Source organism: Marinobacter manganoxydans MnI7-9, assembly GCF_000235625.1.
Taxonomy (GTDB): domain Bacteria; phylum Pseudomonadota; class Gammaproteobacteria; order Pseudomonadales; family Oleiphilaceae; genus Marinobacter; species Marinobacter manganoxydans.
In genome coordinates, this window is the sequence record NZ_AGTR01000055.1 from 56742 (window position 1) to 114412 (window position 57671).

Annotated in this window: 47 protein-coding genes and 2 tRNA genes (2 of these 49 cut by a window edge); 31 read left to right on the forward strand and 18 right to left on the reverse strand. The window is 57.1% G+C overall.

The genetic code is table 11. The features are described from left to right. The 3 genes in view from pta to KYE_RS13590 are tightly spaced (at most 27 nt apart) and all read right to left on the reverse strand, a layout consistent with a single transcriptional unit that may run on beyond the window. On the reverse strand, positions 1–1984 hold the 5' portion of the coding sequence (pta, locus tag KYE_RS13580; protein WP_008174342.1) for a phosphate acetyltransferase. 179 nt of this gene lie to the left of the window's left edge; 1984 of the gene's 2163 nt are visible here — the first part of the coding sequence; it begins with the start codon at positions 1982–1984; its stop codon lies beyond the left edge, outside the window. Positions 1985–2011: 27 nt separating this feature from the next. After that, positions 2012–3208, reverse strand: coding sequence for an acetate/propionate family kinase (locus KYE_RS13585; protein WP_008174344.1), 1197 nt, complete (start codon positions 3206–3208; stop codon positions 2012–2014). A 27-nt stretch (positions 3209–3235) separates the two neighbouring features. Next, the gene (locus tag KYE_RS13590) at positions 3236–5647 is read right to left on the reverse strand and encodes an EAL domain-containing protein (protein ID WP_008174346.1); all 2412 of its coding nucleotides are present in this window, start codon (positions 5645–5647) and stop codon (positions 3236–3238) included. A 239-nt stretch (positions 5648–5886) separates the two neighbouring features. On the opposite strand from KYE_RS13590, the gene ccoM reads away from it, so the two are divergent. Then, positions 5887–6039 (forward strand): cytochrome c oxidase subunit CcoM, encoded by a 153-nt coding sequence (gene ccoM / locus KYE_RS22375; RefSeq protein WP_008174347.1) that lies wholly within the window; start codon positions 5887–5889, stop codon positions 6037–6039. A gap of 50 nt (positions 6040–6089) precedes the next feature. Here ccoM and KYE_RS13595 read toward each other — a convergent pair. The 3 genes from KYE_RS13595 to KYE_RS13605 form a co-directional block, all read right to left on the reverse strand. Further along, positions 6090–6165 (reverse strand) — tRNA-Glu (locus tag KYE_RS13595). Positions 6166–6280: 115 nt separating this feature from the next. Next, positions 6281–7207, reverse strand: coding sequence for a TIGR01777 family oxidoreductase (locus KYE_RS13600; protein ID WP_008174349.1), 927 nt, complete (start codon positions 7205–7207; stop codon positions 6281–6283). Between the two features lie 53 nt (positions 7208–7260). Continuing rightward, positions 7261–7635: a sirohydrochlorin chelatase gene (locus tag KYE_RS13605; RefSeq protein ID WP_008174352.1), complete on the reverse strand. Its 375-nt coding sequence runs from the start codon at positions 7633–7635 to the stop codon at positions 7261–7263. 103 nt (positions 7636–7738) lie between these two features. On the opposite strand from KYE_RS13605, the gene KYE_RS13610 reads away from it, so the two are divergent. From KYE_RS13610 to KYE_RS13635, 6 genes are all read left to right on the forward strand, one after another. Continuing rightward, complete coding sequence (locus tag KYE_RS13610) at positions 7739–8341, forward strand: DUF924 family protein (RefSeq protein ID WP_008174353.1); 603 nt, start codon at positions 7739–7741, stop codon at positions 8339–8341. A 145-nt stretch (positions 8342–8486) separates the two neighbouring features. Beyond that, positions 8487–9203 (forward strand): murein L,D-transpeptidase catalytic domain family protein, encoded by a 717-nt coding sequence (locus KYE_RS13615; RefSeq protein WP_008174355.1) that lies wholly within the window; start codon positions 8487–8489, stop codon positions 9201–9203. Between the two features lie 58 nt (positions 9204–9261). After that, positions 9262–9337 (forward strand) — tRNA-Gly (locus tag KYE_RS13620). Positions 9338–9472: 135 nt separating this feature from the next. Next, positions 9473–10267, forward strand: a complete 795-nt coding sequence (locus KYE_RS13625; protein ID WP_008174356.1) for an MOSC domain-containing protein — start codon at positions 9473–9475, stop codon at positions 10265–10267. An 8-nt stretch (positions 10268–10275) separates the two neighbouring features. Beyond that, complete coding sequence (locus tag KYE_RS13630; protein ID WP_039882040.1) at positions 10276–12228, forward strand: ATP-binding cassette domain-containing protein; 1953 nt, start codon at positions 10276–10278, stop codon at positions 12226–12228. Continuing rightward, complete coding sequence (locus KYE_RS13635; RefSeq protein WP_039882048.1) at positions 12225–12893, forward strand: DUF6901 family protein; 669 nt, start codon at positions 12225–12227, stop codon at positions 12891–12893. Before KYE_RS13630 ends, KYE_RS13635 begins: the two co-directional genes overlap by 4 nt. 61 nt (positions 12894–12954) lie before the next feature. On the opposite strand, the gene KYE_RS13640 is transcribed toward KYE_RS13635, so the two are convergent. From KYE_RS13640 to KYE_RS13650, 3 genes are all read right to left on the reverse strand, one after another. Then, positions 12955–13386: a universal stress protein gene (locus KYE_RS13640; protein WP_008174363.1), complete on the reverse strand. Its 432-nt coding sequence runs from the start codon at positions 13384–13386 to the stop codon at positions 12955–12957. A 152-nt stretch (positions 13387–13538) separates the two neighbouring features. Further along, positions 13539–14357 carry a hypothetical protein gene (locus KYE_RS13645; protein WP_008174364.1) on the reverse strand — a complete coding sequence of 273 codons (819 nt, stop codon included), beginning with the start codon at positions 14355–14357 and terminating at the stop codon, positions 13539–13541. Positions 14358–14427: 70 nt separating this feature from the next. Then, complete coding sequence (locus KYE_RS13650; RefSeq protein WP_008174365.1) at positions 14428–14643, reverse strand: hypothetical protein; 216 nt, start codon at positions 14641–14643, stop codon at positions 14428–14430. Positions 14644–14793: 150 nt separating this feature from the next. Between KYE_RS13650 and fadB the strand changes: the two genes are divergently transcribed. From fadB to topA, 3 genes are all read left to right on the forward strand, one after another. Beyond that, positions 14794–16941 carry a fatty acid oxidation complex subunit alpha FadB gene (gene fadB / locus KYE_RS13655; protein WP_008174367.1) on the forward strand — a complete coding sequence of 716 codons (2148 nt, stop codon included), beginning with the start codon at positions 14794–14796 and terminating at the stop codon, positions 16939–16941. A gap of 33 nt (positions 16942–16974) precedes the next feature. Continuing rightward, a complete protein-coding gene (gene fadA / locus KYE_RS13660) occupies positions 16975–18150 on the forward strand; it encodes an acetyl-CoA C-acyltransferase FadA (protein WP_008174369.1) in 1176 nt (391 codons plus the stop codon). 272 nt (positions 18151–18422) lie between these two features. Further along, positions 18423–21065: a type I DNA topoisomerase gene (topA, locus tag KYE_RS13665; RefSeq protein ID WP_008174370.1), complete on the forward strand. Its 2643-nt coding sequence runs from the start codon at positions 18423–18425 to the stop codon at positions 21063–21065. 60 nt (positions 21066–21125) lie between these two features. Here topA and KYE_RS13670 read toward each other — a convergent pair whose 3' ends face one another. After that, positions 21126–21998, reverse strand: a complete 873-nt coding sequence (locus tag KYE_RS13670; RefSeq protein WP_008174372.1) for an NAD(P)-dependent oxidoreductase — start codon at positions 21996–21998, stop codon at positions 21126–21128. A gap of 116 nt (positions 21999–22114) precedes the next feature. Continuing rightward, positions 22115–23389: a citrate synthase gene (gltA, locus tag KYE_RS13675; protein WP_008174375.1), complete on the reverse strand. Its 1275-nt coding sequence runs from the start codon at positions 23387–23389 to the stop codon at positions 22115–22117. A gap of 477 nt (positions 23390–23866) precedes the next feature. Here gltA and sdhC point away from each other — a divergent pair, with 477 nt between their 5' ends. The 13 genes from sdhC (at position 23867) to rluB (ending at position 38964) form a co-directional block, all read left to right on the forward strand. After that, positions 23867–24241 (forward strand): succinate dehydrogenase, cytochrome b556 subunit, encoded by a 375-nt coding sequence (gene sdhC / locus KYE_RS13680; RefSeq protein ID WP_008174377.1) that lies wholly within the window; start codon positions 23867–23869, stop codon positions 24239–24241. Next, positions 24235–24579, forward strand: a complete 345-nt coding sequence (gene sdhD / locus KYE_RS13685) for a succinate dehydrogenase, hydrophobic membrane anchor protein (protein ID WP_008174380.1) — start codon at positions 24235–24237, stop codon at positions 24577–24579. Before sdhC ends, sdhD begins: the two co-directional genes overlap by 7 nt. 3 nt (positions 24580–24582) lie before the next feature. Beyond that, entirely contained in the window at positions 24583–26355 is a 1773-nt protein-coding gene (sdhA, locus tag KYE_RS13690; protein WP_008174382.1) for a succinate dehydrogenase flavoprotein subunit, read from the forward strand. A gap of 14 nt (positions 26356–26369) precedes the next feature. Further along, complete coding sequence (locus KYE_RS13695) at positions 26370–27074, forward strand: succinate dehydrogenase iron-sulfur subunit (RefSeq protein WP_008174383.1); 705 nt, start codon at positions 26370–26372, stop codon at positions 27072–27074. Positions 27075–27386: 312 nt separating this feature from the next. Further along, positions 27387–30224, forward strand: a complete 2838-nt coding sequence (locus tag KYE_RS13700; RefSeq protein ID WP_008174385.1) for a 2-oxoglutarate dehydrogenase E1 component — start codon at positions 27387–27389, stop codon at positions 30222–30224. 25 nt (positions 30225–30249) lie between these two features. Continuing rightward, complete coding sequence (odhB, locus tag KYE_RS13705) at positions 30250–31479, forward strand: 2-oxoglutarate dehydrogenase complex dihydrolipoyllysine-residue succinyltransferase (protein WP_008174387.1); 1230 nt, start codon at positions 30250–30252, stop codon at positions 31477–31479. Between the two features lie 35 nt (positions 31480–31514). Continuing rightward, the gene (gene lpdA / locus KYE_RS13710; RefSeq protein ID WP_008174390.1) at positions 31515–32957 is read left to right on the forward strand and encodes a dihydrolipoyl dehydrogenase; all 1443 of its coding nucleotides are present in this window, start codon (positions 31515–31517) and stop codon (positions 32955–32957) included. A 36-nt stretch (positions 32958–32993) separates the two neighbouring features. Beyond that, the gene (gene sucC, locus KYE_RS13715) at positions 32994–34160 is read left to right on the forward strand and encodes an ADP-forming succinate--CoA ligase subunit beta (protein ID WP_008174392.1); all 1167 of its coding nucleotides are present in this window, start codon (positions 32994–32996) and stop codon (positions 34158–34160) included. Then, entirely contained in the window at positions 34160–35032 is an 873-nt protein-coding gene (gene sucD, locus KYE_RS13720) for a succinate--CoA ligase subunit alpha (protein ID WP_008174394.1), read from the forward strand. Before sucC ends, sucD begins: the two co-directional genes overlap by 1 nt. A 120-nt stretch (positions 35033–35152) precedes the next feature. Beyond that, positions 35153–36367: a tryptophan--tRNA ligase gene (locus tag KYE_RS13725; RefSeq protein WP_075267709.1), complete on the forward strand. Its 1215-nt coding sequence runs from the start codon at positions 35153–35155 to the stop codon at positions 36365–36367. A 59-nt stretch (positions 36368–36426) separates the two neighbouring features. After that, positions 36427–37260, forward strand: coding sequence for a segregation and condensation protein A (locus KYE_RS13730; RefSeq protein WP_008174399.1), 834 nt, complete (start codon positions 36427–36429; stop codon positions 37258–37260). A 42-nt stretch (positions 37261–37302) separates the two neighbouring features. After that, positions 37303–37941: an SMC-Scp complex subunit ScpB gene (scpB, locus tag KYE_RS13735; protein WP_008174401.1), complete on the forward strand. Its 639-nt coding sequence runs from the start codon at positions 37303–37305 to the stop codon at positions 37939–37941. Between the two features lie 39 nt (positions 37942–37980). Further along, positions 37981–38964: a 23S rRNA pseudouridine(2605) synthase RluB gene (gene rluB, locus KYE_RS13740; protein WP_008174404.1), complete on the forward strand. Its 984-nt coding sequence runs from the start codon at positions 37981–37983 to the stop codon at positions 38962–38964. 3 nt (positions 38965–38967) lie between these two features. Here rluB and KYE_RS13745 read toward each other — a convergent pair whose 3' ends face one another. Beyond that, on the reverse strand, positions 38968–39894 hold the full coding sequence (locus tag KYE_RS13745) for a GGDEF domain-containing protein (protein ID WP_008174406.1): 927 nt from the start codon (positions 39892–39894) through the stop codon (positions 38968–38970). Between the two features lie 284 nt (positions 39895–40178). On the opposite strand from KYE_RS13745, the gene KYE_RS13750 reads away from it, so the two are divergent. The 5 genes from KYE_RS13750 (at position 40179) to KYE_RS13770 (ending at position 50499) form a co-directional block, all read left to right on the forward strand. After that, entirely contained in the window at positions 40179–40862 is a 684-nt protein-coding gene (locus KYE_RS13750) for a GntR family transcriptional regulator (protein WP_008174408.1), read from the forward strand. A gap of 1 nt (position 40863) precedes the next feature. Next, positions 40864–44358 carry a chromosome segregation protein SMC gene (gene smc / locus KYE_RS13755; protein WP_008174411.1) on the forward strand — a complete coding sequence of 1165 codons (3495 nt, stop codon included), beginning with the start codon at positions 40864–40866 and terminating at the stop codon, positions 44356–44358. Between the two features lie 122 nt (positions 44359–44480). After that, on the forward strand, positions 44481–45494 hold the full coding sequence (gene zipA / locus KYE_RS13760) for a cell division protein ZipA (protein WP_008174413.1): 1014 nt from the start codon (positions 44481–44483) through the stop codon (positions 45492–45494). Between the two features lie 73 nt (positions 45495–45567). Then, a complete protein-coding gene (gene ligA / locus KYE_RS13765; protein WP_008174415.1) occupies positions 45568–47604 on the forward strand; it encodes an NAD-dependent DNA ligase LigA in 2037 nt (678 codons plus the stop codon). 144 nt (positions 47605–47748) lie between these two features. Beyond that, positions 47749–50499 (forward strand): hypothetical protein, encoded by a 2751-nt coding sequence (locus KYE_RS13770; protein ID WP_008174417.1) that lies wholly within the window; start codon positions 47749–47751, stop codon positions 50497–50499. A 12-nt stretch (positions 50500–50511) separates the two neighbouring features. Here KYE_RS13770 and KYE_RS13775 read toward each other — a convergent pair whose 3' ends face one another. From KYE_RS13775 to KYE_RS13785, 3 genes are all read right to left on the reverse strand, one after another. After that, a complete protein-coding gene (locus KYE_RS13775) occupies positions 50512–51144 on the reverse strand; it encodes a CBS domain-containing protein (protein WP_008174418.1) in 633 nt (210 codons plus the stop codon). A gap of 73 nt (positions 51145–51217) precedes the next feature. Further along, positions 51218–53116, reverse strand: coding sequence for a bifunctional tRNA (5-methylaminomethyl-2-thiouridine)(34)-methyltransferase MnmD/FAD-dependent 5-carboxymethylaminomethyl-2-thiouridine(34) oxidoreductase MnmC (gene mnmC, locus KYE_RS13780; protein WP_008174420.1), 1899 nt, complete (start codon positions 53114–53116; stop codon positions 51218–51220). A gap of 4 nt (positions 53117–53120) precedes the next feature. Beyond that, positions 53121–53732, reverse strand: a complete 612-nt coding sequence (locus KYE_RS13785; RefSeq protein WP_413540230.1) for a peptidylprolyl isomerase — start codon at positions 53730–53732, stop codon at positions 53121–53123. Positions 53733–53959: 227 nt separating this feature from the next. Between KYE_RS13785 and KYE_RS13790 the strand changes: the two genes are divergently transcribed. Further along, a complete protein-coding gene (locus tag KYE_RS13790; protein ID WP_008174424.1) occupies positions 53960–54709 on the forward strand; it encodes a hypothetical protein in 750 nt (249 codons plus the stop codon). A gap of 38 nt (positions 54710–54747) precedes the next feature. Here the strand turns inward: KYE_RS13790 and KYE_RS13795 are convergent, their stop codons facing one another. The 3 genes from KYE_RS13795 to flgA all read right to left on the reverse strand — a co-directional run bounded on the left by KYE_RS13795 (position 54748) and on the right by flgA (position 56427). Continuing rightward, a complete protein-coding gene (locus KYE_RS13795; protein ID WP_008174427.1) occupies positions 54748–55218 on the reverse strand; it encodes a flagella synthesis protein FlgN in 471 nt (156 codons plus the stop codon). Positions 55219–55225: 7 nt separating this feature from the next. Next, on the reverse strand, positions 55226–55552 hold the full coding sequence (gene flgM, locus KYE_RS13800) for a flagellar biosynthesis anti-sigma factor FlgM (RefSeq protein WP_008174429.1): 327 nt from the start codon (positions 55550–55552) through the stop codon (positions 55226–55228). Between the two features lie 173 nt (positions 55553–55725). Further along, positions 55726–56427, reverse strand: coding sequence for a flagellar basal body P-ring formation chaperone FlgA (flgA, locus tag KYE_RS13805; RefSeq protein WP_008174432.1), 702 nt, complete (start codon positions 56425–56427; stop codon positions 55726–55728). A 188-nt stretch (positions 56428–56615) separates the two neighbouring features. Between flgA and KYE_RS13810 the strand changes: the two genes are divergently transcribed. Beyond that, on the forward strand, positions 56616–57545 hold the full coding sequence (locus KYE_RS13810; RefSeq protein ID WP_008174434.1) for a chemotaxis protein CheV: 930 nt from the start codon (positions 56616–56618) through the stop codon (positions 57543–57545). A gap of 37 nt (positions 57546–57582) precedes the next feature. Continuing rightward, positions 57583–57671, forward strand: partial view of a CheR family methyltransferase gene (locus KYE_RS13815; RefSeq protein WP_008174436.1) — the start only. 739 nt of this gene lie beyond the right edge of the window; only the first 89 of its 828 coding nucleotides appear in the window; it begins with the start codon at positions 57583–57585; its stop codon lies beyond the right edge, outside the window.

The following is a 57671-nucleotide window of genomic DNA, read 5'->3' on the forward strand; positions in this document are numbered from 1 at the left end:
TGGTATTTCCGGTGTTCAGATCCGGGAATACGAAGACCGTTGCCTTGCCTGCAACTTTGCTGTCCGGCGCCTTGCTTCTTGCGACGCTTTCGATGGCCGCTGCATCGTATTGGAGTGGTCCGTCTATCAGCAGATCCGGCCTGCGCTCGCGAGCGATCCTAGTCGCCTCCCTGACTTTCTCGACATCCTGACCGCTGCCCGACTCTCCGGTGCTGTAACTGATCATGGCGACCAGCGGCTCAATACCAAAGGCTTCCGCAGACTCCGCACTCTGGATGGCGATGTCGGCCAGTTCCTCGGCATTGGGGTCTGGATTGATGGCGCAGTCCCCGTAGACCACCACCTGTTGCGGCAACAACATGAAGAACACGGAAGAGACTACCTTTGCATGCTCATGGGTCTTGATCAGTTGCAGGGCAGGGCGCACCGTATTCGCCGTCGTGTGAATGGCACCGGATACCAGTCCATCAGCTTCATCCAGAGCCACCATCATGGTACCGAGAACCGCGTTGTCTTCGAGCATGGCTTCCGCCATGTCTGATGTCAGTCCTTTATGCTTGCGAAGTTCTACCATCGGAGCGACGTAGCGTTGTCGCACCTCCCCTGGATCAATGATCTCGATATCCCCGGGCAGTTCCAGATCCTGGGAATCCGCTACCCGTTTTATCTCTGCCGCATTCCCGATCAAGGCACACCTTGCCAACCTGCGTTGATGGCAGATGATGGCGGCCTGTACGGTTCTTGGCTCGCTGCCCTCCGGCAATATGATGCGCTTATTCGCGGCCCGGGCCCGCTCGGACAGCTGGTATCGGAAGGCAGGAGGGGAAAGCCTGTCCTGCCGGGCAACCTTGAGATGCTGTTGCAACCAGTTGGTGTCGATACGGGTTGCAACCGCTTCCATCGCCTTTTCAATCCGGTTGGGGTCATCAATCGGGATGGCCGCCGACAGGTTGGCCAGCATATGAGCAGTTTCATAGGTATTGGCGTCTGACCCCAGAACTGGAAGGCCTGTTTCCAGGGCCCTGTGGCACAGGGTGATCACTCGCTGGTCGGGTATCAGGCCACCGGTCAGCATCAGGCCGGCGAGGGGAACCCCGTTGAGAGCGGCAACAGCTGTGGCCACCACGATGTCTTCGCGATCTCCGGGCGTGACCAGAAGAGTGCCAGGCCTGAGGGTTTCCGTCATGTTCCGAATGCTACGGGCGCAAACCGATACCTTCTGGACCCGCCTGGCGTGCATCTGCCCCTCATTGAGGACCGGTAACCCGAGTTCCCTGGCAATGTCGGATACCCTGGGGGCCAGCAAATCCGCCTGCCATGGAATCTCGGCTAAGAGGTGAAAGCGGCCCTCGCTGAATACCGTGCACTCGGTCTGGTAGTCGACAGTGACGGGGGCAGGGTGGTTGTTGTTGGAACGAGGCTCAAGGCCCGACTGCTCGGGCTCCCCAACCTTGTTCAGGATGACGCCAATAACGTCCGGATCACTGGGACTGGCAAACAGGCGCGACGAGAAGTCCAGTTCTTCATCCAGTTGCCTGGCGTCCAGGTCTTTGGGCGTGCTCACCAGGATTACCTCGGAACCGAGGTTGCGGGCAACTTCCACGTTCAGCCTGGCGATATAGGCTTCGCTGCGGTCTGGGACGAGGCCTTCGATGATCACCACATCCACATCCCGGGCAACCTTCTGGTATTCACCCACGACTGTTTCGAGGAGGTAGTCGGCTTTGCCTCTGTTGAGCAGTTGTTGCGCTTCCTTGAGGGCAATCGGGTCTGGCGGGTTCAGGTGGCTGCTGGCCCTCACAAACGCCACCGACGAGTCCTGGCCAGCGTTGTGCATGGATTCTGCGCGGTGAACCGCCTGGCAGAAGGGTTTGTAGAAGCCAACGCTGACGCCTACCCGTTCAAGGGCGCGCAGCAGACCCAGGCAAACTGACGTGAGCCCTGAATCTATGGATGTCGGTGCAAAAAAGAGACTCTTTGCCATGGTGGTATTCCTGATGATGCGCGTGGGTCAGGCCGGGGCGACCGAGCCGGCAAGCCGGGATGCTTCCCGTGCAATAACCAGTTCCTCGTTGGTGGGGATCACCAACACGGGAAACCTGGAGTCGGGGCTTTCGATCCGCCCGTCGCTGAACTCGCCATGATGGTTGTTGAGGTCCGGACTGAGCTCAAACCCCATGAGCTTGAGATGGTTGATGGTTTCGGCTCTGATCCGGGCACTGTTTTCCCCAATGCCGCCAGTGAAAACCAGCGCGTCGAGGTGGCTAAGGGACGCCATCATGGCCCCAATGTAACGGGCGAGCCGGAAGCAGAAAACATCAATGGCGGTTTGTGATGGCTCATGGCCATGATCCGCGAGTTCACAGAGCGAGCGCATGTCATTGGTCTGGCCGGACAGGCCGAGAAGGCCACTTTCCTGGTTCAGGATCCGGTGAACCTCATCGGCGGCGAAGCCTTTGCCGCTTAGAAAGTCGAACAGGCCAGGGTCGACATCCCCACTGCGGGTTCCCATTACCAGTCCCTCCAGTGGCGTAAGGCCCATGCTGGTATCGACACTGATGCCGTCCCGGATGGCCGTAATGCTGCATCCATTGCCCAGGTGCGCCGAGATGACCGAGGTGGTTGCCGGTGTTTTTCCCAACAAACGGGCAGTTTCGGCGGCCATGAAGGCATGACTGGTGCCGTGGAACCCATAACGGCGGACGCCCCAATCGCGATACCAGGCCTCTGGAAGCGCATAGAGGAAGGCCCGTCTGGGCAGGGTCTGATGAAACGCGGTGTCGAAAACGGCAGTCTGGGGCACCCCGGGAAACTGTGCCAGGGTTGCTCGAATACCGGACAGATTGACCGGGTTGTGAAGAGGGGCAAGGCCTGCGCAGCTTTCAATGGCCTTGAGCACATCGCCATCAATGAGTACGGCCTCATGGAAGGTCTCACCACCATGAACGACCCTGTGACCTATGGCCGAGGGAGCCGTTGTCATCAGTCCCAGGTCCCGGAAAGCCGTGACCAGTGTATCTAGCGCCTGATCATGGCCGGCGCCAGCGTCCAGAGGGATCGTTCCTTCCTGGCCGTCAATGTGGGCAAATGCATCGTTCTGGCCCAGGCGCTCGGCCAGAGCGGACAGCAGTTTCCTGTGTTGGTTGTTGAACAGTGCGAGTTTCAGGGATGAGCTGCCGCAGTTCACGACAAGTACGGTGTCTTCCATGGGAATGGGCGTCCAACGGTTTTCGATCTATACCCGATGATTGCTGGCCAGCCAGGCATCAAAGTCCGCCGCCGGCAGCGGACGACTGTAGAAATACCCCTGAGAGAAGTCGCAACCTTCCTTTTTCAGGAAGTGGGTCTGAGCCTCTTCTTCCACGCCTTCAGCGATCACCCGCAGGCCCAGGCTGTGGGCCATGTTGATAATGGCCCGCACCAGTGAAGCATCTTCAGGTTCCTTCATGACATCCTGAACAAACGATTTATCGATCTTCAGGGTATCAAACGGGTAGCTCTTCAGATAGCTGAGGGCCGAGTAGCCGGTACCAAAATCGTCTACTGACAGCCGGATCCCGGCTTTGTCGAGCTGGCGCAGGATTTCGGCGGTTTCAATGGAGTTGTCCAGAATCAGTCGTTCGGTAATTTCAAGTTCCAGCTGTTCCGGTGCCAGACCGCTGGTAGAGAGGGCGTGCATCACGGCCTCGGTAAACCCGGGATCCCGGAACTGGCGTGGGGACACGTTCACGGAAATACCAATGTCTTTTCCGATGGCCTGCCTCCATCCCACGGCTGCCCGACAAGCCTCTTCAAGAACCCACTCGCCGATGGGTGTTATCAGGCCGGTTTCCTCGGCGAGGGGAATAAATCGATCAGGCATCACCATGCCCATGGCCGGGTTGTTCCAGCGCAGCAGCGCCTCCACCGAGCAAAGGGTGCCGGAATCGGTATTCACGATTGGCTGGAAATACAGTTCGAATTCCTTCAGCTCCAGAGCCCTGCGCATGCTGGATTCCATCTTCAGGCGCTCGTGGGAGACCTCGGTCATTTCCGGGGCAAAATGCGCGAAGGAACTCTTGCCTTTGTGTTTGGCCTGGTACATGGCGGCATCGGCGTGCTGCAGCAGCGTGCCGCTGTTGTCAGAGTCCGTCGGGAAAATAGCGATGCCGATGCTCGTGGTTACAAAAACCTCCTGACCATTGAGTATGTAGGGCGGTGAGAAGGTTTTCAGGATACGCTCTGCCACCTGCGACGAAGCCTCCGGGCCGGTCAGCCCCGGCAGGATGACCAGGAACTCATCGCCCCCCAGCCGTGCAACGGTACTGGTGCCACGGAGGCAGCTGGAAATTCGACGGGCTGCTTCAATCAACAGGTTGTCGCCGGCATCGTGGCCGAGGGTGTCGTTTATGTGCTTGAAGTTGTCGAGATCGAGGAACATCACGCCCACGAGGGTACTTTCCCGACGTGCCTGGGCCAGTGCCAGTTTCAGACGGTCCAAGGCCAGCATCCGGTTGGGCAGCCCGGTCAGGATGTCGTAGTTGGCCTGGCGCAGGAGCTGCTGTTCATAGCGTTTGCGGATGCTGATGTCTTCACCCAGGATGAGGTAACCGGTGGTGCCGCCGGATTCGTCCTTGATAGGGGTGGCAATCAGTTGCTCCCAGAAGCGTTCACCATTACGGCGCACGCTGTTCACTTCACCCTGCCAGACCCCGACGCGCTGCACCTGAAGGCGGATGGATTGCCACAGGTGTCGGCTTTCACGGTTTTCAATATCATTGTCCCCAAGTGCGCCAGGGTGTTTGCCAATGATCGAAGCAGCCTCGTAGCCGGTTAACTGGGTAAATTTCTGGTTGGCAAATTCGATGCGCCACTGCCGGTCGCAGATCAGGACCGAGGAGGGGCTTTGTTCAATGGCTTTGGAAAACTTCCGGATTTCCGCCGCATCTTTTTGCTGGCGCTCCATATCCGCGTTCAGTCGCTCGCGCATCTGGTTAATGGCGTCCGTGACGCGACCCAATTCGTCGTTCCGGTTGGATGGTGTGTTGGGCCTATCCAGTGTTAGTGGCTTCGAGGTGGTTATCAGAGAAAAGTCCCGGGCGTAATTCGCCATGGTAGTCAGATGGCGTGCCACGAAGTGCTGGAAGATCAAGATGATCAGTATAGAAACAAAGAAGGTCTTCAGGAACTGGGTGACCAGGATGACCCCGACTTTGCGCTGCAGTTCATCGTAGACCCGGCCAAGGTCCGCTGTGATCGTAAGCTCGCCCAGTTTGAACATTTCATCACCGTGGTGAACCAGGCTGAAACTGTGGAGCGCGGTTTTTGCTCCCCGGGGAATGTCACCCATTATCAGCTCGGAATCGGGTTCGATCCGCAGTCGCAGGTGGATTACGTCGGGTAGGCTGAGAATACCATCCATCTGGGTCTGCAGCAGTTTTTGATCCAGAGCCCACAGGCTCCGTGCCAGGCTGGATGCATAACTGGTTTCAACAACCTGCATACGGCTGTGAATCTGGGAAAGATCCTTGCGGTAGTCCGAATAGATCTGCAGGGCGGAAGCGGCGAGGGTGAAGGCGGAGCTAAATAAAAGAATCCAGGCCAGCAGCCTGAAAGACAGGGGCGAGCCTGTGCGAAAACGTTGAAGACGCGTCGACAGTTTTGGCATGTATTGAACTTCAGCCACCCAGACCGGTTAGGAGATCGGACACTTCCTTTGATTCCGACTATAGCAGCAGTTTCTTTCAAATGCCTTGCAAATGCAGGAAAAATCGAAGGAAATGTGTTGTGGTTCAGTATTTATGCGTACTTCGAGCCTGACAAATACGTTGACGTGGATCAATACCTTGCGGGCGTGCCGGGCGTAGCCTGAGTTTAATCAAGTTAATTGCCGGAAGGAGAAGCAAAATGTATATGGACGCCGTTGTTATCGCGGGTATTGCGACTGTATTGCTGGTGGTTGGGTTTTTTGTTGGTGTTGGCATCTTCGTGATGAAGGATCAGAAGGAGCACGGGCACCAGGACAGAAAAGAAGGGAAGCAAGGCCACAAGCCGGTCTGACAATGTCATTGGGAAAATTCGGTTTCCCTGACATTTCAACGCGGAAAAATTGGCGTCCCCTAGGGGGTTCGAACCCCTGTTGCCGCCGTGAAAGGGCGGAGTCCTAGGCCACTAGACGAAGGGGACGCAACGCTTTCAACACCTTGCCTCGTCGAGGTGGCGCGTATATTAAGAAAGCTTCGAAACCCTGTCAACGTCTTTTTTGAAAAAAATCAGGGGAGCTTGATAAGGCCCCCTTGGGTCATCCTTTTTGTCCGGCTGCCCCTGGAGCAACGGATTGGGTCAATGCCTGATCCAGGTCCGGATACCGGAACTGGAATTGCTGGCTGACCAGCTTCTCCGGAATAGCCCGCTGGCCCGTCAGAAGAAGCCTCGCCATTTCACCCAGAGCCACCTTGAGCACCGGAGCAGGTGCCGGAAAGAGGGTGGGGCGGTGTAAAACCCTCCCCAGGCTGCGGGTGAATTCTGCGTTCGTTACCGGGTTCGGGCTTACGACATTGTATGGGCCTGATGCGTCCGGGTTTTCCATCATCCAGATAAGTGCGCTGACTACATCGTCCCTGTGGACCCAAGGCATGTACTGGGTACCGCTACCCAGGCGTCCGCCCAGTGCCAGTTTGAAGGGCAGGAGCATCCGCTCCAGGAAGCCACCATCCGGGCCTGCCACGACGCCTGTCCGGGAGAAGCACAGGCGAACGCCGTCATCGCCAAGTGGTTTGGCGGCGTTTTCCCAGTCGCGGCACAGCCGATGCGTAAATTCGTCATTCGGGCTGGTGCTTTCGGTGACGGTGGCTGATCCCTGGTCCCCGTAAAAGCCAACAGCCGATCCCGAAACGACGACATTCGGCGCTTGATCCCAACTTCGGATGACCTCGACCAGGGTTTCGGTGACGCCAATGCGGCTGTCACGGAGTTCCTGCTTTCGGGACTCCGACCAGCGTTTATCCGCGATACCTTCTCCGGCAAGGTTGATAACGGCATCGTATCCGGGGTGGGAACGAAGCTGCTGCAGATCACGGATTGCCTCGACCCGTCCGCAGCTTGATTTGACCGTTTCGGCCGGTTGCCGGCTGAAAACCGTCAGTTCGTAATCCCGTGCCAATAATTCACGGCAGAGCACGTGGCCAATAAACCCGGTTCCTCCGGTAATCAGAATCCTTTTCGACATAATCGATACTCCTGTCGCGCACCGGCCTCTGGCGCTGTCTCAGAACGCCCGGTTCAGGCGGGTGTCTCGTCCAGTTGAAGCATAACAACATCGCGAATTGCCTGTCCCAGGAGAGGGTTTTCCCCAATCGGAGGTGCGAGCTGAATGGATACGCCGTGGGCTTTTTCGAGTTCTTCGATCATTGCCGGAACATCCTTGCGCAAGTGGCGGCCGGCCGCCAGGAACAAAGGAACGATCGTAAACTCGGTGATGCCCTCAGCCACACCGTCCATGATGATCGTATCAATGGATGGTTCCGCCAGTTCCATATAGGCGACCCTGGCGTTGTCGACAGACGCGAGAGTCGGCGCTGCAAGCTTTTCGAAGGTTTCACACCAGCGCTTGTCACTGCTTCCATGTGCCAACAGAATAATGCGGGGGCTGCTCATTGCCGCTCCTGAAGTAGTCAATTTGTTAGGGCCTGTCGTAAGTCGGGAAAGCCGGCCTCATGAGAGAGGGCCGGTACCATATAAAGTAACAGGGTGACGGTGAATGTTCGATTGGAAAGAGATTCTGGATTTCTGGTTTGGCGAACTTGACGAACATGGGCTGCCAGACAGCGACCACCGGAACAAGTGGTTTCGATCGGACCGCAGGTTTGACCAGGAGATACGCCGTCGCTTCCTTTCAATGGTGTTGTTTGCTTCCGAGCAGGGATTGGACCATTGGCGGAGTGAGGCCGGCGGTATACTTGCCGAGATCATTCTGCTTGACCAGTTTTCGCGGAATATCTTCCGCGGCGGTGCCATGGCGTTTGATCAGGATCGCCAGGCGCGCAAGCTATGCCGGCAAGCGATGCAGAAAGGGCAGGATACGATGCTACCGCCCGTGCACCGAGCGTTTCTCTACATGCCGCTCCAGCATTCGGAACTCAAGGACGACCAGGACATGTCCGTGGAATGCTACGAGCAACTGGCGCGATCAACGGAAGGAATCCTTTCCGATTTCATGGGTAGCTTTCTGCAGTCCGCAAAGGATCACCGGGCGATCAATCAAAAGTACGGACGATTCCCTCACCGCAACAAGGCACTCGGCAGAACCTCAACGGCGGAAGAGCGGGAGTACCTGGCCGGTGGTCGCCGTTTCGGCCAGTAGCGCAATCGCGCTTTCCTTAAAGTTTTGTATAGAAAACGTACATTCGGACGGGGTTGGCACTTTTCCCTGATAAACTGCGCAACACTGAGATTGCACGGGATAGCGATCCTTCTTTGGCTTGCAATCATTTTACCGGGGATCTGGAATGAAAAAGACGCGGCGGCTTTTACCCGCAGGCCTGCTACTGGCTTTTTGGGCGTGGCTACCACTCTCATCGGTTGGCGCCTCTCTGGACGACGACCTTTTCGGTCGCCTGAGTGCCGCCGCTCCAAAGCTCGATACAAAGGTCCTCAGGACCGCAATCAGCGCCTCTCGCTGCGCTGTCTCCAGTGGTGTTCAGATGCCCGAGCGGCTTGCGGTGATTGATTTCTCGTTGCCGTCCAGTCAGGAAAGGCTATGGATTTTCGATCTGGAGAAGGGCGAGCTGTTGCTTCGGGACCTGGTTGCTCACGGCAAAAATTCCGGGAATTTCAAATCGACCGCTTTCTCCAACGTGGAAGGTAGTTACCAGTCCAGTATCGGGCTTTTCCAGGCCCGGGAATCCTATTACGGCAAGCACGGCTATTCGCTCAGGCTGGATGGTCTCGAGCCCGGGATCAACGATCTTGCCCGGCAGCGCGCCATCGTTATACATGGGGCGGATTACGTGAATGATGATTGGGTCAGTAAATACGGCCGCATCGGGCGTAGTCACGGGTGCCCGGCCGTTGATAACCAGATCATCAAGCGTGTTGTCGACAACCTTAAGGGGGGGCAATTGGTGTTCAAGTACTATCCGGATCAGGAGTGGCTGCACAGTTCCGGATTCCTGAAATGTGATAACCGGACACTGGCAGGAAAAAACCTTAAAAAAAGTGGTTGACGGTTCCGTCGGGATCCGTAGAATACGCCTCCGTTGTCGGCAACAGCCGAACAGCATTGCGGGAATAGCTCAGTTGGTAGAGCACAACCTTGCCAAGGTTGGGGTCGCGAGTTCGAATCTCGTTTCCCGCTCCAGATTTCGAAAACCCGGTCCTGAAAAGGGCCGGGTTTTTTCGTTTTCGGGCACCTGCAACCTCGGCGCCGGGGGTTGCGGTCAGGTATACTCATCAGCCTGTTTCGAGTCCCGATTCCCTGTGGGAGGTTGCCTCCATGAAGGTCCATTCGCTGTTCGTATACCCTGTCAAATCCCTTTCCGGTATTGAGGTGACCAGTTTTCATACCGACGATTTCGGCCCAGTCGGAGACAGGCGATGGATGATCGTTGATGATGAGCGGCGTTTTGTCACCCAGAGAGAGCATCCCGAACTCGCCCGCGTGGAAACGCAATTGGATGGCGATAGGGTTGTTATCAACATTCCGGGTGAAGGTGAGTTTGGTCTGACAGCCTCCAACGACGAGCTTCGCGTACTGGTGTGGCGGGACTGGGTGAAGGCTCTGGCAGGCTTGCGAGAAGCCAGTGATGCTCTGAGTCGGTTTTGCCGCAAGCCTGTTAGCCTGGTATTCATGCCGGACAGCTCCTTCCGCCGCGTTGATGCGGGCAGGGTCGATGAGTACCGGCGTGTGGGCTTTGCTGATGGTTTTCCTTTCCTGGTTACCAACACTGCCTCGTTGGCAGAGCTCAACACCCGGCTGGAGGTGCCCGTGGAGATGCGGAGGTTCCGTCCCAACATCGTCGTTGAGGGCGCGGACGCCTGGGATGAGGACCATTGGCAGAGCTTGAGCATTGGCAATAACCGTCTGAGCATCGTAAAGCCCTGTTCACGCTGCGTAATGACGACCGTCGACCCCTCGACCGGCCTGAAGGATGCTGCCGTGCAGCCGCTCAGAACCCTGTCCCGCTATCGCAGGACCGGTGAGGGCGTGATCTTCGGCCAGAACGCGATTCATGAATCACCAGGACTTATCCGGGTTGGTGAACCCGTTACTGTTAATCAATCGGAGTAAAACCAAACGTGCCACTGTTAACGCTGGACTCAGTCTCCCTGGCTTATGGAATGCATCCGCTGCTTGATCAGGCCTCATTGGTTATCGATGCCGGAGAGCGTGTGTGTTTGCTGGGACGAAACGGCGAGGGAAAATCGACCCTGCTGAAGATTGTCAGTGGCGAAGTGACACCCGATGGTGGCGTGGTTCGTCTCGATGATGGCGCTGTTCTGGCGGTGCTGCCGCAGAACCTGCCCTCCGAGGACACCCGCACGGCCTATGAAGTGGTTGCCGGGGCCTTTCCTGAAACCGGCAAGTTGCTGGCAGAGTTCCACCAGTTGTCCCAGCAGGGCGACGAGGCGAGCCTGGACCGGTTGATGAAAGTCCAGGAGCGTCTTGAAGCCCTGGACGGCTGGCGACTGGATCAGAAGGTAACCACCATTCTTGGTCAGTATGGCGTTGATCCCGATCAAACCCTCGATACCCTCTCGGGAGGCTGGCAGCGCCGTGTTCTCCTGGCAAAAGCTTTGGTTGCCGACCCGGATATTCTGTTGCTGGATGAGCCTACAAACCACCTGGACGTCCCCGCGATCGCCTGGCTGGAAGAGGCCCTGGGCCAATTTCGCGGCGCCATGTTGTTTGTCAGCCATGATCGGGCGTTTATCCGGCGGATGGCGACCAGGATTGTAGAGCTGGACCGCGGGAAGCTGGTGAGCTTCGCTGCCACCTACGACCGCTACCTGGACCTCAAGGAAAAAGCGCTGGAGGAAGAAGAACGGCAGAACGCGCTGTTTGACAAGCGCCTCAAGCAGGAAGAGGCCTGGATTCGGCAGGGCATCAAGGCTCGCAGGACTCGTAATATGGGGCGTGTTCGTGCCCTGAAGGCCATGCGTGAGGAGCACAGGCAGCGTCGTGTGCGGGGCGGAACTGCAACTTTCGCGGTGGAGGACGCCGCGCGCTCAGGAAAGCTTGTGGTTGAAACCCGGGATGCTGGCTTTGCTTATCCCGACGGCACTCCGGTCATCAGAGACATGAATCTCACCATTCTGAGAGGGGACAAGATCGGGCTTGTTGGGGAGAACGGCACAGGCAAGACCACGCTTGTTCGACTCCTGTTGGGGAATTTGGAACCAACCGAGGGATCCATTCGTCTTGGTACCAATCTGCAGGTTGCCTATTTCGATCAGTTGCGCGGAGAGCTCGATCTGACGCGGAACGCATTGGACAACCTCTCCGAGGGTCGGGAGTTCATCGACATCAATGGCCAGAGCAAACACGTTCTCGGCTATTTGCAGGAGTTCCTGTTTACCCCGGAGCGAGCCAGATCTCCGGTCAGTGTTTTTTCTGGTGGCGAACGGGCCCGGTTGCTTCTGGCCAAGCTCTTCAGCAAGCCCGCGAATATCCTGGTGCTCGACGAACCGACGAATGATCTGGACGTTGAAACACTGGAATTGCTGGAAGAACAGCTGGCGGAATTTGCCGGCACAGTGATCGTGATCAGTCACGACCGTGAGTTTCTCGATAATGTGATCACCGAAACGGTTTTCCTGGACGGTTCGGGCAAAGTGCGTGAGTACGTTGGCGGTTACACGGATTGGCGTCGGCAGGGCGGTTGCTTCCCCTCAGAAGCCACGGGTAACCGGCCGGACAAGCAGGATAAAAACGGCAAGACATCCGGTAGCACCGAAAAGGTCGTAGCAAAGAAACCGGCAGAGAACGCAAAACCGCGGGCAGAACCTGAAAAGGGCAAGCCCGTGAAACTGAGTTACAAGCTCAAGCTCGAGCTGGAGCAGTTACCAGGGCAGATCGAGGAGCTTGAGCAGGAAGTCGCCGGCCTGCAGGAAAAAATTTCCCAGGCTGATTTTTATTCAGGCCCACCGGATGAAGTCTCGGCCACTCTGGAAGCATTGACGGAAAAGGAAAGCCGTCTGGAGCAGGTCATTGAGCGGTGGATGGAGCTGGAAGAATGGGCAAATCAATGAATGTACATTACGATTTCAGATTTCAGGACGGCCGTAGGGTTGAGTTTAAAGTAACGGACAAGCCGTCCCGGCCTTCCGGAAAACTTCCGTCCTGGACACAGCTGGAACATTGCCAGTGTAGCAACTGTCCTTTGAAGGCTTCCGAATCCTCCCACTGTCCCGCGGCAACCGAGATATTGCCGGTTGTGGAGGCCTTTCGGGATGAGGATGCCTACCAGAAGGTGGAAGTGAAGGTAACCGATGATCGTCGAAGCTATGAGAAGCAGACGGCGCTTGAGGAGGCACTTCGATCGTTGCTCGGGTTGAAAATGGCGACCAGCGGGTGCCCGGTTCTGTCAGAGCTCAAGCCCATGGCGGTTCATCACCTGCCGTTTGCAAACACCGATGAATTCATTATGCGCAGCGTTTCCCATTACCTGTTGCAGCAATACTTCGCGAAACGGAATCATCAGACCCCAGACTGGGAATTGAAGGGGCTGGTGGAGAGGAGTCAGAGGCTGCAGCTGGTGAATCAGGCCCTGTGGCAGAGAATACACTCAGTCTGCAAGGGTGACAGCAATCTGAAGGCACTACTGAATTTCTTCTCGATGGCCTCGAGTGTCAGTTTCTCGCTGGAAAGTCAGCTTCGCAAACTTGAGGCGAAAATGGAGGGGGAAAGGGGCTGATCGCGGCTTTCGTTCTCAGCAGGCCCGGGTCCACGCCCCGGGCCTTTTTGTTGGTCAAGCCTTAGTGAATGCGAACGGCCAGAACATCGCATTCGGTTCCATGCAGAACCCCGTTTGCGGTGGAGCCCAGCAAAAGCTGAAAACCCTTCCGGCCATGACTTCCCACGATCACGAGGTCTACTTCCTGTTCCTTCGCAAGCCTGTGGATTTCGGACTCGGGGCGCCCGACCGTCACCACCTGGTTGTTTTTGGCCACACCGTATTTGTCGCCGTAGGTTCCCAATTGCTCGCGAGCTGCTTTGTCGAGTTGGTCCTGTAGCTCAGTCAGATCCATCGGAATATCGCCACCATAGGCATAGCCGACAGGCTCAACCACATGAACCAGCATTAGCTCCGCACCATGGGCTTCGCTTATGGCCTTTGCCTTGTCCAGTACCTGTGGGGCTTCTTCTGTCAGGTCAATCGCAACAAGCATCTTTTTATAGGCAGACATCGTATCGCTCCTTCGCACACGGGATATTATTCTGAGGATAGTACCTTAAATCGGGTCGGGAAAGTGTAGCGGGAAACTGACGGGTATCAAAAACAGAGGCGGAAAAGTGCTTTTCTGGCAGGCAATTAGGCCTGCCAGAAAGAGCAGGGCGGTCAGGCGTTGCCCTTGAGCAGCTCAATGGTTGTCGCAAGTCCTTTGAGGATACCCTTGGAATAGCGATCGATTACAAAGCCCACGTTGTTTTCGTTGTAGTTAATGTAGGAGCCACGGATAAACTGCCATTTGGCGGAAATGTCGTTAAGCGCGTCCTTGAGCTCAGGTGTTCCCTGGCCCTGTATAACGGATGCCAGCAACTGGTCCAGCTCCCGGGCCTGTTCATCCAGCGGGGTTTCGGTTGAGGAGCCCTGGAAGGTCTGGGCGACAGAGGAGTTTGTTCTGACCGAGTATTTCGCCATCATCTGAGCCATTTTTACGGCCGCCGAACGGGCCGCTTCGACCCTTGGGTTGGTCTCGGTCTGTGAGCTTTCCTGGGCCACCTTGTATAGCTCGGTGGCTTTCTCGTTCATCGTGAGTGCCTGGTTGGCCATGTCTGAGACCAGCCGCAAATCGGGGTAGCCCTGGTTGCGCACATCGTTGATGTTGTCCCGCATCAGGTTCTTGAACTTGTCGAATTCCTGGTTCAGCCCCTCAACTTCCTCGGCTGACAGTACGCCTGAATCGCTGCCCGCGATGGAGTTCATGGAATCATTGGCCGAGTTGATGCCCTGCACAATCTCGTTCAGGGTGCCGGTATCACCGGTTCCGCTGAAACGGTAGTAGGCGTCCAGAGCCATGTAGTTGCTGACCCGGAAATTGTGAAGATCGGAGAGAAATCCGTCGGCACTGTCCTGAGCGCGGGCACCCATGGACGTGAGTGCAAGGAGAATCAGTGCGGCTACAAGGGAACGTATCCGCAGGTTTGCGTCTTTCATCGGATGGGTCTCCGTAATGCGGTTTTATTCTTGTGGACCAAAGTCGTAGATCGAAGGTAAAGTAACTCCGTCAGCCAATCAAGCAGTTTTGGCGGCGGTGGAGCCCGTAAATGTAAATAACTTTGAAATTTGCGTGACGAAGTTCCGGTTTTTTCTGAGCAGTGGCTTCCAGTTCACTGAAACATAACAATTCCGCTCCAATTTTCTTCGGTTGCCCCCGGTATTTCGGGGACTTTTGCAGCCCTCCCGAAAGAAACAAATTGACAAATGCGCCGTTTTTTTTCATCGTGTGCCCTCACGATTCAAACGACTGTATGAATTTTTGGATCGGATGATCGGGCAGTGACCGAAATCTCGCTGCACAAACAGCCGCGCCGGTAAATCAAAAGTACCGCCCGGTTGGAAGCAGTTCCAAACACAGACTGGAGATCAGTTGATGATTTACGAAGGTAAAGCCATCACGGTTAAAGAGATCGAAGGCGGGATCGCTCAGTTGAACTTCGACTTGCAGGGCGAGTCAGTAAACAAGTTCAACCGTCTTACTATTGAAGAGCTCCGCGCCGCGACTGACGCACTGAAAGCGCAGAAGAACCTGAAGGGTCTGGTAGTCACCAGCTCCAAGGACAGCTTCATTGTTGGTGCCGACATTACCGAATTCACCGAGCTTTTTGCAGGCTCGGAAGAGGATCTGGTAGCCAACAACCTCAAGGCCAACGAAGTCTTCAACGCTGTTGAAGATCTGCCGTTCCCCACCGTTACCGCGATCAACGGTATGGCGCTGGGTGGCGGTTTCGAAATGTGTCTTGCAACCGACTACCGCGTGATGGACAAGAAGGCCAAGGTTGGTCTTCCGGAAGTGAAGCTTGGCATCTTCCCGGGCTTTGGCGGTACCGTGCGTCTGTCCCGTCTGGTCGGCGTGGACAATGCCGTCGAGTGGATCAGCGGTGGTACCGAGAACCGTGCTGATGTCGCTCTGAAAGTCGGCGCTGTCGATGCCGTGCTCGAGTCCGACAAGCTGGTCGATGCTGCTGTTGCCATTATTAACCAGTGCAACGAAGGAAAGCTGGACCACGAAGCCCGTCGTGAAGAGAAGAAGGGCAAGATCAAGCTCAATGCCATGGAAAGCATGATGGCATTCGAGATTTCCAAGGCGTTTGTTGCCGGCAAGGCTGGCAAGAACTACCCGGCTCCTGTCGAGGCCATCAAGGTCATGCAGAAGCATGCCGGCATGACCCGCGACAAGGCAATCGAAGTCGAAGCCAAAGGCTTCGCCAAGATGGCCAAGACCAATGTGGCGGCCTGCCTGGTTGGCCTGTTCCTGAACGATCAGGAATTGAAGAAGAAGGCCAAGGCCTGGGAAAAAGAAGCTAACGACGTGAACCTGGCTGCCGTTCTCGGTGCCGGTATCATGGGTGGTGGTGTTGCATTCCAGTCTGCCCTGAAAGGCACGCCGATCATCATGAAGGACATCAACCAGGACGGCATCGCCCTGGGTCTGAAAGAAGCCAAGAAGCTTCTGTCCAAGCGTGTTGAAAAAGGAAAGATGAAGCCGGATCAGATGGCCGACGTGCTCAACAGCATCACGCCGACCCTGAACTATGGCGACTTCAAGAATGTAGACCTGGTGGTTGAAGCGGTTGTTGAAAACCCGAAGGTGAAAGATGCGGTTCTGCGTGAAACCGAAGATGCGGTTCGCGAGGACACCATCCTGACCTCCAACACCTCGACGATTTCCATCGACCTGCTGGCCAAGAACCTGAAACGTCCGGAAAACTTCTGCGGCATGCACTTCTTCAACCCGGTGCACATGATGCCGCTGGTTGAGGTAATCCGTGGCGAGAAGACCAGTGATCGCGCCATTGCAACCACGGTGGCCTACGCCAAGGCCATGGGCAAGACCCCGATCGTTGTAAACGATTGCCCGGGCTTCCTGGTCAACCGTGTTCTGTTTCCGTACTTCGGCGGCTTTATCGGCCTGGTACGTGACGGTGCCGACTTCCAGCACGTTGACAAGGTTATGGAAAAGTTCGGCTGGCCCATGGGTCCTGCGTACCTGCTGGACGTGGTCGGCATGGATACCGGCAAGCACGCTGGCGAAGTAATGGCAGACGGCTTCCCGGATCGGATGAAGCACGAAGGTACAACCGCCATTGACGTAATGTTCGATAACAACCGTTACGGACAGAAGAACGACAAGGGCTTCTACAAGTATGAACTGGACCGCAAGGGCAAGCAGAAGAAGGTTGTTGACGAAGAGACCTACAAGCTGCTCGAGCCTGTTGTTCAGGGTAAGAACGAGTTCAGCGAAGAAGACATCATCGCCCGTATGATGATTCCTCTTTGCCTGGAAACCGTTCGCTGCCTGGAAGACGGCATTGTCGAAGATCCGGCAGATGCTGATATGGGCCTGATTTTCGGTATCGGCTTCCCGCCGTTCCGTGGTGGTGCCCTGCGCTATATCGACGATATGGGTGTAGACAAGTTCGTCGAACTGGCAGACAAGTTTGCAGACCTTGGTCCTCTTTATCACCCGACCGAGAAGCTGCGTGAAATGGCCAAGACTGGCAAAAAGTTCTTTGGCTAACCCTGAACGAGATTTCCGAACGGAGAAAGATCTATGAGCCTTAATCCGAGAGACGTTGTCGTCGTCGATTGCGTGCGGACTCCGATGGGTCGTGCCAAAAACGGTTGTTTCCGGAACGTGCGTGCAGAGACCCTGTCCGCCAATCTGATCGAAGCACTGTTTGAGCGCAACCCGAAGCTCGACCCGAAAGAAGTTGAAGATGTTATCTGGGGCTGTGTAAACCAGACCAAGGAGCAGGGCTTCAACGTGGCGCGTCAGATTTCCCTGCTGACCCGCATTCCCCACGAGTCTGCCGCTCAGACCGTGAACCGCCTGTGTGGCTCTGCCATGAGCGCGATTCACACTGCAGCCCAGGCCATCATGACCGGCAACGGTGATGTGTTCTTCGTGGGTGGTGTTGAGCACATGGGGCACGTACCCATGACCGAAGGCTTCGACCACAACCCGGCTGCGTCCAAGTACTCCGCAAAAGCGTCCAACATGATGGGCCTGACCGCGGAAATGCTGGCCAAGATGCACGGGATTACCCGTGAGCAGCAGGACGAGTTCGGCGCTCGGTCCCACCGTCTGGCCCATGAAGCGACCGTAGAAGGTCGTTTCAAGAACGAAATCGTGCCCATTGAAGGTCACGACGAGAACGGCTTCAAGGTGCTGATCGAGGAAGACGAGACCATTCGTCCCGAGACCACGGCCGAGTCCCTGAGCCAGCTCAAGCCGGCGTTCGATCCGAAGAACGGTACCGTAACAGCCGGTACGTCTTCCCAGCTGACCGACGGTGCGGCAGCGATGGTGCTGATGTCTGCAGAGCGTGCAGAGGCACTTGGTCTCAAGCCGATTGCCAAGGTCCGCAGCATGGCCGTTGCCGGCTGTGATCCCGCGATCATGGGTTACGGCCCGGTGCCGGCCACTAAGAAAGCCCTGAAGCGCGCAGGCCTGAAAGTCGAGGATATCGACTTCTGGGAACTGAACGAGGCTTTCGCCGGCCAGTCCCTGCCTGTCCTGAAGGACCTGAAACTTCTGGGCGTTATGGAAGAAAAAGTGAACCTGAACGGCGGCGCGATTGCCCTGGGCCATCCGCTGGGCTGCTCTGGTGCACGTATCTCTACAACCCTGCTGAATGTAATGCAGGCCAAAGGCGGTAAGCTTGGTGTTTCCACCATGTGTATCGGTCTGGGCCAGGGCATTGCAACGGTCTGGGAGCGTCTGTAATCCAGTAACCGGATTGCATTTCGCGGTTTCAGAAGGCCCGGCAAATGCCGGGCCTTTCTGTTTCAGCAGGCGGGCCCAACAGGGTTCCCGAATGTGAAAAAAAGCAGGATTGAAACCAAAGAATGGGTTGTCTTGCTATTCTTGACCCTGTAAAACAGTGAGCCTATACAAAATAGCGGCGTATTTGTGTTTTCTAGCCGACTGATTTTACAGCGAGTTTACGGTTTGCTGATTTATTGACCGATTTATCGCCAAGGATACAGAACTCCGATATGGGTAAAAGTCTCGTAATTGTCGAGTCACCAGCGAAAGCGAAGACCATCAACAAGTACCTGGGCTCTGACTTCATCGTCAAATCGAGCGTCGGGCACATTCGTGATCTTCCCGTCAGTGGCAGCGGATCCCAGTCCGATCCCAAAGAGCGTGCCAAGCAGGCTGCTATCACCCGGAAGATGAGCCCTGAAGAGAAGGCGGTTCATAAAAAGCGCAAGTCCCGCGAGCAGCTAGTTGCCCGGATGGGTGTCGACCCGGACCAGGATTGGAGTGCCCGTTACGAGATCCTTCCCGGCAAAGAGAAGGTGGTCAGCGAACTCAAGCGTTTGGCCAAATCAGCTGACCATATCTATCTGGCAACGGATTTGGACCGTGAAGGGGAGGCTATCGCCTGGCACCTTCAGCAGACCATTGGTGGCGAACCAGAGAAGTACCGGCGCGTGGTGTTCAACGAAATCACCAAGCGTGCGATTCAGGAAGCGTTCAAGGATCCAGGCACTCTCGACAATAACCGGGTTAACGCACAGCAGGCCCGTCGCTTCCTCGACCGGGTTGTTGGCTATATGGTGTCGCCCCTGCTTTGGGCCAAACTTGCCCGCGGCCTCTCCGCCGGCCGTGTTCAATCCGTTGCGGTGCGGCTGATAGTCGAGCGTGAACGTGAAATTCGGAAGTTCGTTCCGGAGGAGTTCTGGCAGTTGCACGCCGATCTGGCGTCTGCCAAGGCCGATCAACCGGTTCGTTTCGAGGTGACTCGCCACGAGGACAAGCCCTATCGTCCGGTCAATGAGCAGCAGAGCAGTGACCACGTCAGCCGGCTGAAGGCGGGTACGTTCAAGGTTGCCAAGCGGGAAGACAAGCCGACCCGTTCGCGGCCGTCCGCGCCGTTTATTACGTCTACGCTGCAGCAGGCTGCCAGTAACCGGATGGGGTTCAGCGTCAAGAAGACGATGATGCTGGCCCAGCGTCTTTATGAGGCCGGTTTCATTACCTACATGCGTACGGACTCGACCAATCTGAGTCAGGATGCGATCAACAGTTGCCGTGCGTACATCGAAAAGCAGTTCGGCGACAAATACCGGCCCGAAAAGCCCCGTGTCTACGGCAGCAAAGAGGGCGCCCAGGAGGCGCACGAGGCCATTCGCCCAACCGAAGTCAGCCGTCGTCCGGCGGATATCAGTGGCCTTGAGAAGGATGCCGAGAAGCTCTACGACCTCATATGGCGTCAGTTTATTGCCTGTCAGATGTCCGACGCCGAATTCCTGAGTACGTCCATCGTGGTGGCCAACGGCGATTATGAACTCCGTACCCGGGGTCGGATCATCAAATTCGATGGCTTCCTGAAGGCAGCACCCCAGGCCGCCAAGAAAGACGAAGACATTGCTCTGCCTGACATTAAGGTGGATGAAGTGCTGGATCTCAAGAAACTGGATCCTACGCAGCACTTTACCAAGCCGGCGCCCAGGTACACCGAGGCGAGCCTGGTCAAAGAGCTCGAAAAGCAGGGCATTGGCCGTCCGTCGACCTACGCATCGATTATTTCCACGATTCAGGATCGCGGCTATGTGAGGCTGCAGAACCGTCGGTTCTACGCCGAGAAGATGGGCGAGATCGTTACCGAGCGCCTGTCGGAATCTTTTCCGAACCTGATGGACTTCGATTTCACCGCGAGGATGGAAGATGAGCTCGACGAGATTGCCGAGGGCGATGTCGAGTGGAAGAAAGTCCTGAATGACTTTTACGGTCGGTTCCGGCAGCAGCTGGAAAAAGCCGAGAGTGGTGAAGACGGCGGCATGAGGGCCAACACGCCGACTGAAACGGACATTCCATGCCCGAGCTGTGGCCGGAACATGCAGATCCGGGTTGCCAGCACTGGTGTTTTCCTGGGTTGCTCTGGCTATTCCTTGCCACCGAAAGAGCGTTGCAAGACTACCATTAACCTCGTGTCCGGTGATGAGGTTGTCAGCGCCGACGATGACGTCGAGGGTGAGGGCGAAACCCGTCTGCTGCGCAAGAAACGTCGCTGCCCCAAGTGTGGCACCGCCATGGACAGCTACCTGGTGGACGAAACCCGCAAGCTGCATGTTTGCGGTAACAATCCGGATTGCTCTGGCTACGAGGTGGAAAAGGGCACCTTCCGCATCAAGGGCTACGATGGGCCGACTCTTGAGTGCGATAAGTGTGGCTCCGAGATGCAGCTTAAAACCGGGCGTTTTGGCAAGTATTTCGGATGCACCAATGCCGAGTGCAAGAATACCCGCAAGTTGCTGAAAAATGGCGAGCCCGCTCCGCCCAAAATGGACCCGGTGCCAATGCCCGAGCTCCAATGTCAGAAAGTCGATGATACTTACGTTCTCAGGGACGGTGCGTCCGGTTTATTCCTGGCTGCCAGCAAATTCCCGAAAAACCGGGAAACGCGGCCACCGCTGGTGATGGAGATTAAACCGCACCGCAAGGAGATTGATCCGAAGTACGATTACCTGATGGATGCGCCCGAGCGTGACCCCGAGGGTAATCCGACGGTGATTCGCTACAGCCGTAAGAGCAAGGAGCAGTACGTCATGTCTGAAAAGGATGGCAAGGCGACGGGCTGGTCTGCGTGGTATGTGAACGGTAAGTGGCAACCACAGGACAAGAAAAAGTAACGTCTGCTGGTTTCCGGGGTCGTGGGCTGATTGCCGTCAAACGACCCCGGATTCAATACCTTAGCGGAATTTCCTCAGTCTCTGTATGAGAGATGAGGTATCCCACCGTTTACCGCCCATCGACTGGACATCCGCATAGAATTGATCGACCAGTGCGGTCACCGGCAGAGACGCATTCACTTTTCTCGCCTCCTCAAGGCAAATCCCGAGGTCCTTGCGCATCCAGTCAACGGCGAAGCCGTGTTCGAACTCTCCTGCAATCATGGTTCCCGAGCGGTTTTCCATTTGCCAGGATTGGGCTGCGCCTTTTGAAATCACGTCCACCACTTTCGCCACATCCAGTTCAGCCTGCTCGGCAAAGTGCAGGGCCTCTGAAAGCCCCTGGACGAGACCGGCAATCGCGATCTGGTTCACCATCTTGGTTTTCTGGCCACTGCCAGCCGGGCCCATTCGATTGAGTGCCCGCGCATAGTGCTCCATAACCGGCTCGGCTTTCGCATAGTCCTGTTCCGAGCCGCCGCACATGATGGTCAGTTTGCCGTTTTCAGCGCCTTGCTGGCCGCCGGATACAGGCGCGTCTACAAATCCCATGTTGTTTTTGCTGGCAGCTTCAGCGAGATACTCGGCAATGCCGGCAGAAGCCGTAGTGTGATCGACCAGCACAGCGCCTTCAGAGGCATTGGCGAGAATACCTTCATCACCCTCGTAAACGGCCATAAGATCGGTATCGGCCCCAACACAGGTCAAAACAATATCCGCGCCCCTCACGGCCTCAGCAATGGTGGTGCAGCTGGTTCCCGAGTATTCGCTTGCCCACTGCTCGGCTTTGGCATTGGTCCGGTTCCAGACCCTGACGTCGAGCCCCGCCTTCGCCAGGTGGCCGGCCATCGGGTAACCCATGACGCCCAGGCCGATAAATGCTGCTTTAGTCATCGCTTTCTCCTCTTATGTTTTTATCGGGTTAACTTAGCACATAAGGGCAGGGCAGCACGCAATAAAAAAGGCCGCTGAATCAGCGGCCTTTACGTGTTTTACCCGGCAAGTCAGACTTATTTGGCCGGATAATCCCGGGAATCCGAGCCGGTGTAGAGCTGACGCGGACGGCCGATGCGATAGTCGCCGCTTACCATTTCGTTCCAGTGCGAGAACCAGCCAATGGTACGCGACAGAGCGAAGATAACGGTGAACATCGACGTCGGGATTCCGATTGCCTTGAGGATCAGGCCGGAATAGAAATCCACGTTGGGGTAGAGCTTGCGCTTGACGAAGTATTCGTCTTCCAGCGCGATCTTCTCGAGACGCTGGGCGATCTTCAGCAGCGGGTCGTTTTCCAGGCCCAGCTCGGTCAGCACTTCGTGGGCAGTTTCAGCCATTACTTTGGCGCGCGGGTCGAAGTTCTTGTATACCCGGTGGCCGAAGCCCATCAGGCGGAACGGATCGTCTTTGTCCTTGGCCTTGGCAATGAATTTCTCGATGTTGGATTCATCGCCGATCTCGGCCAGCATGTCCAGAACCGCTTCGTTGGCGCCGCCGTGAGCGGGTCCCCACAGAGCCGCGATGCCGGAGGCAATGCAGGCGTAGGGGTTGGCGCCGGTAGAGCCGGCCAGGCGCACCGTAGACGTTGAGGCGTTCTGTTCATGATCCGCGTGCAGGATGAAAATCTTGTCCATGGCCTTGGCCAGGATCGGGTTCGGCTTGTACTCCTCGCAAGGAACGCCAAACATCATCTGCAGGAAGTTCTCGGAGTACGAGAGGTCGTTACGCGGATAAATGAAAGGTTGGCCAATGGCGTACTTGTAACACCAGGCGGCAATGGTCGGCATCTTTGCAATCAGGCGATGCGCGGTAATTTCCCGCTGCTCCTGGCTGGCAACGTCCATCTCGCCGTGGTAGAAGGCGGACAGAGCGCCGACTACACCACACATGATCGCCATCGGGTGTGCATCACGACGGAAACCCTGGAAGAAGTTCCGCATCTGGTCGTGGAGCATGGTGTGGTTTTTGATGGTGTCGTGGAACTTCTGGTTTTCCTCGGCGCTCGGGAGTTCGCCGTGAAGGAGGAGGTAGCAGACTTCAAGGTAGTCAGAATGTTCGGCCAGTTGCTCAATCGGGTAGCCGCGGTGCAGGAGAACGCCGTTTGCTCCGTCGATGTAGGTAATGGCCGATTCGCAGGCTGCTGTGGATACGAATCCGGGATCGTATGTGAAAACGCCTTCCTGGACTAGGCCTCGTACGTCGATAACGTCAGGGCCGACGGTGCCTGAATAAACCGGTAGCTCAATGGACTTGTCCCCCACCGAGAGCGTGGCTTTCCTGTCGGTCATGGTGCTCTCCTATTTATCAGCTTTGACAGCTTTATCTACAGTTATAGATGCGCTAGAAGGCGCGTATTATCGCAAAACTGGCGGCAAAATATAGGGCGTTGGCTTTTTTTGTCAATGGAAGAGTCGGGAAAACCCATAATTTGACATTGGCTGTAAATCAGGGATATCCCGAATGACAACGGATTCGGGCAGGAAAAGGATTTGTCAATCCTCCTTATAGCTGGCTTAACCCCCTGAAATACGCGGCCTGAGCGACGTTGCACGTTTGTAATTGGTTAGGGTACTCCTTATAATCCCTAGCCCGGAATCGGGGATAAACCTTTTCCCGCTGCCTGTAAATAGCGGGTTGCCGGTGAGGTTTCCTCCCTTCTGAGCCAATCGTGTGCCGGTTTCGTATCTGCACGCCGATCCTTACATACCAACCATCCGCATCCGGTTTTCCGGTCCCGCGGAACCAAGAGAGAGTGTGAGAGCGCTGTGAATAGCAAACGACCAGTAAATCTCGATCTCGGCAAGTTTCATTTTCCGCTGCCAGCCATTACGTCCATATTGCACCGTATCAGCGGCATCATCATTTTTGTTGGTGTTGCGTTCATGCTTTACGGACTTCAGCTTTCCCTGTCCGGGGAAGAGGGCTTCAGTCGCGTCAATGAACTGCTGGACAGCTTCCTTGCCAAGCTGATTATCTGGGGCATCTTGTCTGCTCTGTTGTACCACCTGGTTGCGGGTATCAAGCACCTGTTCATGGATGTGGGCATTGGTGAAGAGCTCGAGAGCGGCCGCCTCGCCTCGAAGATCACGGTTGTGGTTTCCGTCATTCTCATCGTTCTGGCAGGAGTCTGGGTATGGTAAATAGCGTCACGAACCTGGGTCGCAGTGGTGTCTTCGACTGGCTGATCCAGAGGGTAACTGCCTACGTACTTGCTTTGTATACAATTTTCCTGCTCGGTTATATGTTGACGACCGATGTTAACTACGACACCTGGAACGCGTTGTTTGACCAGACCTGGTTTCGCATCTTTACCCTGATGGCATTGCTGTCAATTGGCGCTCACGCCTGGGTAGGGCTCTGGACAGTGACCACGGACTACATCAAGGCCATGGGTCCCAGGTTTATCGTGCAGGCAGCTTGTGGGCTGACCATGTTCGTATATGTGGTTTGGGGCATTCAGATTCTTTGGGGGCTTTAATCGATGGCTAATATCAAGACCATGTCTTTTGACGCGATTGTTATCGGTGGTGGCGGGTCCGGCATGCGTGCCGCGCTTCAGCTGACCGAATCCGGCGTCAATACCGCGTGTATCACCAAGGTTTTCCCCACGCGGTCTCATACGGTCTCTGCGCAGGGCGGTATTACCTGTGCTATTGCCAGTGCTGATCCGAACGACGACTGGCGCTGGCACATGTATGACACGGTAAAAGGCTCGGACTACATTGCCGACCAGGATGCCGTCGAGTACATGTGTTCTGTAGGCCCTCAGGCGGTGTTCGAGCTTGAGCACATGGGTCTTCCTTTCTCCCGTACCGAGCAGGGTCGTATCTATCAGCGTCCTTTCGGTGGCCAGTCCAAGGGCCCGGATAACCCGACTCAGGCAGCTCGTACCTGTGCAGCTGCCGACCGTACCGGTCACGCGCTTCTGCATACCCTGTATCAGGCCAACATCAAGGGCGGCACAACGTTCCTGAACGAGTGGTACGCGGTTGATCTCGTCAAGAACAGCAAGGACGAAGTCGTTGGTGTGGTCGCCATCGAAGTCGAGACCGGCGAAGTTGCTTACATCAAGTCCAAGGCAACCGTTCTGGCTACCGGTGGCGCGGGTCGTATCTACGCCTCCACAACAAACGCCCTGATCAATACGGGCGATGGTATCGGCATGGCGCTGCGCGCCGGTTTCCCGATGCAGGACATGGAGATGTGGCAGTTCCATCCGACCGGCATCTACGGTGCTGGCACGCTGGTGACCGAAGGTTGCCGGGGTGAGGGTGGTTATCTGATCAACGCCGAGGGCGAGCGTTTCATGGAGCGCTATGCGCCGAACGCGAAAGACCTGGCAGGCCGGGACGTTGTTGCCCGCGCCATGGTTATCGAGATCCTGGAAGGTCGTGGCTGTGGTCCCGACAAGGATCACGTGCTGCTGAAGCTTGATCATCTGGGCGAAGAAACCCTGAACCTGCGTTTGCCGGGCATCTGTGAGCTGTCCCGCACCTTTGCACACGTTGATCCGGTGAAAGAGCCGATCCCGGTTGTTCCGACCTGTCACTACATGATGGGCGGTATTCCGACCAACGTTGGTGGCCAGGCGCTGACCCAGGACGAGAATGGCAAGGACAAGCCGATCCCCGGGCTGTTCGCCTGTGGTGAAGCAGCCTGTGTATCGGTACACGGTGCCAACCGTCTGGGTGGTAACTCTCTGCTGGATCTGGTGGTCTTCGGTCGCGCAGCGGGTCTGCACATCGAGGAGCAGCTTCGTGGCGGCTTTGAAGTGGACGGTGCCAGCGAAGACGACATCAAACGCGCGATGGCGCGGCTTGACCGCCTGAACAACGCCTCCGAAGGCGAGAGTGTTGCGGAAGTTCGGAAAGATCTCCAGAACTGTATGCAGCTGTACTTCGGTGTATTCCGTGACGGCAAGAGCATGGAAGAGGGTCTCAAGAAGCTGGAAGCCATTGGTGAGCGCGTTCGCAACACCAAGCTGGCTGATACCAGCAACGCCTTTAACACTGCTCGTATCGAGGCGCTCGAACTGGACAACCTTTATGAGGTTGCCCTGTCCACAGCGATTTCCGCGTTCGAGCGTAAGGAAAGCCGTGGTGCCCACGCCAGGAACGATTTCACCGAGCGTGATGACGAGAACTGGCTCAAGCACTCCATGTACTTCCCGCTGGAAAAGCGTGTGGGCAAGCGTGATGTGAACTTTGCACCGAAGACGGTGGACAAGTTCGAGCCGAAGGTCCGGACTTACTAAGGGGGATTCCGAAAATGTTAGTAAGCCTTTATCGTTATAACCCGGAGACCGACAACGCGCCTTATATGCAGGACGTGGATGTCGAAATTCCGGAAGGCAAGGATCTCATGGTTCTTGACGTGCTGAACCTGGTCAAAGAGCGGGATCCTTCAATGGCCTATCGCCGTTCCTGTCGGGAGGGCGTTTGTGGCTCCGACGGCATGAACATGAACGGCAAGAATGGGCTGGCCTGTATCACGCCTGTTTCCCAGGTGGTGAAGGGCGATAAGCTGGTTCTGCGCCCGCTGCCGGGCCTGCCGGTTATTCGTGATCTGGTTGTAGATATGAGTCTTTTCTATAAGCAGTACGAAAAGGTCATGCCGTACCTGATTAACGACAAGCCTGCGCCTGCGATCGAGCGGCTGCAGTCTCCGGAAGACCGCCAGAAGCTGGACGGCCTGTACGAGTGTATTCTCTGTGCCTGCTGCTCCACGTCCTGCCCGTCGTTCTGGTGGAACCCTGACAAGTTTATCGGTCCTGCCGGCCTGCTTCAGGCCTACCGTTTCCTGGCTGACAGCCGGGATACAGCCCAGGAAGAGCGACTTGCCAACCTTGATGACCCGTTCAGCGTATTCCGTTGCCGGGGCATCATGAACTGTGTAAGTGTCTGCCCGAAAGGCCTGAACCCCACAAGGGCTATCGGCCACATTCGGAATCTTCTGCTGCAAAGGGCTACTTAAGCAGCAGGATTTGCGACAGACGCTATACTGTTCTGATCAGGTTAGTACCCGGAAGGCCTCGCAAGTTTGCGGGGCCTTCAACCAAAGGCTTATAGTCAAAGGTCTTACCCGGGTGCACACTACGCAAGCCGTGGCGGGAACTTATAAAGTTTTCTCCCTGTTTTGCTGAGTATAAAAACCACCGGGGAATGGAAAACATCCATGTCGGGTGTGGTGGCCAAAGTCGATCCCGTAAAAACCCGTATTGACTGAGAAATACCCCTGGCCGACCATATCGGGCTCCCCGCACCAGCCCAAGGTGAGCTATTCAAGATGCACGAAAGCATAATGGAGCAGTTATGGCAGACTTCCCACCTCCAGGGTGGAAATCTCGCCTATGTTGAACAGCTTTTTGAAACCTACCTGACAGACCCCAACGCCGTTCCCGAAGAGTGGCGCAGCTATTTCGACAAGCTTCCCAGTGTCGATGGCTACAAGGGCCGTGACATTGTCCACTCTTCCATCCGCGAACAGTTTGAACACATTTCCCGCAATCAGCGTTTTCTTGCCAGCGGCGGCGTTCCCGCAAGCGCCACGTCTGATGCGGACAAGAAGCAGATTCGTGTTCTCCAGCTGATCAACGCCTATCGCTTCCGCGGTCATCAGGAAGCGAAGCTGGACCCGCTCGGTGTATGGCAGCGTCCCCGGGTCGAAGACCTCGATCCCGAATTTCATGAGCTATCCGACTCTGACAGGGATCTCGAATTCCAGACCGGCTCCCTGAACCTTGGCTCCGAGACCATGAAGCTCGGAGACATTGTCGATGGCCTGCGCCAGACCTATTGCGAAAGCATCGGTGCCGAATACATGCACGTGGTGGATACCCGCATCAAGCGTTGGTTCCAGCAGCGCATGGAGCCGGTTCGTTCACGCCCGGCATACGAAGATAACACCCGTAAGCATATCCTTGAGCGCCTGACGGCCGCCGAAGGCCTCGAGAAGTACCTGGGGTCCCGCTACCCCGGCGTAAAGCGGTTCGGCCTTGAGGGTGGCGAGAGTCTGATCCCATGTCTTGACGAGCTGATTCAGCGTGCCGGCTCCTATGGTGCCAAGGAAATCGTCCTGGGTATGGCTCACCGTGGCCGCCTCAACGTTCTGGTAAACACCCTGGGCAAAAATCCGCGGGAGCTTTTCGACGAATTCGAGGGCAAGAAGCTCGCAGATTCTGGCTCCGGTGATGTGAAGTACCACCAGGGCTTCTCATCCAACGTGATGACGCCGGGTGGCGAAGTTCACCTGGCAATGGCGTTTAACCCGTCACACCTTGAAATCGTTTCTCCGGTTGTTGAGGGCTCTGTCCGGGCTCGTCAAACCCGCCGTAACGACAATGAGGGCACCAAGGTCGTTCCGATTATCATGCACGGCGACGCAGCATTTGCCGGCCAGGGCGTGGTGATGGAAACCTTCCAGATGTCCCAGACCCGCGGCTTCGGCGTTGGTGGCACCATTCATATCGTGATCAACAACCAGGTTGGTTTTACCACCAGCAAGCAGGAAGATGCGCGATCCACGGAATACTGTACCGACGTTGCCAAGATGATCCAGGCGCCGATTCTGCATGTGAATGCGGATGACCCTGAAGCGGTCATGTTCGTGACACAGATGGCGATGGATTATCGCAACGAATTCAAGAACGACGTGGTGATCGATCTGGTCTGCTATCGTCGTCGTGGTCACAACGAAGCGGACGAGCCGGCAGCAACCCAGCCGGTCATGTACGAGAAAATCCGCAAGCTGAAGACCACCCGCAACCTGTACGTGGATCAATTGGTGGAAGCCGGTGTTATCACCGAGGAAGAAGCCAAGCAGATGGAGAACGACTACCGTGACGCCCTGGATAATGGCGAGCACGTGGTCAAATCCCTGGTCAAAGAGCCCAACAAAGAGCTCTACGTTGACTGGACTCCTTACCTCGGCCACGAGTGGACAGCCAAGTGCAAGTCCAGCGTTGCGCTGAAGACGATCCAGAAGCTGGGCAAGAAACTGACCTCGGTCCCTGAAGGTTTCAGTATCCAGCGTCAGGTCTCCAAGATTGTTTCCGACCGCGAAAAAATGACCGCCGGCGCCCTGCCTATCAACTGGGGCTACGGTGAAGTCATGGCGTATGCGACGCTGTTGGACGAGGGTCACCCAATCCGCCTTACGGGGCAGGATATTGGCCGTGGCACGTTCTCTCACCGCCATGCCGTCCTTCACAACCAGAAAGATGGCTCGACCCATATTGCTCTGGCGGAATTGTCGGAAGATCAGCCCAAGTTCGAAATTTACGACTCGCTGCTGTCGGAAGAAGCCGTAATGGCGTTCGAGTACGGCTACGCCACTACCGCGCCTGATGGCCTTGTGGTCTGGGAAGCGCAGTTCGGCGATTTTGCCAATGGCGCCCAGGTTGTAATCGACCAGTTCCTGACCAGTGGTGAGCACAAGTGGGGACGCCTTTGTGGTCTGACCCTTCTGCTGCCCCATGGTTACGAAGGGCAGGGGCCAGAGCACAGCTCGGCGCGCCTCGAGCGTTTCCTGCAACTGAGTGCAGAGCATAATATCCAGGTTTGCGTGCCGACCACGCCTTCCCAGGTATTCCATATGCTGCGGCGCCAGGTAAAACGCCCGTTGCGCAAGCCGTTGGTAGCCATTACGCCCAAGAGCCTGCTGCGGCACAAGGAAGCGACGTCTGATCTTGATGATCTGACCAGTGGTACTTTCAAGACGGTGCTGCCCGAGAAAGAACCGTCCGATCCGAAGAAGGTCACCCGTCTGATCCTGTGCTCAGGCAAGGTGTATTTCGATCTGCTTGAAAAGAAGAAGTCGGACGAGCGTGATGACGTGGCCATTGTCCGGATCGAACAGCTGTATCCTTTCCCCGGAGACGATCTTGACGAGCTCTTGAGCGAGTACTCCAAGCTCAAGCACGTCGTCTGGTGTCAGGAAGAGCCGATGAACCAGGGTGCCTGGTACTGCAGCCAGCATCACATGCGTAATGCGCTGCACCGCCTGAACCCCAAGCTGTACCTTCAGTATGCCGGTCGTGACGCTTCGGCTGCTCCTGCCTGTGGCCATATGTCGGTCCACATTGAAGAGCAGAAGAAACTGGTTAACGACGCGTTTGAAATTTGACGAGCTACCGAACTAAGGATCTGTAATGTCAACTGAGATTAAAGCCCCCGTTTTCCCGGAGTCGGTCGCGGAAGGTACTGTCGCGACCTGGCACAAACAGCCGGGTGAAGCCTGCTCCCGTGACGAGCTGATTGTCGATATCGAGACCGACAAGGTTGTTCTTGAGGTCGTTGCGCCTGCTGACGGCGTGATTGAGGAAATCATCAAGAACGAAGGCGATACCGTTGAAAGTGGTGAGGTAGTCGGCAAGTTCAAGGAAGGCGCCAAGGGCGAATCCAAGCCTGCCGAGGGTAAGAAAGAAGAAAGCAAGGAAGAGGCTCCGAAGGAAGAAGCCAAGAGCGAGGCATCTTCCGGCGAAGCCATCCTGAGCCCGGCGGCCCGAAAGCTGGCTGAGGAAAATAACGTCGATCCGAACAGCATCAAGGGTACCGGCAAAGATGGCCGCGTAACCAAGGAAGACGTTCAGAACCACTTAGACAGTGCCAAGTCCTCCGGTGGTGCTGCCGCACCCCAGCCTGCGGCTGGTATGCCGGAAGTCAACGTCAGCCAGGGCGAACGTCCCGAGAAGCGCGTACCGATGACCCGCCTGCGTGCGAGCATCGCCAAGCGACTGGTTAATGCCCAGCAGAGCGCAGCCATGCTGACCACCTTTAACGAGGTGAACATGGGGCCGATCATGGAGATGCGCAAGCAGTACCAGGACAGCTTTGTGAAGCGTCACGGTATCAAGCTTGGCTTCATGTCGTTCTTCACCAAGGCTGCCACCGAAGCCCTGAAGCGCTTCCCGGCGGTGAACGCGTCCATCGATGGTAACGACATGGTGTATCACGGTTACCAGGACATCGGCGTGGCGGTTTCCACCGATCGCGGCCTGGTGGTTCCGGTTCTGCGTGATTCCGACGCCATGGGCCTGGCCGACATCGAGAAGAAGATCGTCGAGTACGGCACCAAGGCGAAAGAAGGCAAACTGGCCATTGAAGACATGACCGGCGGTACCTTCACAATTACCAACGGCGGTATCTTCGGTTCGCTGATTTCCACACCGATCCTGAACCCGCCGCAGACAGCCATCCTGGGCATGCACAAGATCCAGGAGCGTCCGATGGCCGTGAACGGCAAGGTGGAAATTCAGCCGATGATGTACCTGGCGCTTTCTTACGACCACAGAATGATTGATGGTAAGGAAGCGGTGCAGTTCCTCGTTGCCATCAAGGAAATGCTTGAAGACCCGGCACGTATTCTGCTGGACGTCTGAGCCGACATTTAACGAATCGGAAACGGGATAAAAGTATGTCTGATAAGTACGACGTCATTGTCATTGGTGCAGGCCCCGGGGGCTACGTAGCTGCCATCAAAGCGGCACAGCTGGGTCTCAAGACCGCGTGTGTCGAGTCCTGGACTTCAGAAGACGGTAAGGCACAGGTGCTCGGTGGCACCTGCCTGAACGTTGGTTGCATCCCCTCCAAGGCGCTGCTGGAGATTTCCCACAAGTTTGAGGAATCCAGCCACGATTTCGAGATGCAGGGCATCATCGCCAAGGATGTCAAAATGGACATCGGCAAGATGATGGAGCGCAAGAGCGGCATCGTTAAGCAGCTGACCGGCGGTATCGCAGGCTTGTTCAAGTCCAACGGCGTGACTTCCATCCATGGCCACGGCAAATTGCTGGCCAACCGCAAGGTGGAAGTAACCGACAAGGACGGCAAGTCGAAGACCTACGAAGCCGAAAACATCATTCTGGCCACCGGTTCCAAGCCGATCCAGATTCCGCCCGCACCCTTCGACGGCGAATACATCGTGGATTCCGAGGGTGCCCTCGAGTTCACCGAGGTGCCGAAGCGCCTGGGTGTGATTGGTGCCGGCGTTATCGGCCTGGAACTCGGCAGTGTCTGGGCCCGCCTGGGCGCGGAAGTCACCGTTCTGGAAGCCCAGGACACCTTCCTGCCGGCCGTTGACCAGCAGGTAGCAAAAGATGCCCTGAAACAGTTCCAGAAGCAGGGACTGAACATCGTCATGGGTGCGCGTATGACTGGCGCGGAAGTAAAGCGCAAGCTGGTGAACGTGAACTACGAGGATTCCAAGGGCAAGCACGAAGCCAAGTTCGACAAGCTGATCGTGGCTGTTGGTCGTCGACCCTACACCGACAACCTGTTGTCGGAAGATTCCGGCGTCCAGATGGATGAGCGCGGCTTCATCTTTGTTGATGACAACTGTAAAACCGAAGCCCCGGGTGTCTGGGCGATCGGTGACGTGGTTCGTGGACCCATGCTGGCCCACAAGGCGTCTGAAGAAGGCATCATGGTTGCGGAGCGTATTGCCGGGCACAAGCCTCAGGTGAACTACGACTGCATCCCGAACGTTGTCTACACCTTCCCGGAAGTTGCCTGGGTTGGCAAAACCGAAGAGCAGATGAAGGCAGAAGGTGAAGAGTACAACGTAGGTACCTTCCCGTTTGCGGCCAACGGTCGTGCAATGGCTGCAAACTCGGCGTCCGGTCTGGTCAAGATCATTGCTGACGCAAAAACTGACCGCATTGTCGGTTTCCATGTAGTTGGTCCCCAGGCCTCTGAAATCGTTGCCCAGGGCGTAATCGCCATGGAATTCGGTTCCAGCGCCGAAGATCTGGCCCTGACCTGTTTTGCACATCCGACTCTGTCCGAGTCCGTGCATGAAGCAGCTCTGGCCGTCGGTGGTGGCGCGATCCACATCGCCAACCGCCGCAAGAAGAAGTAACGCAAACCAGGAATTTTTTAATTCGGGACATTAACTATGAATTTGCATGAATATCAGGGCAAACAGCTTTTCGCTGAATATGGCCTGCCAGTATCCAAGGGCATTGCCTGTGATACTCCGAAGGAAGCTGTAGACGCAGCTGGTGAAATCGGCGGTGATGCATGGGTTGTGAAAGCCCAGGTTCACGCAGGTGGCCGTGGTAAGGCTGGCGGTGTAAAGCTGGTCAAGAGCAAAGAAGAGATCCGTGAGTTTGCCGAGAAGTGGCTGGGCCAGAACCTGGTAACCTACCAGACAGATGAAAACGGCCAGCCGGTGAGCAAGATCCTGGTTGAATCCCTCACCGACATCGACCAGGAGCTTTACCTGGGCGCGGTTGTTGACCGTGGCACTCGCCGCATCGTGTTCATGGCCTCCACCGAAGGTGGTGTTGAGATCGAGAAGGTTGCCGAAGAAACGCCCGAGAAGATCCTGAAAGCCGAAATCGACCCGCTGGTTGGCGCTCAGCCGTACCAGGGCCGCGAGCTCGCGTTCAAACTGGGCCTGGAAGGCAAGCAGATCGGTCAGTTCACCAAGATCTTCGTTGGTCTGGCCAAGCTGTTCGAAGAGTGCGATCTGGCACTGGTAGAAATCAACCCGCTGGTTATTACCCCGGCTGGTGATCTGCACTGCCTGGACGCCAAAGTCGGCGTCGACGGCAACGCACTGTACCGCCAGAAAAAGATCCACGAGATGCACGATCCCTCCCAGGAAGATTCCCGGGAAGCGGAAGCGGCCAAGTGGGAGCTCAACTACGTGGCCCTGGAAGGCAACATCGGCTGCATGGTCAACGGTGCCGGCCTGGCCATGGGTACCATGGACATCATCAAGCTGTCCGGCGGCCAGCCTGCCAACTTCCTGGACGTTGGCGGCGGTGCAACCAAGGAGCGTGTTTCCGAGGCATTCAAGATCATCCTGTCTGACTCCAATGTGAAGGCGGTTCTGGTCAACATCTTCGGTGGTATCGTTCGCTGCGACATGATTGCAGAGGGCATCATCGGTGCCGTGAAGGAAGTCGGCGTCAAGGTTCCTGTTGTGGTTCGCCTTGAAGGCAACAACGCGGAGAAGGGTACTCAGGTACTCGCCGAGAGCGGTCTGAACATCATTGCCGCTACCAGTCTGTCGAATGCGGCAGAGCAAGTTGTTAAAGCCGCAGGGGGTAAATAATGAGCATCCTGATTAACAAAGACACCAAGGTTATCTGTCAGGGCTTTACCGGCGCACAGGGCACCTTCCACTCAGAGCAGGCGATCGCCTACGGCACCAAGATGGTTGGTGGCGTCAGCCCCGGCAAGGGCGGTACCGAGCATCTGGGTCTGCCGGTGTTCAACACCGTGCGTGACGCCGTTGAAGCAACCGGCGCTGAAGCTACCGTTATCTACGTACCTGCGCCGTTCTGTAAGGACGCCATCATCGAAGCGGCGGATGCCGGCATTCAGCTGATCGTATGTATCACTGAAGGTATCCCTACTATCGATATGCTGTACGCCAAAGAATACGTGGATCGCAAAGGCGTTCGCATGATTGGTCCGAACTGCCCGGGTGTTATCACTCCGGACGAGTGCAAGATCGGCATCATGCCTGGCCACATCCACAAGAAGGGCAAGGTTGGCATCGTGTCCCGTTCAGGCACCCTGACTTACGAAGCGGTCAAGCAGACCACTGACTTCGGCTACGGTCAGTCCACCTGTATCGGTATCGGTGGTGACCCGATCCCGGGCTCCAACTTCATCGACATTCTGGCCCTGCTCGAGAAAGATCCCGAGACAGAAGCCATTGTGATGATTGGCGAGATCGGCGGTACCGCCGAGGAAGAAGCTGCGGCCTACATCAAGCAGAACGTCTCCAAGCCGGTGGTTTCCTACATCGCTGGTGTTACTGCGCCTCCGGGCAAGCGCATGGGCCATGCCGGCGCCATCATCTCCGGTGGCAAGGGTACAGCAGACGATAAGTTTGCTGCCCTGGAAGACGCTGGTGTTCGCACCGTACGCAGTCTGGCCGAGATCGGTCAGGCCCTGAAGGAAGTCACTGGCTGGTAAGCTGGCCTTCTTTCAGTAAAAACCCCCGTTTCTGCCCTGCAGAGCGGGGGTTTTTTATTTATAATGACGGGTCGCCTGAACTATGATGGCGGTTCCAATACCAAATAAGGAGTTCGTGCTTTGAGTTCTGTAGATTCCCAGCAAAGGGTTTTGTCCGGCATGCGTCCGACCGGCAAGCTTCACCTTGGCCACTACCACGGTGTGCTGAAAAACTGGGTTAAACTCCAGCATGAATTCGAATGTTTTTTCTTTGTGGCGGACTGGCACGCGCTCACCACCAACTACGATGACCCCTCCGGCATTGAACAAAGCGTCTGGGATATGGTCATTGATTGGCTGGCGGCCGGTGTGAACCCGGGCTCGTCCACGATGTTTATCCAGTCGCAGGTGCCCGAGCACGCCGAACTGCATCTGCTGCTCTCGATGATCACGCCCCTCGGGTGGCTGGAACGCGTGCCGACGTTCAAGGATCAGCAGGAGAAGCTGCGGGAGAAGGATCTGGCGACCTACGGGTTCCTGGGTTACCCGCTGCTTCAGAGTGCAGATATTCTGGTTTACCGGGCAGGAAAAGTGCCTGTTGGTGCGGATCAGGTTTCCCACGTTGAAATCACCAGGGAAATCGCGCGCCGGTTCAACCACATCTATGGTCGCGAGCCAGGCTTTGAAGAGCAGGCGGAAGGTGCCATCGTGAAGATGGGCAAGAAAAACGCCAAGCTCTATCGCAATCTCAAGAGGCGTTACCAGGAAGAGGGCGACATGGACGCCCTGGAAACGGCCCGTGCTCTGTTGAAAGAACAACAGAATATCTCCCTGGGCGATCGTGAGCGTCTTTACGGTTACATTGAAGGTGGCGGTAAGGTGATTTTGCCGGAGCCCCAACCGCTGCTGACGCCGGAATCCAAGTTGCCGGGGCTGGATGGGCAGAAAATGTCCAAGTCCTACAACAACTATATCGGTCTGCGGGAAGAGCCGGACAGCGTAGCCCAGAAGGTTCGCACCATGCAGACCGACCCCCAACGGGTCCGGCGCACCGATGCGGGTGAGCCCGAAAAGTGCCCGGTGTGGGGAATGCACAAGATCTATTCCGATGCTGACACTCAGGAGTGGGTGCAGACCGGTTGTCGCAGTGCCGGCATCGGTTGCCTGGATTGCAAGAAGCCGTTGATTGACGCGATTGTCGAGGAGCAGCGTCCGCTCCACGAACGCGCGCGGGAGTATGAGGGCAATCCGGATCTGGTTCATTCCATTCTCCAGGAAGGTCGCGAACACGCCCGTGACGCCGCCCGCGACACCCTGGAGGAAGTCCGGGCCGCCATGGGGCTTCATTACCGTTGAATCCGCAGGAGTCGGTGCCACGAGCATACAGCCAGTGCGCCGACCCGGAGTGAAAGGTTATGACTGAAGAATCCACCGATCAGGCCACGCCCGAAGCCCAGGACGCTGCACCGGAGCAGTCGCCCCTGGCGCGGGTGTCCGGCAAGCCGGTGGTGGATCTTCCCAAGGATTTGTACATTCCGCCGGACGCCCTTGCCGTCTTCCTTGAGGCGTTCGAAGGGCCGCTGGATCTTCTGCTGTATCTCATCCGTCGCCAGAACATGAACATTCTGGACATCGACGTCAGCGAAATTACCCGGCAATACATGGATTACATCGGTGCCGTGGAGGCCATGCGGTTCGAGCTGGCTGCGGAGTACCTGGTGATGGCCGCCACATTGGCGGAGATCAAATCGAGGATGCTGTTGCCTCGACAGGAAAGCGACGATGAGGAAGAGGTTGATCCCCGGGCAGAACTGATTCGCCGGCTTCAGCAATACGAGCGGTTCAAGCAGGCAGCCGAGGACATTGATGAATTACCACGCCTGGAACGCGATACCTTTGCCGCCTCCGCCGCGCTGCCGAAGATGCCCTCCAGTCAGCCCCATCCGGATGTAGACTTGCGGGAAATGCTGCTGGCTCTGCAAGGCGTGCTTCAGCGGGCAGACCTGTTTACCAGTCACCATGTTGAACGGGAAAGGCTTTCGACCCGGGAGCGCATGTCCGCAATCCTGTCGGTGCTTCAGGACGATCATTTTGTGACATTCGAAAGCCTGTTTACGATTGAAGAGGGCCGGCTCGGCGTCGTGGTGACCTTCCTGGCCACGCTTGAGCTGGTCAAAGAGCAGCTGATCGAGGTTGTCCAGGCCGAGGTCCTGGGCCCGATTCATGTTCGAGCCAGGGCAGCCAGCTAGGGCCTCCCGACGTTCAAAGCACGGAAACACGGATCAGACACCATGAACGAAGAACACCTGCTGAGAATACAGGCGATCGCCGAAGCGGCCCTGCTGGCTGCGGGCAAACCCTTGTCTCTCGACCAGCTCCGGGACCTGTTCAGTGAAGAGGAGCGCCCCGCACGCCAGGTAATGGAACATGTCATGGTACTTCTGGAAGCGGCCTGCGAAGGGCGCGGTTTTGAATTGAAGAAGGTTGCCAGCGGCTACCGTATTCAGGTGCGCGAGGAATTCGCGCCCTGGGTCGGGCGTTTGTTTGAGGAAAAGCCCCAGCGCTATTCCCGGGCGTTGCTTGAAACCCTGGCCTTGATCGCCTACCGGCAGCCCATCACCCGGGGTGAAATCGAGGATATTCGGGGTGTTACGGTAAGCAGCAATATCATTCGCACCCTGCTTGAGCGAGAGTGGGTTCGCGTCGTTGGGCATCGGGATGTTCCCGGCCGTCCGGCCATGTATGCGACTACGAAACAGTTTCTGGACTACTTTAACCTCACGGGCCTGGATCAGATGCCGCCCCTGAATGAAGTCCGCGATCTTGAAGAGATCGGCCGGGAAATTGAAAAGAACATGCAGGCGGAGATCGAGTTCGAATCAACGACTGCCGAGAACGACGACGAATCTTCGAGCCAGACACTTCACTGACGCCATTCGGGTGTCAGTCAGATACTAAGGATTGATTTCATGGCGGCAGAACGCCCCAACAAACCAGCCAGACCAGCCAAGGACAACGCGAGCCAGGGTGGGCCAGAGCGTATTCAGAAATTGCTTGCCCGCGCGGGCATCGGTTCGCGCCGGGAAATTGAAGGCTGGATGGAAGCCGGCCGCCTGCTGGTCAACGGGCAACCTGTGGCGCCCGGGCAAAAAGCGACTGTTGAGGATCGCTTCGAACTCGACGGCAAGCGACTTGAAGTGTCCGGTGCGGCGGAAGTGATGCGCCGGGTACTGATCTACAACAAGCCCGAGGGTGAGGTTACCACTCGAAAGGATCCTGAGGGGCGGCCGACGGTGTTTGATCGTTTGCCACGTCTCAAGGAGCACCGGTGGATTTCCATCGGACGGCTGGATATCAATACCACGGGACTGGTGCTCTTCACCACAGACGGCGAGTTGGCGAATCGCCTGATGCACCCGTCCAACCAGATTGATCGGGAATACGCGGTACGGATCTTCGGGGAAGTGGACGATGCGATGATCGAGCGCCTGCTTCAGGGCGTTCTCCTTGAAGATGGCATGGCCAAGTTCACCGATATCTCTCCGGCCGGCGGTAGCGGTATAAATCGCTGGTTCCACGTGACCTTGCTGGAAGGGCGCAATCGGGAAGTACGTCGTCTGTGGGAATCCCAGGGTGTTCGCGTCAGTCGGCTGAAACGCGTGCGCTACGGGCCGATCTTCCTGCCGAGCAGGTTGACCGTAGGAAAATGGGAAGAGCTGGATCAGCGCGCAGTAGACACCCTGAGTCGCACGGTTGGTCTCGAAGCGGTTGAGATTCCGCAGAAAACGCCAAATGAGAAAGCGGCCCACGACCGCCAGAGGCGGAAAAGCCCTGGCCGGTCCGGTAAGAAAACCCCCGGCAACAAATGGGCTGTCAGCGACACCAAACCTGCCAAACCAGCCGGGCGTGCTCCCCGGCCAGAGAGAGCCCGAAGCAAGACGCCCCGGGGCTGATCGTTACGAAATGGTGGCAAACACCCGGGTGCAGTTACGGCCCTGGTGTTTGGCACGATAGAGTGCCTCGTCCGCCCTTGCCAGCCAGGCCTGGGGCGCCTCCTTGGGCAGGAAAGTGGCAACACCACAACTCGTTGTGACCTTCAGCTCCTTCTCTCCGCCATCAACCCGGATAGCGGCAATCGCTTCGCGAACGCGCTCTGCTACATCCCTGGCATCCTGCTCCGAGGTATGCGGGAGCAGGATAGCAAACTCCTCGCCGCCAAAGCGGTAGACTGAATCCGAGGTTCGGATCGACTTCTCGATCTCGCACGCGGCCAATTGCAGAAGATGGTCGCCAACCACATGGCCGTGAGTGTCGTTCACCGTCTTGAAGTGGTCCAGATCGCAGAGGACGAGCGAGTAGGGCTCGCCATGGCGCTCTGATAACAGGCTGGAGCGCTGCAGAGCGTCGTCCAGGGCGCGTTTGTTGGGTATGCCGGTCAGGGAATCTGTCAGGGATGCCTGCTCAATGGCCACGTACTGGCAGGCGTTGCGAATCGGGCAGATCGCCGCACTCAGAACCATCTCTACGCCTTCCAGCTCCTGTTCCGAGAACCTCTGCCGACGTTGCAGTACCAGGGTCCCATAATTGACACCTTCAAGGCTCAGCCGGTACTCGCAGCGGTGTGGGCCCCCCATGCCTGTGGCATAGACGAAATCCTGTTTACCGATCCGGTGGCGGTAGTTGAGCGCACTGAAAGGAACAATGGCGACCAGCTCTTCGGCCAGGATCGCCAGCTGCTGTTCCAGCGACAGGGTGGTGGACAGCCGGCGCGTCAGCCTGGTGAGTACATCCGGCGTGTTGTTCCAGTCCTGATGTGCCTGACGCAGCGCAGCCAGTTTCTGGGGCTGGGAAGGAGACTGATGGATCGACGGTATGTTTTTCACTACGGTTCACTCTGTCGCAGAAGTTTACAGTGCTTTGCGTGTGCAAAGCAGAAACCGTGCCCAGTCATCAAAAACGAACAAAAACAGCGAGTAACGAGGCTAACATCACTTGGTTTCTGATTTTTCGGCTGTCGTTCCTGATTCGCCGTCAAAAAACCGGCAGTGATTTGCCGCGATGTTCCTGAGCTGTGCAAAATGTCAGACAAGGGGTGGGGCTATAGATTCCCTGTGGTAAACTTCTGCGTTTGAAATCGTGCCGTCTTCAGGAATGAGTGACCAACTTTATGAGGTTTCAGGCCCCGGAAAGTCTGTCTGAACAAATTGCCCAGCATCTGGGGCAACGAATCATCACGCGAGATCTCAAGCCCGGCGAACGCATTCAGGAATTGAAGGTGTCGGGAGAACTGAATGTCAGCCGTGGCTCCGTTCGGGAAGCACTGCTCATTCTGGAGCGACGCCATCTGATTGAGATTTTCCCCCGGCGGGGTGCGGTGGTCTCCAGCCTGACGCCAGAAAGCGTCAACAGCCTCTACGACATCTATATCGACCTCCTCTGCATGCTGGGGCGCAAGGTACTTGAGCGCTGGTCCGGCAGGGAGCTTGGCGGTGTCATGGGTCAGGTCCGTGAATTGCAGGCAGTCATTGATGCCCTGAACGCCACCAGTGCCGACGCCGCCGAGCAGGTTATTGATGCGGGTTTCGGGGTTATGCGTTACGCCTACGGCCTGGTTGAGAACCCGTTTCTGGAGGAAACCCTCGAGAATTTTCGGCCGGCCATCAGCCGCACCTATTTTGTGGCGCTGGAACACTTCCGGGAAGAAATCGGTGAAACGGCCACCTTCTTTCGGCAGCTGGCGGATGCCGCCGTCAACGACGACACTGAGCGGCTGCAAGCCGTTATCCAGGCCTTTGGGGAGCACCAGCGGCAGCAGGTGTTGACGATCCTCCGGCAGGAAGCGAGCGCCTGATATGCGGCTGAAGTCCATCAAACTGTCCGGCTTCAAATCGTTCGTAGATCCCACCACGGTTCCGTTCCCCTCCAACATGACGGCCGTGGTCGGCCCCAATGGGTGCGGCAAGTCAAATATCATCGATGCGGTGCGTTGGGTCATGGGGGAGAGCTCCGCCAAGTACCTGCGTGGCGAATCCATGACGGACGTTATCTTTAACGGTTCCAGCGCAAGAAAACCTGTGGGACAGGCATCCATCGAACTGGTGTTTGATAACAGCGATGGTTCCGCGCCCGGTGAATTCGTGAAATTCAACGAAATCTCCGTTCGCCGCCGCGTTTCCCGGGAAGGGCAGTCCGAATATTTCCTGAATGGCTCCAAGTGCCGGCGTCGCGACATTACCGACCTGTTCCTCGGCACCGGTCTCGGCCCGCGGAGCTATGCCATCATCGAACAGGGCATGATTTCCCGGCTGATTGAGGCCAAACCGGAAGAGCTTCGGATCTATATTGAAGAGGCGGCCGGCATTTCAAAATACAAGGAGCGGCGCCGGGAAACGGAGAACCGTATCCGCCGGACCCAGGAAAACCTGGAGCGTCTGACCGATTTGAGGGAAGAGCTGGGCCGCCAACTGCAACACCTGGAGCGTCAGGCAGCCGCAGCCGAAAAGTACAAGGCCTACAAGCAGGAAGAGCGCCAGAAAAAAGCCGAACTGACGGTGCTGCGCTGGCAATCCCTCGACAATGACTTGCAAGCCTGGCGAGGCAAGATCCGGGATACCGAGCTCGAGCTCGAGAAATACCTCACCGAGCGGGTCAGCCTGGAGACCTCCCTGGAATCCCTGCGCGACAATCACCAGGAACGGACCGAGCATTTCAACCGGGCACAGGCACGGTATTACGAAGCTGGGGCCGATATCGCCCGTATAGAGCAGAGCCTCGAACATCAGCGTGAACGCAGCCGGCAAATGGCGGCGGAGCTGGACCAGGCCATGGCGAACCAGAGAGAACTGGCCCGCGAGCTGGAGCAGGATGAGGACAAGCTTGCGGGAATCCAGGAAGAACTCGACATGATGGAGCCGGAGCAGGAAGCGCTGGCAGTTCGCTCCGAGGAGTCTGGTGAGAAGTTGCAGCAGGCCGAAGACGCCATGAGCGACTGGCAGCACCAGTGGGAAGACTTCAGTGCCCGTTCATCGGACGCGCGGCGCCAGGCAGAGCTGGCCCAGTCCAGAATCCGCTCGCTTGAGGATGCCATTGAGCAACTGCTGGCCCGCCAACGCAAGCTTCAGGACGAACAGGAGTTGCTGGAAGGTCAGATGGACCGCGCCGAGCTCGAAGACCTGCTGGAACAGCAGGAAACCCTGGAGCTGAAGCGCGAAGAGGCGGCCGAACGGATTGCATCCGTTCAGGACGAGCTCTACGAAGCCCGGCAGCAACAGCGTGATGCCGAGCAGGCGCTCTCTGAAGAACGCCAACGGGTGCAGAGCCTTCGTGCGTCCCTGGAGTCCCAGCAATCCCTTCTGGATGAGCAGATGGGGGCCGGGGATGATGTTCTGCAATCCTGGCTGTCACAGAACGCCCTCAGCGATATGCCCCGGGTGGCCAGTCAGCTTCAGATTACCGATGGCTGGGAGTTTGCTGTCGAACAGGTTATCGGGCGGTTTACCCAGGGTCTCTGCCTTCCCGATATTGATCAGCTCTCGTACGCAATGAAAGAAGCGCCAAAGGGGTTGGCGCTGGTGGAGGCAGAAGCCACAGACGGGAGTGAGCGTTCCGGGTTGGCGGCCAAGGTATCCGGAGTGCCGGGAATAGCCTCGCTGCTTCGCGGCATCGATACCGTGGAAACCGTCTCTGACGCCATGGGTATTCGATCGGGGCTTCGGGACGGTCAAAGCCTGATGACACCCGAGGGCGTCTGGATATCCCGGGAGTGGGTCCTGATGCCGGACTCTGATGCCGGCCAGGTAGGTGTGATTGAGCGGCAGAAGAAGGTGACGGAACTGACCGCGCAGCTGGCCGAGGCGGAGGAGGCGCTGGAGGCGGCTACCGAACGGCTGGAAGAGCTCCAGGAGCGGGCAGAGCGTTCGGAAGCAGCCCGGGATGAGGCGCAGACCCGTCTGAGCGAGGCAGATCGTGAACTGAGCACCCTGGCGTCCAGGGTCAGCGGCCTGCGAGCACGTGCCGAGCAGATTGATGCCCGTCTGCAGCGAATCCGGGACGATATTCAGGACGTGTCCGAAAACCTCGAGGGCCAGAAAGAGAGTCTTCAGGATGCCCGGGAAGACTGGCAACTGGCGCTGGCTTCCACCGAAGACAGCGATGAAGAGAAAGAGCGGTTGCTGGAGCAGCGCGATACCTTGCGCGAAAACCTGGACCGGCTTCGCCAGGAGGCCCGGCACGATCGTGATCACGCGCATCAGCTGCAGCTCCAGCTGCAGACCCTGCACAGTCAACGTGACGGCCTCAGGCAGACGATTGATCGGATGCAGTTGCAGAAGGAGCGTATCGACGAGCGCCTGGAGATTCTGAGGGAGTCCCGGGAAAGCGCCGAAGAACCCATCGAAGACCTGCAGATGCAGCTCGAAGGGCTGCTGGACCGCCGATTGGCGGAAGAGGAAAAGCTGGGCGCTGCTCGCGACGCGCTGGAAGAGATTGATCGGGAAGTGCGCGAAAAGGAACAGGGCAGAAGCGGAACCGATCATCGCATTCAGGAAGTCCGGTCCCGACTCGAAAAACTGAAAATGGAGTCCCAGGCCCTGGAAATCCGTTCCGGGAATCATGTCGATCAGCTCAAGGAGCTGGACGTAAAACTTCAGGATATCCTCGCCCAGTTGCCCGAGGGTGCGAATGAAAAAGACTGGGCAGACGAACTGGAGCGAATCGGCAACCGAATTCAGCGCCTGGGCGCGATTAACCTGGCGGCCATCGAGGAATATCAGGTTCAGAGTGAGCGCAAGACCTACCTGGATTCCCAGCATGAGGACCTGATGGAAGCCCTGGAAACACTGGACAACGCCATACGGAAAATAGATCGGGAAACCCGGCAGCGTTTCAAGGAAACCTTTGACCAGGTGAACGGTGGTCTTCAGGCTCTGTTTCCCAAAGTGTTCGGAGGCGGGAACGCCTACCTCGAGCTTACCGGTGAGGATCTTCTGGAAACCGGCGTTGCAATCATGGCGCGGCCGCCGGGCAAGAAGAACAGCACCATTCACCTGCTGTCGGGCGGCGAGAAGGCCCTTACGGCGATCGCACTGGTGTTTTCGATTTTCCAGCTGAACCCGGCACCCTTCTGTATGCTGGACGAGGTGGATGCGCCGCTGGATGACGCCAACGTGGGCCGCTATGCCAACATGGTCAAGGAGATGTCCAAGCAGGTTCAGTTCATCTACATTACCCACAACAAGATTGCCATGGAGATGGCGGATCAGTTGATGGGCGTAACCATGCACGAACCGGGGTGTTCGCGCCTGGTGTCGGTCGATGTCGACGAGGCAGCGGCTCTCGCAGAGGCTTGAGGCTGTTCAGAATTCAGGCGACCATGACAATCACGCCATCTGGCCCGGGTGTGCGTTGTATTCATTACGGGCTTTTCTTAGAGTAGCAACGTTACGGGATCTGCAAACAGGACAGCAGCACTATGTCACTTAGGGAATGGTTAATTGCCATCGGTACCCTGGTTATTATCGGCATTGTCATTGATGGCGTGCGCCGCATGCGGCGTGCCCGGAAGGAATCCATGGCAATCTCATCGGGCATGGGCGCCGATGAGCTCGAGGATTCGCCACTCGATGACGAGTACAACCCGGAGTTGCCCAATGGCGGCGCACGAACCATCTCCCGCGACACACTCGAAGAGCGTGGCTATGTAAAGCGTGAAAAGCCCAGCCGATTTGGTTCTCCGAAACCCAAACCGACCCGCCCGGTAACCGCTGCTGCCAAGGAAGAACATCGGGAGTCGCCAGAACCGGATCTGCATCCGGAGCCGGAAAGCGAACCGGCTGCCGAGTATCACGATGAACCTGTTGAGTCGGATCCCGATTTCGGGTTGTCCAGTCATGAGCCCGAAGAAACCGAGCTCGAATCAGGTTGGGGGGCCATCGAAGATGAGGTGGAAGCAGTCCCGCCTACGGTGACAACCGAAGTAGAGGAAGATACGGCACGGCGTGAACCTTCCCGAGCGGTCAGTGGTCAGCCGCTGGCAGGTGCGAATCGCCCTGAAGCCCGGGAAGTGATTGTGATCAATGTCCTGGCCAAGAGTGGTGAAGACTTCAAGGGGGTGGCCCTGAAGAAGTTGTTCGAAGCCTGTGGTCTGGAGCATGGTGATATGGACATTTATCACCGGCACGAGGAGTCCGATACCACCAGCCCGGTCCAGTTCAGTGTTGCCAATGCCGTGGAACCCGGCACGTTCAAGCCGGGCGATATGCCGACCCTGGCCACGCCCGGTATCAGTTTCTTCATGAGTATGCCCGGGCCCACCAATGCGCTGCAGGCGTTTGACTTCATGCTTGAGACAGCCCAGGCCGTGGTTCGTAACCTTGGCGGCGAGCTTAAGGATGAGCGCCGGAGCGTGATGACTCCTCAGACAATCGAGCACTGCCGCCAGAGGATTCGGGAGTTCGAGCGCAAGCAACGTTCCCAGCGAGTCTGAAACCTGGCGGTAAAAGAAGGCCAGATGCCCGGTTTGTTCCGGGCATTTTTTTGAGAGACGAGAGTGCCAGTCCATGAGCAAAGCCACGCCCGACATCATTCAGCGTGTTGAAGAACTCCGTTCGGCGATTGATGACCATAACTACCGCTATTACGTGCTGGATGACCCGCGTGTTCCCGATGCGGAATACGACCGGTTGTTCCGGGAATTGCAGGGCCTGGAAACCGATTATCCGGAGTTGGCTTCGGACACGTCGCCCACGCGGCGGGTTGGCAGCGCCGCGGAAACCAGCTTTGAGGAGGTAGTGCACAGGCTGCCCATGCTGTCGCTGGATAATGCGTTCAGCGAGGACGAACTTCGTGATTTTGACCGGCGGGTAAAAGATCGGCTCGGTATCACTGAGGACGTGGAGTATGTCTGTGAACCCAAGCTGGACGGGCTGGCGGTGAGCCTGCACTACGAGAATGGCGCCCTGACTACCGCCGCCACCCGGGGGGATGGCTATTCCGGGGAGGACATAACCGCCAATATCCGAACCATTCCCTCGGTACCGCTGAAGCTCCGTGGCGACGACGTGCCCGATCTGGTGGAGGTCCGCGGCGAAGTCTACATGCCGAAGGACGGTTTCGAACAGCTTAATCGCCGCCTGGCGGAGCGTGGCGAGAAGACCTTCGTTAATCCCCGTAATGCGGCGGCCGGCAGCCTCCGGCAGAAAAAGTCGACGGTAACCGCCAGACGCCCTCTCGAAATGTGCGCCTACAGCGTTGCGGTAACCGACGAAAGCCTCTTGCCGGATACCCAGTGGGAGGGGCTCAAGAGAGTCCAGAGCTGGGGTTTCCGTATTAATCCCGAGATGCGCAAGGCCAAGGGCGCGGAGGAATGCCTCGAAGCCTACAGCGAGCTGATGGACAAACGGGACGGACTCCCCTACGAAATCGACGGTATCGTCTTCAAGGTGAACCGGCTTGACCAGCAAAAGGCCCTGGGTTTTGTATCCCGGGCCCCTCGTTGGGCGATTGCCCAGAAGTTTCCGGCTCAGGAGGAACTCACGGTTATCGAGGACGTGGAATTCCAGGTCGGTCGTACTGGCGCGGTTACCCCGGTTGCGAGGTTAAAACCCGTGTTCGTGGGCGGTGTAACGGTGAGCAACGCCACCCTCCATAACATGGACGAAATTCGCCGACTGGATGTTCATATCGGCGATACCGTGTTCATTCGCCGCGCCGGAGATGTGATTCCGCAGGTAGTCAAAGTGGTGGCCGAAAAACGCCCCTCAGGCGCCCGGGAAGTAGAATTGCCCCGACAGTGCCCGGTGTGCGACTCGGATGTTATCCAGATCGAAGGTGAAGCCGTTGCCCGCTGCTCTGGGGGCCTGTTCTGCCCCGCGCAGCGAAAGGAAGCCATTCGCCACTATGCCTCCCGCAAAGCCCTCGATATTGAGGGCCTTGGAGACAAGTGGATAGATATCATGGTGGATCAGGGCATGGTGGAAACCGTTGCCGATCTGTATCGCCTGACCACCGACGACCTGGTGAAACTTGAGCGAATGGGAGAAAAGTCGGCGGCCAATCTGGTGGCTGCCATTGATCGGGCCAGAAACCCCGTGCTCTGGCGGTTCCTGTATGCCCTTGGCATCCGGGAGGTGGGGGAGGCCACCGCTAAAGGCCTGGCGGGCCACTTCGGAACTCTGGAGGCCATCGCTGCAGCGGATGAAGAGAGCCTCCAGACGGTTCCGGATGTCGGGCCGATCGTTGCGGGTCATATCCGTAGCTTTTTCGAGCAGACCCACAATCGCGAAACCCTGGATGCCCTGCGTGAAGCCGGTGTGAGGTGGCAGGAAGAGGAGGTTCGGGAGGGAGAGAAGCCTCTGAAAGGCCAGACCTGGGTGCTGACCGGTACGCTTTCCGGAATGACACGGGACGAAGCCAAAGAAAGGCTGGAATCCCTCGGAGCCAAGGTGGCCGGCAGCGTTTCCAAAAAGACGGCCTGCGTGGTGGCTGGCGAGGCCGCCGGTTCCAAACTGGCCAAGGCTGAACAGTTAGAGGTACCTGTTCTTGATGAAGCCGGGCTGGTGGCGTTGCTGGAAGAGCACGGCCTGGGCGCGGGCTAACCGAATCTGAGAACTCGCGCAGATCCCCTGCGTATCAAATTGGCTACCATGGCGTTGTTCTGTAACGGTGTGTAAACCGCCCGGTGTTCATGTTTCATCCGGGTGGTCGCTGCCATAACAACAACGATTGAAACGGATTTTTTCATGGGCGCCGATTTTCTCTCCCGCATTCATCCTGTTCGCCAACTTGCCGTTCTGGCCCTGCTTTCACTGGGGCTTGCTGCGTGCAAGACGGAAAAGGATCCCGACCAGCCCACAATCCTTGGCGTACCGCCGGTGTTCGCCTATCTCGGTGTTGAATACTCCTACAACTTCGGGGCCTACGGTGGCGAAGATATCCTTGATTATTCCCTGACCAATGCGCCGTCCTGGCTGGCGCTAGAGGACACCAGTAACAAGGCCCGCCAGGGCATCATTATGCGCGGTGTCCCCGGTCTCTCCGGCGGTAGTCGAGGAGAGGCGGACCTGGGCAAGACCGAAGGCATCAATCTGGTAACAACCGACGGCCGCATGGCTGGCGCCCAGCCGTTCGATATTGATGTGAAATATAATGTCATGTCTCTGGATGCAGAGCCGTTTACGGAAGGTGAAAGCCCGGAAATCCCTGCCAGTAACCGTGAACAATGTACCTTGCCTGATCTTGAAACCGAAGGTGAGCACAGCGTTACCATCAATCTCTACAACGATGACGGCTCCGTATCCGGTACCAGGGAGCTGACACTTCCGACGCGCCGCGTCTTCGTCAAGGTTACCCTGGATCAACCGTCGGTAACCCGGGTAGCGGTAGCTTTTGAGCTTTTGTCTGACTATGACGCATCCAGTTGCGACGTCGGATTCTCGCCTCCACACCAGAACTGCGATCACAGTGCCTCCAATGCGGGAGATGCCATCCTCGGCACGGACATTGTCGGGTTGGGCAGCAACAGTTCATTGCCTCCCGATGAGACGGGGGAAAGCGAGCTGGACTATATCGACTATGAGCTTGACGAACAGGGTTTCTATACGCGCGGTGTGATCACACTTGAGCCGGGTATTACCGAGTGTTATCTGCCATTGGAGGTGGTCGAGGACAGCTTTGCCGAGCCCGTCGAGTCCCTTCGCCTGGCACTGACAGAAGTGCGATCCGGTCTGGCCGGTCTTGGCAGCGGTAACGGTGGTGTCGTTACCAATTTGTCCATTCAGGACAACGAGCCGGTTCTGTCGCTGGAAACTGTAAACGGTGGCGGCAGGGATACGCTGAACGTGGGTGCTGTGCGCGAATACGTCGCGAGACTCTCTGGAGACAGAGACCGGGATATTTTTGCGAAGCTGAGCCACACCGAAGACTCCACCGCACGTCTCGAATCCGAGTTCGTTATCGAGCGACTGGAAGACGGAAACTGGGTTGAGAATGACGAACTGATTTTTCCAGAAGGGACCGATGAAGTGCCTTTCCGGATTCGGGTACCGGAGGCTGGCTATGCCAACCCGGCCTTCAGTGACCGGTTTATCCTGCTGGGCCTCAACGAGAACTTCCAGGCCGGTCGAGAGGATTATGCCCGGGCGGAGGCTGAAAACCTGATCCGGGTCAGCCTCAACGAGCTGACGTCTCCGCTTGCTCTGAACCCTGGCGACGGCTTTGTGGCCACAGACATCTCGATGGGCCATGACGGCAGGCTGTTCGTTGCCGGCTACGACACCCAGGATAACGACCGGGTGCTGGTGCGGATTTTTGACCAACGAGGCACTCAGTTGCAGCAGGTTGACATATCCTCTGCGAGCGACAGCCTGAGCGCTCCGGATCCGGTCATAAACGTGGTGCAGCGGAAGGTGACCGAGGGTGGGACCAAGGTAGACCGGTTCGAATTTGTCGTGGCCTACAGCACCGATCAGTCGGTGGCGGGAACGTCCGGTCTGGGCCGCCTGGATTCAGTGACATCGCTTTACTGGTTTGATTCCGCCACCAACGGTGGCGAATACGTTCCCACCTGGACCATCCGGACCGGAACGGATGCTGATGATCAGGTTCGCTGGGCCGGAATCAACCGTGACACCGGCTATGTCATCCTGGCCGGGGAAACGGAAGGTGTGTTTGATCAGCAGCAGGGATCGGGCGGCAGGGACAGCTTCCTGCAGCGAATTGATACTGAACTGGACGGCAACACGCAGCAGCCTGCGGTTGCCTGGACCCGCCAGGCCGGCTCAGCAGCCGATGACCGTGTTGCCGGCGGCAGCACAGAATCTGTGAACCCCGGGTTGTTTGGTTCGGCCGCGGGATCTGTGGAAGGCGCTTCAGTCATCGGCGGCATTGATGCCTTCTTCTTTAACGCCTCCAGTGCCACCAGCGAACTTGATGTCAAACAGGTTGGCACCACTGGCGATGAACCGGTTTCCAACGGACTGTATACCGGTAGCACGCTCTGGCTGATTGGTGCCAGTGATGGATCCTATTCTGTGCTGGAGCAGGACGAGGAAGACCCCGTTCTGGAGAGGGAGGCGCTTTCCAGTGCTGCCGGGTTCCTGCTGGGATATTCAGCCGCCGGGAATGTCAGTCGGGCCTTCACCCTGAATGACGAAGGCGATCAGTCCAGCGAGGCATTTCTTGGGTTGGCTGATTTCGATGGCGACATGGTTGTGGCTGGTACCACGAACGGCGACTTCGCCAGCGGCGGTGTGGTGTCCGGAATGGAGCAGGGCATCGCTGCCCGGGTATCGCTGGTTCCAGAACCCGAGACGGAAGAGGAAGAGTCGGAATTCAGAAACAACTGGCGATACCAGCTTGCAGCGGATGACTCTGCGATCTTGGATCTGGAAAACTACCGGGATGACGAAATACCGGCATTAACCCGAATAGGCAACAACTGGTATGTGCTTCTCTTCAGTCCAGAGGGAGAACTGTTGACGCCTCTGAATTAGGGAACGTGGGGGCTACACCGTTCCCTGATGGCGGCCTGAGCTGGCGTAGAGTCGCAGGTAGTCCGTGCTGGTAACAATTCCGGAGGCGGCGCCTTTCGCATCTACCACCAGGGCGGCATTGAGCTGGTGGGCCAGCATAAGTCTGGCAAGCTGGTGGGCATCGGTCTCGGGTGAGGCTGTCAGGAAGGCGGGCAACTCGATGTGAACCAGGCTCTGGCTCATGGCATCGGCTTCATTCTCGTGAAGCCAGCCCAGGAGCCAACGCAGGTCGACAAGGCCGGCAACGTTGTTGTCCGCCATGATCACAAGGTGGTGCACCTGGTGCTCGTCCATGACGGTTAAAGCCTCAGAAATCGTTGCAGACGCCGGAACGGAATACAGGGTTTGAGACGAGATGCTGGATACCGGCAGATACGGGCGGTCTTCACGGCGCTCGCCAGCGGCCGCCGCGCCGTATTCCTCCAGTGCTTTGTAGCGACCGGCATTGGCGGCCTGCTGGAACTCGGCGTCCGTTGCCTCACTTCGGCCAGGATTGATGCTCTGGGTTTCTGCCAGCTCTGTAACATCACCCACGGGCCTTGCCCGGAATGTTTCCGGTAGCCGGGTTCCGACCGGGCGGCCGGGTTCGCTGACAAAAATGGACATGGGTTCTCTCCGTGACTATGCCACCATTTCGATGGTTATCGGCAGTCTGACCGGAAACTTCAGCTGGAGTTTATTACGAAACCACCACATTCGTCTGATAGAGGCGTCGGGTTTCAAGGCGTTTGGCCAGGTTCGCGGGAAGGCAGGGAGGTTGTCCGGTGAGCAAGTCAGCCAGATATTCGGCCAGGAGCGGTGCGTAGGTCAGTCCTTTGCTGCCAAGGCCAGTAAGGAGGTAAAGGCTATCGAGATCGCCGCTCTCGCCGTCGAAAACGGGTCCGGCCACCGGCTGGTAGTCATGGGTGGTGCATCGGAAGGCAACCCGGCCACTGAGTTCCTCCCCGCGAAGCGCATCGCTTTCATCGGAAAACACCGCAGGCAGCATCGAGCCGAGTTCGTCGATGTTCTCGTTATGACTTTCCACGGTGGGCAATGGGTTGTTATCACGTAGATCGAAGGTTGCGCCGGTTACGGCAAACTCGCCCAGTGCAGGGTTCAAATACCGGTTACCACAGATAACGGCCGTTGGGCCTCTGAGAGCTGTCGCTGGCAGGTGGCTAACCTGGCCACGAATGGCTTTCAACCGGAAACGACCCTTTGTCGGGATAAGCTCCGGGCTGAGATGGCCCGAGCAGATGACCACCCGGTCAGCGGTGATCGATCTGTTGTTTTCCGTCGAAATGCTCCATGTGCCGTCCGAACGCCGAAGATTGTTGACCTCGCTATGGAACACCGTGGATATCAGCGGGTGGTTCGCCAGTTCCTTGCAAAGGTTTGCGGGTTCGAGCCAGCCACTGCCGGGGAACCAGAGCCCGCCCGATTCCGTTGGCACGCCTGTCAGGGCGCTGGCCTGTTCCCGGGTCACCGGGTAAAAGATACTCCGGGGGTAGTCGTTCCTTTGGAGAAACCTCCGCTGCCGGTCCGCTTCCTGGGAGTTGTGGGCCAGCTGTAGCAGGCCGGTCGGATGCCAGTGCTGGTCGCGCCAGTTGTGGTAGAAACGCTGCGCGAACGAGAGTGCTGTGAGCGCCAGCTCGGTCTGGTCGTTGAACTCTACGCCCAGCTTCACATACAGGGCGCCCTGGGCGTTGCCGGACGCCGCTGCACCCGGGCCATGGGCGTCGATCAGTGTTACCGGGTAGCCCCGGTCTGCCAGGTTTCTTGCCAGTGCGCAGCCGGCAACACCTGCGCCGATTATTGCGATCGATTCCTGTTGTTCCGTGGGAGCCGTTTTGATGGGTGCCGGGTTCTCCGCGACAAGAACGCCTTTCAGCATATCCCGTTTGCGACCGTATCCGGCGGTTTTTTCCATCCGGAATCCGGCCCCCATCAAGGCCCGACGAATCCGGCCAACGGAGGTAAAGGTCGCCAGAGTTGTACCCGGCCTGCTGTGTGCACGGATCTTGTTGATGATGTTTTCCAGCCACATATCCGGGTTGCGGGACGGAGCGAACCCGTCCAGAAACCAGGCGTCGGCTTGAAAATCCAGGGATTGCCAGGCGTCGTTAATGTCGCCGAAAAATAGCGTCAGTCGAACCTGCCCCCCGGCCAGGACCAGCCTGTGTACCCCACGCACCAGGGGTGGGTAATGCAGAAGCAGTTCGTCGGCCAGCGCAGCCAGTTCGGGCCACTGTGCCAGGGCCCGGGCCAGGTCCTCGTGGGTGAGGGGGAAACGTTCAACGGAAACGAAGTGCAGCGTCGCCGCATGGGCCGGAGCGTGTCGCTGCCAGGCTTGCCAGGCGGCGAGAAAGTTCAGGCCGGTTCCAAAGCCGTTTTCGGCAATAACGAAATTGCCGCCTTCGGGAATCTGTGCGAAACGTTCGGGCAACTGGTTGTGTTGCAGGAAAACGTAGCGTGTTTCCTCGAGACCATTGTCGCGGCTGAAATAGACATCGCCGAACCGGATGGACTCCGGGACGCCGTCGTGCCAAGCCAGTTCAGCGGGCTCTATTCCGGGCGGCAGGGGAGCACGGTCCACGGTGTCAGCCTTCGGGGTCGACCACGGTGACGGTTTCGATGATCACAGGTTCAACCGGCACATCGGCCATCCCCTGTTTCCGGGTGGTCTGTTTGCGGGCAATGGCATCGACAACGCCCATGCCCTCGGTCACCTTGCCAAAAACCGCATAACCCGGGCCGCGAACTCCGGCGTTCAGGAACCCGTTGTCGGAAAGGTTGATAAAGAACTGGGACGTGGCGGAATCAGGCGCACTGGTGCGAGCCATCGCAATGGTTCCACGAAGGTTCGGCAGTGTCTCTTTCGCTTCATTGCGGATAGGGGCCCGAGTGGACTTGCGGGAGAGATCCCGGGTGAAACCGCCGCCCTGGATCATGAACCCGGGTATAACCCGATGGAAGATGGTGCCGTCGAAAAAACCGTCTTCGGCGTACTGCAGGAAATTGTCGACCGTTTCGGGCGCAACATCCGGGCGAAGCTGAAGCTCGATAGCGCCTTCACTGGTCACCATGCGGACCTTCGGAAGAGGATCACTGGCCAGTTGCTCATTGGTTTGCGCCTGCACCGCGGCAGTCGGCATGAGCAGGGCGAGTGCCATAAGCAATACGGGTGTCACAGTTTTCAGGGGTTTTACCATGTTTGTCATTTGCAGCCGTTCTCCGTGTTATTAGCAGGTGTGTTTCCTGCGACAATTCGGCGAATTCTGTTATCAGGTGCCAGATCTTACCAGATGGTGATGGTAAAACGGGCACTGCATCCACGCACATTGTTGTGTGATCGGCTAACCTTCCCGATATCGGAAGTCATGGATCACACTGGCCGGGCCGGGTTGTACGGTTTTCACTGTTTAAAAGGAGACACTGGGTGAGAATCCGTCAGGGATTTGAAGAGAAATCACGCCTCGGGCGATTGCTTATCAATCGTGGGTATCTGTCTGAGGGGCAGGTTAACGAAGGCCTCAGGCTTCAGCGCGAATCGGGACAGCGCCTGGGTGAGGTATTTATCCAGGCGGGCTGGATCAGCGAGAAGGAGCTGCACCGTGTCCTCAAGCACCAGTCCCGCTATCGCAACGCTGCCGCCCTGGTAACAGCGGTCACGCTGCCATTCCAGCCCCTGGTAACCTTTGCGGCCAGCAATTCGGCCGAGGCGTCACAGGCAATACTGGAAGCCGGCGAACTTTATGACAGAGGCAATCTTGCCCCCATGAGCGAAGCCGAGCTGGCGGCGATTTCCGGTCAGGGCGATCCGACCTTGCTGCAGCGCATTGGTATTGTCAGCAAAATGGCGGAGAACCCCGCAGGAAATGGGGAGCAGGGCTCCGAGGCATCCGCAGATGTTATTGAAGGTCTCAAGCTTTCCGCCAATATCTTCGTGCCGGTTCTGAACTTCCTGGATTCAGATCTCAGCATTTCCGGTGTGCATTATCGTGAAGGGGAGCCACGTTATCGGGTAAGAGAAGATGGCGCCCTGATGCTGGCGTTCCCTGAGCGCATCGAGGAAATTCGGATGGACAATATACGGGTTACGGGAGGCCGGGGAGCTTCAATGGGCAACGTGAGCATTCACGACATCCGGTTTCATCCCGACTCCCAGATGACCATCTACACCCGATGAAGTGGAAAGCATGGCTCGGCAGAGCCATGCGTCCGGGCTCAGGCGCTGGCGAGCACCGTGCTGCTTGATACCGTGGTCTGCTGACCCTGTGCACCGTACAGCTTTTGCTGGCCGGTGGCGCCGCGGAAAATATCTGTGAGCCTCGACAAACGCTTTTGCAAGTGGCTGATTACGCGACCGTTGGTCTGGTTCAGCGTCTGACAGGTTCGCAGCTTCTGGTCCGCTTCCTGCCAGAGTTCGAAGAGATCCGAGAATCCGGCGCTGCGAATAAAGCGGGAAGGCTCGCCACTTTCGGGGCGATATCCCATTTGTACGAGCGTTCGGATTTTCTGTTTGGCGCGTTCGCGGACTGCACCGAGGAGATCGTTCTTCTCTCTGGTCAGGGCGTCCAGCTGGCGGAGGTCGGAATTCGCAAGGCAGGTCTTTTCCTTGCCGAGAACGTCAGCCAGTGTTTCAAGCTGGCTGATATCCTGGGAAAGAAGGGTCTTCAAATCATCAATTGCGGCCATGGTCTACTCACCCGAAAATGCTTTCATCCATCTCAAGCATTTTCTGGGCCAGCTTCTCGGCGTCAATCTTGTACGTGCCATTTTCGAGGGCGGAACGGATCTGCTCGATGCGGTCGTCATCCATTTCCGGATAATCGCCCAGCTTTTGTTCGAGCTGCTTCAGATTCTTTGCCTGATTGCTCAGGCTGACGTTCTCACCACGGGCCCCCTGGGCCTGTGTCTTCGCCTGTTCGTTGGATGCCGGCTGGGTATTCTGTGCGCCGGAGCTTTTGTCGGCCGTGGTTCTCTGGGTGTTGACCTGGCCGGGGCCAATTCCATTTAAGTCAACTGACATATCTGTACCTGCTTGCCTGTCGCGCCACGAATGCGGCGCTTACTCGAGTTTATGTCTTCTTAACGGCGGCGCCGCGAAAACCTTTAGTACTTTTAGCACTTTTTTTCATCTGCTTTTACGACCGGTTTTGCGGCATTCACTTGCCGCTCCGGCAAGCCTCTGCCGCACGCGGCTCACATCGGAATCTCCACGTGGCCCGGCGCGACAACGCTGGCTCTTATCGTGCGCGATGAGCGCAGATTCTCAACCAGAACCTGTTCGCCAACGCTGGCGCTTGCCAGGGCTTTGCCCCGGGAACGTACTGAAAATCCACCGGTTTTGGCGGTGATGATAACATGATCGCCTCGTTCGACCGCATTCGGGGCCGAAAGCATGTCTGGTGTAACGAGCGATCCGGCATTCACTGCGCGCCGCACTTCCATGCCAATCGCCTGCTTCGAGTCGGTAATCACGCCCCGTCTGGATGAATTGATTTCAACAGACTGCTTCGCAAGCAGCCCTTCGGTTATTCGCTCTCCACGTGTGAGTGGCCTCGCTGCCACCAGGGCTGGCCCATGGATAGAGACTGAAGCGGTAACAAACATTCGCCATGGGCGGGTTCCTTCGCAGGCTACCTGCAACGACGGGCTGGTGCTTTTCCATGGATCCCCGCTGAACTCTACACTCAAAGGCTTTTCGCACTCGGCGAGAGCGAGGCGGCTGTCGATGGAACCGGGTTCGAAGGAAACGGTGTAGCCATGCTCGGCCTGTTCAGACGCAAAGCTGTCCAGAAACGCCAGGGTTGCTTTCTGAATCTGTTCAGCCGTCGTTCCAGCAAGGAGCGGCGTGCTCAGGCCAGACATTAGCAGTAGTAGGGCGAAATTCGTGATGCGCATACGTATCAGTTTGTCCTATGCTGTCAACAACAGGGCAGAAAAGCCCGAATCAGGCTAAGGATTCGGTAAAAGTGGCCGTTAAATGGGCTGACCCACCCCTGATATGACGGGTTTCCGTCGATCAGGCTATTATTCAGTGAACAGCAAGATATATGCCGTTGTAATTCCGGCAAGCCAGGAGAATCGAAATGGCAGGGGTTTTGGACAGTGTCAACCAGCGCACTCAGATGGTCGGAAAGAACCGCCTAGAGCTGCTTCTTTTCCGTCTCAGGGGGCGCCAGATCTACGGGATCAACGTGTTCAAGGTGAAAGAGGTGCTGCAGTGTCCGAAGCTGTTCTCCCTGCCCAACAGCCGGCCGGTTGTTCGAGGCGTAGCCCATAGCCGGGGTGAGACTATCCCCATTATCGATCTGAGCATGGCAATCGGTCTGCCCGGTATCCCGCAAGAAGAGCTCTCCACCAGTTTCGTCATCATCACTGAATACAATCGCAAAACGCAGGGTTTCCTGGTGAGCGGCGTCGAGCGAATCATGAACATGAACTGGGAAGAAATCCTGCCTCCACCCAAAGGGGCCGGCAAGGATGTCTATCTTACCGCTGTCACGAAAATTGATGATAAGCTTATCGAAATCATTGATGTAGAGAAGATTCTTTCAGAAGTTTCTCCGCTTGGGGAGGACGTAACCGAAGCCGTTCTGAGTAAGAGCGCGGATAGGGTACCGGGGCATCTGCCCGTGCTGGTGGTCGATGATTCATCCGTGGCCCGGCGCCAGATACAGCGGTGTCTCACCGCAATTGGCATGGAAGTGGTGCTGAAAAACGACGGCAAGCAGGCTATTGAACATCTGAAGGAAATCACTGCGGATGGTTCCCGGGCCAAGGATCACTTCTCCCTGATCATCTCGGACGTGGAGATGCCTGAAATGGATGGCTACACCCTCGTCACCAAGGTGAAAGAGGACCCGGCGCTTTCGGATATGTTTGTTATGCTTCACACCTCACTCAGCGGTGTGTTCAACCAGGCCATGGTAAAGAAGGTCGGGGCCGACGACTTTATGGCAAAGTTCAGTCCGGACGAGCTGGCAGAGCGGGTGATGGAAATCATCGACCAGGGTTGATGGAGCCGCTCAAAGATTCACTCAGAACAGAGACCCAATGAAAGCGGAAATAACGCCACAGGAATATGAAGCCTTCAAATCGTTCCTGCAGGATGCCTGTGGGATTTTACTGGGCGATAATAAACA

What these genes read in the sequence shown, in the direction of transcription:
- ligA (WP_008174415.1), top strand. Translation starts at nt 45,568, where the DNA reads ATGAGCAAAGCCACGCCCGACATCATTCAGCGTGTTGAAGAACTCCGT.
- sucC (WP_008174392.1), top strand. Translation starts at nt 32,994, where the DNA reads ATGAATTTGCATGAATATCAGGGCAAACAGCTTTTCGCTGAATATGGC.
- KYE_RS13810 (WP_008174434.1), top strand. Translation starts at nt 56,616, where the DNA reads ATGGCAGGGGTTTTGGACAGTGTCAACCAGCGCACTCAGATGGTCGGA.
- fadA (WP_008174369.1), top strand. Translation starts at nt 16,975, where the DNA reads ATGAGCCTTAATCCGAGAGACGTTGTCGTCGTCGATTGCGTGCGGACT.
- KYE_RS13590 (WP_008174346.1), bottom strand. Translation starts at nt 5,647, where the DNA reads ATGCCAAAACTGTCGACGCGTCTTCAACGTTTTCGCACAGGCTCGCCC.
- KYE_RS13625 (WP_008174356.1), top strand. Translation starts at nt 9,473, where the DNA reads ATGAAGGTCCATTCGCTGTTCGTATACCCTGTCAAATCCCTTTCCGGT.
- KYE_RS13695 (WP_008174383.1), top strand. Translation starts at nt 26,370, where the DNA reads ATGTTAGTAAGCCTTTATCGTTATAACCCGGAGACCGACAACGCGCCT.
- fadB (WP_008174367.1), top strand. Translation starts at nt 14,794, where the DNA reads ATGATTTACGAAGGTAAAGCCATCACGGTTAAAGAGATCGAAGGCGGG.
- KYE_RS13645 (WP_008174364.1), bottom strand. Translation starts at nt 14,357, where the DNA reads ATGAAAGACGCAAACCTGCGGATACGTTCCCTTGTAGCCGCACTGATT.
- KYE_RS13600 (WP_008174349.1), bottom strand. Translation starts at nt 7,207, where the DNA reads ATGTCGAAAAGGATTCTGATTACCGGAGGAACCGGGTTTATTGGCCAC.
- KYE_RS13795 (WP_008174427.1), bottom strand. Translation starts at nt 55,218, where the DNA reads ATGGCCGCAATTGATGATTTGAAGACCCTTCTTTCCCAGGATATCAGC.
- KYE_RS13610 (WP_008174353.1), top strand. Translation starts at nt 7,739, where the DNA reads ATGTTCGATTGGAAAGAGATTCTGGATTTCTGGTTTGGCGAACTTGAC.
- zipA (WP_008174413.1), top strand. Translation starts at nt 44,481, where the DNA reads ATGTCACTTAGGGAATGGTTAATTGCCATCGGTACCCTGGTTATTATC.
- sdhA (WP_008174382.1), top strand. Translation starts at nt 24,583, where the DNA reads ATGGCTAATATCAAGACCATGTCTTTTGACGCGATTGTTATCGGTGGT.
- smc (WP_008174411.1), top strand. Translation starts at nt 40,864, where the DNA reads ATGCGGCTGAAGTCCATCAAACTGTCCGGCTTCAAATCGTTCGTAGAT.
- rluB (WP_008174404.1), top strand. Translation starts at nt 37,981, where the DNA reads ATGGCGGCAGAACGCCCCAACAAACCAGCCAGACCAGCCAAGGACAAC.
- KYE_RS13700 (WP_008174385.1), top strand. Translation starts at nt 27,387, where the DNA reads ATGCACGAAAGCATAATGGAGCAGTTATGGCAGACTTCCCACCTCCAG.
- KYE_RS13585 (WP_008174344.1), bottom strand. Translation starts at nt 3,208, where the DNA reads ATGGAAGACACCGTACTTGTCGTGAACTGCGGCAGCTCATCCCTGAAA.
- sucD (WP_008174394.1), top strand. Translation starts at nt 34,160, where the DNA reads ATGAGCATCCTGATTAACAAAGACACCAAGGTTATCTGTCAGGGCTTT.
- flgA (WP_008174432.1), bottom strand. Translation starts at nt 56,427, where the DNA reads ATGCGCATCACGAATTTCGCCCTACTACTGCTAATGTCTGGCCTGAGC.
- topA (WP_008174370.1), top strand. Translation starts at nt 18,423, where the DNA reads ATGGGTAAAAGTCTCGTAATTGTCGAGTCACCAGCGAAAGCGAAGACC.
- lpdA (WP_008174390.1), top strand. Translation starts at nt 31,515, where the DNA reads ATGTCTGATAAGTACGACGTCATTGTCATTGGTGCAGGCCCCGGGGGC.
- sdhD (WP_008174380.1), top strand. Translation starts at nt 24,235, where the DNA reads ATGGTAAATAGCGTCACGAACCTGGGTCGCAGTGGTGTCTTCGACTGG.
- KYE_RS13650 (WP_008174365.1), bottom strand. Translation starts at nt 14,643, where the DNA reads ATGAAAAAAAACGGCGCATTTGTCAATTTGTTTCTTTCGGGAGGGCTG.
- flgM (WP_008174429.1), bottom strand. Translation starts at nt 55,552, where the DNA reads ATGTCAGTTGACTTAAATGGAATTGGCCCCGGCCAGGTCAACACCCAG.
- KYE_RS13730 (WP_008174399.1), top strand. Translation starts at nt 36,427, where the DNA reads ATGACTGAAGAATCCACCGATCAGGCCACGCCCGAAGCCCAGGACGCT.
- KYE_RS13670 (WP_008174372.1), bottom strand. Translation starts at nt 21,998, where the DNA reads ATGACTAAAGCAGCATTTATCGGCCTGGGCGTCATGGGTTACCCGATG.
- odhB (WP_008174387.1), top strand. Translation starts at nt 30,250, where the DNA reads ATGTCAACTGAGATTAAAGCCCCCGTTTTCCCGGAGTCGGTCGCGGAA.
- KYE_RS13615 (WP_008174355.1), top strand. Translation starts at nt 8,487, where the DNA reads ATGAAAAAGACGCGGCGGCTTTTACCCGCAGGCCTGCTACTGGCTTTT.
- KYE_RS13635 (WP_039882048.1), top strand. Translation starts at nt 12,225, where the DNA reads ATGAATGTACATTACGATTTCAGATTTCAGGACGGCCGTAGGGTTGAG.
- scpB (WP_008174401.1), top strand. Translation starts at nt 37,303, where the DNA reads ATGAACGAAGAACACCTGCTGAGAATACAGGCGATCGCCGAAGCGGCC.
- KYE_RS13750 (WP_008174408.1), top strand. Translation starts at nt 40,179, where the DNA reads ATGAGGTTTCAGGCCCCGGAAAGTCTGTCTGAACAAATTGCCCAGCAT.
- KYE_RS13640 (WP_008174363.1), bottom strand. Translation starts at nt 13,386, where the DNA reads ATGTCTGCCTATAAAAAGATGCTTGTTGCGATTGACCTGACAGAAGAA.
- KYE_RS13775 (WP_008174418.1), bottom strand. Translation starts at nt 51,144, where the DNA reads ATGTCCATTTTTGTCAGCGAACCCGGCCGCCCGGTCGGAACCCGGCTA.
- gltA (WP_008174375.1), bottom strand. Translation starts at nt 23,389, where the DNA reads ATGACCGACAGGAAAGCCACGCTCTCGGTGGGGGACAAGTCCATTGAG.
- KYE_RS13605 (WP_008174352.1), bottom strand. Translation starts at nt 7,635, where the DNA reads ATGAGCAGCCCCCGCATTATTCTGTTGGCACATGGAAGCAGTGACAAG.
- KYE_RS13770 (WP_008174417.1), top strand. Translation starts at nt 47,749, where the DNA reads ATGGGCGCCGATTTTCTCTCCCGCATTCATCCTGTTCGCCAACTTGCC.
- KYE_RS13785 (WP_413540230.1), bottom strand. Translation starts at nt 53,732, where the DNA reads ATGGTAAAACCCCTGAAAACTGTGACACCCGTATTGCTTATGGCACTC.
- ccoM (WP_008174347.1), top strand. Translation starts at nt 5,887, where the DNA reads ATGTATATGGACGCCGTTGTTATCGCGGGTATTGCGACTGTATTGCTG.